At 39.8% G+C, this 57,671-nt stretch carries 54 protein-coding genes (1 of these 54 running past the window's edge); 22 read left to right on the forward strand and 32 right to left on the reverse strand.

Translation table 11 applies throughout. The annotated features are described in order from the left end of the window. Positions 1 to 384 precede the first annotated feature (384 nt). From gltX to ACFFIP_RS06460, 6 genes are all read left to right on the forward strand, one after another. Complete coding sequence (gene gltX / locus ACFFIP_RS06435) at positions 385 to 1,923, forward strand: glutamate--tRNA ligase (RefSeq protein WP_382386759.1); 1,539 nt, start codon at positions 385 to 387, stop codon at positions 1,921 to 1,923. A 19-nt stretch (positions 1,924 to 1,942) separates the two neighbouring features. Then, entirely contained in the window at positions 1,943 to 2,152 is a 210-nt protein-coding gene (locus ACFFIP_RS06440) for a hypothetical protein (RefSeq protein ID WP_382386760.1), read from the forward strand. A 227-nt stretch (positions 2,153 to 2,379) separates the two neighbouring features. Next, positions 2,380 to 5,148 (forward strand): carboxypeptidase-like regulatory domain-containing protein, encoded by a 2,769-nt coding sequence (locus tag ACFFIP_RS06445; protein ID WP_382386761.1) that lies wholly within the window; start codon positions 2,380 to 2,382, stop codon positions 5,146 to 5,148. 27 nt (positions 5,149 to 5,175) lie between these two features. Next, on the forward strand, positions 5,176 to 5,838 hold the full coding sequence (locus tag ACFFIP_RS06450) for an outer membrane beta-barrel protein (protein ID WP_382386762.1): 663 nt from the start codon (positions 5,176 to 5,178) through the stop codon (positions 5,836 to 5,838). A 128-nt stretch (positions 5,839 to 5,966) separates the two neighbouring features. Beyond that, positions 5,967 to 6,548, forward strand: a complete 582-nt coding sequence (locus ACFFIP_RS06455) for a NifU family protein (RefSeq protein ID WP_382386763.1) — start codon at positions 5,967 to 5,969, stop codon at positions 6,546 to 6,548. An 86-nt stretch (positions 6,549 to 6,634) separates the two neighbouring features. After that, positions 6,635 to 7,705, forward strand: a complete 1,071-nt coding sequence (locus ACFFIP_RS06460; protein WP_382386764.1) for a DUF3810 domain-containing protein — start codon at positions 6,635 to 6,637, stop codon at positions 7,703 to 7,705. 58 nt (positions 7,706 to 7,763) lie between these two features. On the opposite strand, the gene mnmC2 is transcribed toward ACFFIP_RS06460, so the two are convergent. The 7 genes from mnmC2 to metK all read right to left on the reverse strand — a co-directional run bounded on the left by mnmC2 (position 7,764) and on the right by metK (position 13,094). Further along, on the reverse strand, positions 7,764 to 8,450 hold the full coding sequence (gene mnmC2 / locus ACFFIP_RS06465; protein ID WP_382386765.1) for a tRNA (5-methylaminomethyl-2-thiouridine)(34)-methyltransferase MnmC2: 687 nt from the start codon (positions 8,448 to 8,450) through the stop codon (positions 7,764 to 7,766). Position 8,451: 1 nt separating this feature from the next. Further along, positions 8,452 to 8,934: a 2-C-methyl-D-erythritol 2,4-cyclodiphosphate synthase gene (ispF, locus tag ACFFIP_RS06470; protein ID WP_382386766.1), complete on the reverse strand. Its 483-nt coding sequence runs from the start codon at positions 8,932 to 8,934 to the stop codon at positions 8,452 to 8,454. Between the two features lie 144 nt (positions 8,935 to 9,078). Then, positions 9,079 to 10,320 carry a M16 family metallopeptidase gene (locus ACFFIP_RS06475; protein WP_382386767.1) on the reverse strand — a complete coding sequence of 414 codons (1,242 nt, stop codon included), beginning with the start codon at positions 10,318 to 10,320 and terminating at the stop codon, positions 9,079 to 9,081. 29 nt (positions 10,321 to 10,349) lie between these two features. Then, positions 10,350 to 10,553, reverse strand: a complete 204-nt coding sequence (locus ACFFIP_RS06480; RefSeq protein WP_382386768.1) for a heavy metal transport/detoxification protein — start codon at positions 10,551 to 10,553, stop codon at positions 10,350 to 10,352. A gap of 137 nt (positions 10,554 to 10,690) precedes the next feature. Beyond that, positions 10,691 to 11,200, reverse strand: coding sequence for a hypothetical protein (locus ACFFIP_RS06485; protein WP_382386769.1), 510 nt, complete (start codon positions 11,198 to 11,200; stop codon positions 10,691 to 10,693). Between the two features lie 6 nt (positions 11,201 to 11,206). Further along, complete coding sequence (locus ACFFIP_RS06490) at positions 11,207 to 11,761, reverse strand: hypothetical protein (RefSeq protein ID WP_382386770.1); 555 nt, start codon at positions 11,759 to 11,761, stop codon at positions 11,207 to 11,209. Between the two features lie 79 nt (positions 11,762 to 11,840). After that, positions 11,841 to 13,094 (reverse strand): methionine adenosyltransferase, encoded by a 1,254-nt coding sequence (metK, locus tag ACFFIP_RS06495; RefSeq protein WP_382386771.1) that lies wholly within the window; start codon positions 13,092 to 13,094, stop codon positions 11,841 to 11,843. Between the two features lie 309 nt (positions 13,095 to 13,403). On the opposite strand from metK, the gene ACFFIP_RS06500 reads away from it, so the two are divergent. Together ACFFIP_RS06500 and ACFFIP_RS06505 are read left to right on the forward strand one after the other, a co-directional pair. After that, positions 13,404 to 14,567, forward strand: a complete 1,164-nt coding sequence (locus ACFFIP_RS06500) for an AIR synthase related protein (protein ID WP_382386832.1) — start codon at positions 13,404 to 13,406, stop codon at positions 14,565 to 14,567. A gap of 172 nt (positions 14,568 to 14,739) precedes the next feature. Continuing rightward, positions 14,740 to 16,044, forward strand: a complete 1,305-nt coding sequence (locus tag ACFFIP_RS06505; protein ID WP_382386772.1) for a neutral/alkaline non-lysosomal ceramidase N-terminal domain-containing protein — start codon at positions 14,740 to 14,742, stop codon at positions 16,042 to 16,044. Positions 16,045 to 16,095: 51 nt separating this feature from the next. Here the strand turns inward: ACFFIP_RS06505 and ACFFIP_RS06510 are convergent, their stop codons facing one another. Further along, entirely contained in the window at positions 16,096 to 16,929 is an 834-nt protein-coding gene (locus ACFFIP_RS06510; protein WP_382386773.1) for a hypothetical protein, read from the reverse strand. Positions 16,930 to 17,168: 239 nt separating this feature from the next. Between ACFFIP_RS06510 and ACFFIP_RS06515 the strand changes: the two genes are divergently transcribed. Next, a complete protein-coding gene (locus ACFFIP_RS06515; protein ID WP_382386774.1) occupies positions 17,169 to 17,801 on the forward strand; it encodes a GDSL-type esterase/lipase family protein in 633 nt (210 codons plus the stop codon). 53 nt (positions 17,802 to 17,854) lie between these two features. On the opposite strand, the gene atpG is transcribed toward ACFFIP_RS06515, so the two are convergent. From atpG to ACFFIP_RS06560, 9 genes are all read right to left on the reverse strand, one after another. After that, positions 17,855 to 18,730 carry an ATP synthase F1 subunit gamma gene (gene atpG / locus ACFFIP_RS06520; protein WP_382386775.1) on the reverse strand — a complete coding sequence of 292 codons (876 nt, stop codon included), beginning with the start codon at positions 18,728 to 18,730 and terminating at the stop codon, positions 17,855 to 17,857. Positions 18,731 to 18,810: 80 nt separating this feature from the next. Next, on the reverse strand, positions 18,811 to 20,391 hold the full coding sequence (gene atpA / locus ACFFIP_RS06525) for a F0F1 ATP synthase subunit alpha (protein WP_382386776.1): 1,581 nt from the start codon (positions 20,389 to 20,391) through the stop codon (positions 18,811 to 18,813). Between the two features lie 32 nt (positions 20,392 to 20,423). Beyond that, entirely contained in the window at positions 20,424 to 20,984 is a 561-nt protein-coding gene (gene atpH, locus ACFFIP_RS06530) for an ATP synthase F1 subunit delta (RefSeq protein ID WP_382386777.1), read from the reverse strand. A 2-nt stretch (positions 20,985 to 20,986) separates the two neighbouring features. Further along, positions 20,987 to 21,481, reverse strand: coding sequence for a F0F1 ATP synthase subunit B (atpF, locus tag ACFFIP_RS06535; RefSeq protein WP_382386778.1), 495 nt, complete (start codon positions 21,479 to 21,481; stop codon positions 20,987 to 20,989). Positions 21,482 to 21,562: 81 nt separating this feature from the next. Then, the gene (gene atpE, locus ACFFIP_RS06540) at positions 21,563 to 21,823 is read right to left on the reverse strand and encodes an ATP synthase F0 subunit C (RefSeq protein ID WP_026955099.1); all 261 of its coding nucleotides are present in this window, start codon (positions 21,821 to 21,823) and stop codon (positions 21,563 to 21,565) included. Positions 21,824 to 21,863: 40 nt separating this feature from the next. Beyond that, the gene (gene atpB / locus ACFFIP_RS06545) at positions 21,864 to 22,883 is read right to left on the reverse strand and encodes a F0F1 ATP synthase subunit A (protein ID WP_382386779.1); all 1,020 of its coding nucleotides are present in this window, start codon (positions 22,881 to 22,883) and stop codon (positions 21,864 to 21,866) included. A 429-nt stretch (positions 22,884 to 23,312) separates the two neighbouring features. Next, complete coding sequence (locus tag ACFFIP_RS06550; protein WP_382386780.1) at positions 23,313 to 23,567, reverse strand: AtpZ/AtpI family protein; 255 nt, start codon at positions 23,565 to 23,567, stop codon at positions 23,313 to 23,315. Then, on the reverse strand, positions 23,533 to 23,958 hold the full coding sequence (locus ACFFIP_RS06555) for a bactofilin family protein (protein WP_382386781.1): 426 nt from the start codon (positions 23,956 to 23,958) through the stop codon (positions 23,533 to 23,535). Before ACFFIP_RS06555 ends, ACFFIP_RS06550 begins: the two co-directional genes overlap by 35 nt. Positions 23,959 to 23,960: 2 nt before the next feature. Continuing rightward, positions 23,961 to 24,827 carry a M23 family metallopeptidase gene (locus tag ACFFIP_RS06560; RefSeq protein WP_382386782.1) on the reverse strand — a complete coding sequence of 289 codons (867 nt, stop codon included), beginning with the start codon at positions 24,825 to 24,827 and terminating at the stop codon, positions 23,961 to 23,963. Positions 24,828 to 24,931: 104 nt separating this feature from the next. Here ACFFIP_RS06560 and porW point away from each other — a divergent pair, with 104 nt between their 5' ends. Genes porW through uvrC form a run of 3 tightly spaced genes read left to right on the forward strand, consistent with a single transcriptional unit; the run spans position 24,932 to position 31,742 of the window. Further along, complete coding sequence (gene porW, locus ACFFIP_RS06565; protein WP_382386783.1) at positions 24,932 to 27,571, forward strand: type IX secretion system periplasmic lipoprotein PorW/SprE; 2,640 nt, start codon at positions 24,932 to 24,934, stop codon at positions 27,569 to 27,571. 29 nt (positions 27,572 to 27,600) lie between these two features. Further along, positions 27,601 to 29,877, forward strand: a complete 2,277-nt coding sequence (locus tag ACFFIP_RS06570; protein ID WP_382386784.1) for a penicillin-binding protein 1A — start codon at positions 27,601 to 27,603, stop codon at positions 29,875 to 29,877. A gap of 59 nt (positions 29,878 to 29,936) precedes the next feature. After that, entirely contained in the window at positions 29,937 to 31,742 is a 1,806-nt protein-coding gene (gene uvrC, locus ACFFIP_RS06575) for an excinuclease ABC subunit UvrC (RefSeq protein ID WP_382386785.1), read from the forward strand. 20 nt (positions 31,743 to 31,762) lie between these two features. On the opposite strand, the gene porN is transcribed toward uvrC, so the two are convergent. The 8 genes from porN to ACFFIP_RS06615 all read right to left on the reverse strand — a co-directional run bounded on the left by porN (position 31,763) and on the right by ACFFIP_RS06615 (position 40,994). Further along, positions 31,763 to 32,575: a type IX secretion system ring subunit PorN/GldN gene (porN, locus tag ACFFIP_RS06580; protein WP_382386786.1), complete on the reverse strand. Its 813-nt coding sequence runs from the start codon at positions 32,573 to 32,575 to the stop codon at positions 31,763 to 31,765. A gap of 39 nt (positions 32,576 to 32,614) precedes the next feature. Next, the gene (porM, locus tag ACFFIP_RS06585) at positions 32,615 to 34,222 is read right to left on the reverse strand and encodes a type IX secretion system motor protein PorM/GldM (protein WP_382386787.1); all 1,608 of its coding nucleotides are present in this window, start codon (positions 34,220 to 34,222) and stop codon (positions 32,615 to 32,617) included. A 39-nt stretch (positions 34,223 to 34,261) separates the two neighbouring features. Further along, complete coding sequence (gene porL, locus ACFFIP_RS06590) at positions 34,262 to 35,062, reverse strand: type IX secretion system motor protein PorL/GldL (RefSeq protein WP_382386788.1); 801 nt, start codon at positions 35,060 to 35,062, stop codon at positions 34,262 to 34,264. Positions 35,063 to 35,127: 65 nt separating this feature from the next. Next, positions 35,128 to 36,222 (reverse strand): T9SS ring complex lipoprotein PorK/GldK, encoded by a 1,095-nt coding sequence (gene porK / locus ACFFIP_RS06595; protein WP_382386789.1) that lies wholly within the window; start codon positions 36,220 to 36,222, stop codon positions 35,128 to 35,130. A gap of 116 nt (positions 36,223 to 36,338) precedes the next feature. Continuing rightward, positions 36,339 to 37,310 carry a PorP/SprF family type IX secretion system membrane protein gene (locus ACFFIP_RS06600; protein WP_382386790.1) on the reverse strand — a complete coding sequence of 324 codons (972 nt, stop codon included), beginning with the start codon at positions 37,308 to 37,310 and terminating at the stop codon, positions 36,339 to 36,341. 74 nt (positions 37,311 to 37,384) lie between these two features. Further along, a complete protein-coding gene (locus ACFFIP_RS06605; protein ID WP_382386791.1) occupies positions 37,385 to 38,158 on the reverse strand; it encodes a uroporphyrinogen-III synthase in 774 nt (257 codons plus the stop codon). Positions 38,159 to 38,193: 35 nt separating this feature from the next. After that, complete coding sequence (locus tag ACFFIP_RS06610; protein WP_382386792.1) at positions 38,194 to 39,303, reverse strand: DUF4271 domain-containing protein; 1,110 nt, start codon at positions 39,301 to 39,303, stop codon at positions 38,194 to 38,196. Between the two features lie 5 nt (positions 39,304 to 39,308). Further along, positions 39,309 to 40,994, reverse strand: coding sequence for a POTRA domain-containing protein (locus tag ACFFIP_RS06615; protein ID WP_382386793.1), 1,686 nt, complete (start codon positions 40,992 to 40,994; stop codon positions 39,309 to 39,311). Positions 40,995 to 41,081: 87 nt separating this feature from the next. Here ACFFIP_RS06615 and hemW point away from each other — a divergent pair, with 87 nt between their 5' ends. After that, the gene (gene hemW, locus ACFFIP_RS06620; protein ID WP_382386794.1) at positions 41,082 to 42,206 is read left to right on the forward strand and encodes a radical SAM family heme chaperone HemW; all 1,125 of its coding nucleotides are present in this window, start codon (positions 41,082 to 41,084) and stop codon (positions 42,204 to 42,206) included. 22 nt (positions 42,207 to 42,228) lie between these two features. Then, complete coding sequence (locus ACFFIP_RS06625; protein WP_382386795.1) at positions 42,229 to 42,543, forward strand: DciA family protein; 315 nt, start codon at positions 42,229 to 42,231, stop codon at positions 42,541 to 42,543. Here ACFFIP_RS06625 and ACFFIP_RS06630 read toward each other — a convergent pair whose 3' ends face one another. Beyond that, positions 42,544 to 43,260 (reverse strand): DUF4197 domain-containing protein, encoded by a 717-nt coding sequence (locus ACFFIP_RS06630; protein WP_382386796.1) that lies wholly within the window; start codon positions 43,258 to 43,260, stop codon positions 42,544 to 42,546. A 100-nt stretch (positions 43,261 to 43,360) separates the two neighbouring features. Here ACFFIP_RS06630 and ACFFIP_RS06635 point away from each other — a divergent pair, with 100 nt between their 5' ends. The 6 genes from ACFFIP_RS06635 (at position 43,361) to ACFFIP_RS06660 (ending at position 50,529) form a co-directional block, all read left to right on the forward strand. Then, complete coding sequence (locus ACFFIP_RS06635) at positions 43,361 to 45,421, forward strand: GAF domain-containing SpoIIE family protein phosphatase (protein WP_382386797.1); 2,061 nt, start codon at positions 43,361 to 43,363, stop codon at positions 45,419 to 45,421. Positions 45,422 to 45,454: 33 nt separating this feature from the next. After that, positions 45,455 to 45,793, forward strand: a complete 339-nt coding sequence (locus ACFFIP_RS06640; RefSeq protein WP_382386798.1) for an STAS domain-containing protein — start codon at positions 45,455 to 45,457, stop codon at positions 45,791 to 45,793. Continuing rightward, positions 45,790 to 46,206, forward strand: coding sequence for an ATP-binding protein (locus ACFFIP_RS06645; protein WP_382386799.1), 417 nt, complete (start codon positions 45,790 to 45,792; stop codon positions 46,204 to 46,206). Before ACFFIP_RS06640 ends, ACFFIP_RS06645 begins: the two co-directional genes overlap by 4 nt. Positions 46,207 to 46,267: 61 nt before the next feature. Continuing rightward, a complete protein-coding gene (locus ACFFIP_RS06650; RefSeq protein WP_382386800.1) occupies positions 46,268 to 48,304 on the forward strand; it encodes a peptidylprolyl isomerase in 2,037 nt (678 codons plus the stop codon). Beyond that, a complete protein-coding gene (locus tag ACFFIP_RS06655) occupies positions 48,264 to 49,160 on the forward strand; it encodes a peptidylprolyl isomerase (RefSeq protein WP_382386801.1) in 897 nt (298 codons plus the stop codon). Before ACFFIP_RS06650 ends, ACFFIP_RS06655 begins: the two co-directional genes overlap by 41 nt. Continuing rightward, positions 49,153 to 50,529, forward strand: a complete 1,377-nt coding sequence (locus tag ACFFIP_RS06660) for a peptidylprolyl isomerase (RefSeq protein WP_382386802.1) — start codon at positions 49,153 to 49,155, stop codon at positions 50,527 to 50,529. Before ACFFIP_RS06655 ends, ACFFIP_RS06660 begins: the two co-directional genes overlap by 8 nt. Before the next feature lie 49 nt (positions 50,530 to 50,578). Here ACFFIP_RS06660 and ACFFIP_RS06665 read toward each other — a convergent pair whose 3' ends face one another. The 6 genes from ACFFIP_RS06665 to panC form a co-directional block, all read right to left on the reverse strand. Then, the gene (locus ACFFIP_RS06665; RefSeq protein WP_382386803.1) at positions 50,579 to 51,511 is read right to left on the reverse strand and encodes a helix-turn-helix domain-containing protein; all 933 of its coding nucleotides are present in this window, start codon (positions 51,509 to 51,511) and stop codon (positions 50,579 to 50,581) included. 139 nt (positions 51,512 to 51,650) lie between these two features. After that, positions 51,651 to 52,790, reverse strand: a complete 1,140-nt coding sequence (locus ACFFIP_RS06670) for an acyl-CoA dehydrogenase (protein WP_382386804.1) — start codon at positions 52,788 to 52,790, stop codon at positions 51,651 to 51,653. A 115-nt stretch (positions 52,791 to 52,905) separates the two neighbouring features. Then, positions 52,906 to 53,592 (reverse strand): zinc metallopeptidase, encoded by a 687-nt coding sequence (locus ACFFIP_RS06675; RefSeq protein WP_382386805.1) that lies wholly within the window; start codon positions 53,590 to 53,592, stop codon positions 52,906 to 52,908. A gap of 33 nt (positions 53,593 to 53,625) precedes the next feature. Further along, the gene (locus ACFFIP_RS06680) at positions 53,626 to 54,627 is read right to left on the reverse strand and encodes a lysylphosphatidylglycerol synthase transmembrane domain-containing protein (RefSeq protein WP_382386806.1); all 1,002 of its coding nucleotides are present in this window, start codon (positions 54,625 to 54,627) and stop codon (positions 53,626 to 53,628) included. Position 54,628: 1 nt separating this feature from the next. Next, entirely contained in the window at positions 54,629 to 54,976 is a 348-nt protein-coding gene (gene panD, locus ACFFIP_RS06685; protein ID WP_382386807.1) for an aspartate 1-decarboxylase, read from the reverse strand. A 21-nt stretch (positions 54,977 to 54,997) separates the two neighbouring features. Then, complete coding sequence (gene panC, locus ACFFIP_RS06690) at positions 54,998 to 55,846, reverse strand: pantoate--beta-alanine ligase (protein ID WP_382386808.1); 849 nt, start codon at positions 55,844 to 55,846, stop codon at positions 54,998 to 55,000. A gap of 125 nt (positions 55,847 to 55,971) precedes the next feature. Between panC and ACFFIP_RS06695 the strand changes: the two genes are divergently transcribed. Together ACFFIP_RS06695 and ACFFIP_RS06700 are read left to right on the forward strand one after the other, a co-directional pair. Further along, positions 55,972 to 56,784 carry a glycogen/starch synthase gene (locus ACFFIP_RS06695; protein ID WP_382386809.1) on the forward strand — a complete coding sequence of 271 codons (813 nt, stop codon included), beginning with the start codon at positions 55,972 to 55,974 and terminating at the stop codon, positions 56,782 to 56,784. After that, a protein-coding gene (locus tag ACFFIP_RS06700; RefSeq protein ID WP_382386810.1) for a hypothetical protein crosses the window boundary here: on the forward strand, positions 56,744 to 57,671 show its 5' portion. 437 nt of this gene lie beyond the right edge of the window; 928 of the gene's 1,365 nt are visible here — the first part of the coding sequence; it begins with the start codon at positions 56,744 to 56,746; its stop codon lies beyond the right edge, outside the window. Before ACFFIP_RS06695 ends, ACFFIP_RS06700 begins: the two co-directional genes overlap by 41 nt.

Raw genomic sequence — 57,671 nt, forward strand, 5'->3', positions numbered from 1 at the left:
GTCTGATTTTTAAAAACTACCTTAGACATTGTTGTATTTTGTTCAACTCTAAAATAATAATTTTAGAGAAGATCAACAATAAAAAAAGGGTGTCTCGACTTTTCGGACACCCCCTTTTTTAGTTTTGGATTAATTGTAAAAAGTACAAATGCTCAAGATCTCCATCACTAAAGACAAGTTATTGAAATTCGAATCTTTACGTGAATCAATCCTTTTAACTTTCACTTTTTGCCTTGGCTCTTAAATTCAAGTCAACTTACCTACGTTACTTTTCGAATATCTTAGAATCAAGGTTAAAATTTATTATCTTTGCAGCCTGATTTTCAGAAACCAAACCAACCATTTCATACCTGAAACGGTTGGATTACAGAAGAAAAAACCAACATGAACAGAGAAGTACGTGTACGTTTTGCGCCGTCACCAACAGGAGCGCTACATATTGGAGGGGTAAGAACAGCCCTTTACAACTACCTATACGCAAGAAAAACAGGGGGTAAATTCCTCTTAAGAATAGAAGATACCGATCAGACCAGGTTTGTACCCGGCGCTGAGGAATATATCAAAGAAGCCTTGGATTGGTTGGGAATTTCCCCTGATGAGAGCCCATGGAATCCCGGAGACTGTGGCCCTTACAGACAATCCGAAAGAAAACCCATGTATATGCAGTATGCGCTTGACCTGATTGAAAAAGGTCATGCTTACTATGCATTTGACACGGCAGAAGAATTGGAAGCCATGAGGGAAAGATTAACTGCCGCCAGAGTGGTTTCCCCTCAGTACAATTCCATCACCAGAACCCAGATGAAAAACTCACTCACCCTTCCTGAAGATGAGGTGAAAGCAAGATTGGCTTCCGGTGAACCTTACGTGATCCGCATCAAAATCCCAAGAAAGGAAGAAGTGAGGTTAAACGACCTCATCCGTGGTTGGGTCATGGTACATTCCTCCACTTTGGATGATAAAGTACTTATGAAGTCTGACGGTATGCCTACTTACCACTTGGCTAACATCGTAGATGACCATTTGATGGGCATTACCCATGTCATCCGTGGAGAAGAGTGGTTGCCTTCCGCTCCATTGCACGTATTGCTTTACAGATACTTGGGCTGGGAAGATACCATGCCTCAATTTGCCCACTTACCGCTCCTTCTCAAGCCTGACGGCAACGGTAAACTATCCAAGAGAGATGCCGACAAACATGGTTTTCCGGTATTCCCTATGGACTGGACAGATCCAAATACTGGAGACAAAGCTATTGGTTTCCGAGAAGCAGGCTATTTACCCGATGCTTTCCTGAACTTCCTGGCTTTCTTAGGTTGGAATCCTGGAGATCATAGAGAGATTTTCAGTGTCGCCGAACTGGTAGAAGCATTTTCGATTGAAAGAATAGGCAAATCAGGAACCAAGTTTGATATCAATAAGGCAAAATGGTACAACGAACAGTACCTAAGAGCAAAATCTGATGAAGAGCTCGGAGCATACCTTATTGCAGACCTTGAAAAAGAAAATATTCATATTTCTATTGAAAAGGCATCCCAGATTGCCCATATCATGAAAGAAAGAGCAACTTTCCCTGCAGATCTTTGGAAAGAGGGCAAGTTTATGTTAGTGGCACCATCTTCATTTGATGAGTCGGTAGCTTCTAAAAAATGGAATCAGGAAGCCGTCACTGTATTGACAAGCTACAAGGACAAATTGGCAATATTCTCAGGTGATTTCAGCCCAGAAGCAGCCAAATCCCTACTGGAAGAAGCTGCTGAAGCAAATGGCATCAAATTGGGTAAGGTAATGCAGGCAGTACGTTTGGCTGCTACAGGTGTGGGCGCAGGTCCAGATTTGATGGCTGTGTTCAGTATCATTGGGAAAGAAGAGCTGATCAATAGATTGAATTTTGCAATCAAAACCCTACCTGTACAAGGATAAGACATTAAATTCCTCTAAGATGGCAAAAAAACCAAAAAAAGAAGAAACCCCTAAAGTCCATAAGGACTTGGAAGGATTCAAGATGAACATCAACTCTTTTGGGGAAATCTCCAGTTCTTTTTCCATCGATAAACTCAATGAATTCCTCAATAAAAATGTGGAAGACAAAAAGCTGAAGGACAGAGAAGATCTGGACGAAATCAAAGAGGGGAAAAAGAAGAAAAAATAAATTTAAAACCGGTCAATGGCCGGTTTTTTTGTACCACTATTTTTCTCATTCAATATCTTGAAAAGTAATTTTTAGCAAAAGATGAAAGTGTCCAACTCATAGGTGGAAGGGAATCAGAAATAATGAATTCAAAATTTTTGACCTTTATCCGATTAAGTCAAGGGTCTGATTATGTGAAAGTAATTTTTATGTATTATATTTCTACTTAATTATTAGTAGAGCTAGATATGAAAATTCAGCACTGTTTATTTATTTTTCTTTTTTGGTCTTTTTCCGGTTTCGCTCAGACAGGAACTATCAGTGGTAAAGTAACCGATAGCCAAACCGGTGAAGCACTCCCTTTCTGCAATGTTTTCATCAATAATTCCACCATAGCCACCACTACAGATCTAGATGGTAATTTTGTCCTGGAAAACATTCCGGAGGGTGATTTTGAAATTGGTTTCTCATTTATCGGTTATCAAGCCCAACAAAAACCCGCTTCCATTAAACCAGGAAGTAAATTGACCTTCAATGTCAGCCTTGTCTCTCTAGAACAGGAATTGTCAGATGTAGAAATCAAGGCCTCAAGGGACAGGGCATGGGAAAGAGAGTTGCGAAAATTCAAAAATTACTTCCTGGGAAATGATGATATGGCCGCTCAATGTGAGATATTAAATCCATGGGTCATCGATTTCCCAGCTGACAACACGAATAATAATTTCCGTGCGGAAGCTTTACAACCCATTGAAATTGAAAACCGGGCTTTGGGATACAGCCTCACCTTTGACCTCAAACAATTTCAATTTACTCCCCAATACTATATCATTTCCGGAGCCACCAGGTTTTCCGATTTGGAATCTCCCGATCCAAAAACCAAAGCTGAATGGGAAAGAAAAAGACTGGAAACCTACCTCAAGTCACCGGCAAATATGTTCCGGTCCATCATTTTGGGCACACATAATCAAGAGGGCTTTTACCTCTATGGGGACAAGGTTGGGGGATCTGAAAGCAGAAATTTACGCTCAGACATTTTCGCCAATGAACTAGGAAAGTCCATTGTTCCATATAAGCCGGAACAATTGGTTCAACCGAGCCGAAAACCTGGAGAATACCGTATTTTCATGAAAGGCAGAATTGAAATCCATTACGAGAAAGGTTATAGCACCGTCAATACCTATAAAGATGCTCCCTACCCTATTTCATGGCTTGAGGTGAACAATAACTACGTCACCGTCAATTCCAATGGTATGGTGATCAACCAAAAAGATGTCACCTTCTCAGGGGATATGGATAAAAGGAAAATTTCTGCTCTTCTTCCTTTTGACTACGAACCACAATTACAGGACAGAACCGAAACCTACATGGCAAAAGATGCAGGAGGTATGCAGGAAAAAGTCCACCTTCACACCGATAGACCCTTTTACTATAAAGGTGATCAGCTCTTGTTCAAAGCCTATTTGAGTTATGCCAATCCTGACTTAAAAAGGGAATTGAGCAAAATTCTATACTTGGAATTGATTTCAGGCGAAAGGGATTTCATCATTCAGAAAAAGTTCAAAATCGAAAATGGCCTGGCAACAGGTGATATTTTCCTGCCGGACACTTTACAACAGAAGGAATATTATCTTCGGGCATATACTTCCTGGAACAGAAACTATGGCCCCGACACCTATTTTATCCAGGCATTGCCCGTCCTGTCTGATCGTGATAGGATTGTAGATACTGAAAAAAGGAATGTAACCACAAGTGTAATTAAAACTGGCTTTTCCACTGACAAAGAAACTTATGGAAAACGGGAAAAAGTTAAAGTTACAATATCCCTAACAGATCAAAACGATAGGCCAACTGCGGCTACTCTTTCCATTTCAGTGAGAGACGCCTATTATTCACCGGATGTTTTGGACAGACCTGATATCCTACAGAGCCTAACACTCAAAGATGTTCCCGCAAACATTACCACAGAAAAATTCACCTATCCTATTGAAAGGGAATGGAAAGTAAATGGAAAATTTTTGAATGAAAAAGGAAAAGGTGAAGCAGTTCCTTTTACGGTGTACCTGAATAATTTTGAAGGCATCTTGGAGTTGGAGTCTGACAAAGAAGGGAATTTCACTTTAGAGGATTTGGATTTCTATGGCCCTTTGGACTTTGCCTTTCTGGCTTTGGATAAAAAAGGCAAGTCATACGGTTCTTTTGAGTTGACACCTAAATTGAACCCCCCATTTTTTGTACCAGCAGACCTGAAATTCCCAAAAATAAGTCAAAACAATGAACCCTTATTTTCAAAAATAGTAGAGGAGGAAGATGTCATCCCGTTACAACAAGTGACTGTTGCTGCCGGCAAAAAGCCAGAAGGCTCAAAGGCTATCTATGGAACTGCCGATTATGTCGTACAGGGAGAAAATCTCAATAGAAACGGTAACATCAATGACCTCTTGCAAAGTTTAAAATCCCAGGTTCCGGGAATGACAGTAACCACTACCTTGGAAATACGGATCCGAGGAGGGGCCACTTCTTCCAACCTTTCTATGGAACCCATGGTCATGATAGATGGGGCTGTAATGCCTTCCGGTCCAGGATTTAGGGCAGCAGATAACCTGAGCACCTTAAACCCCAATGATATTGACAGAATTGAAGTGGTAAGCAGAATGAGTTCTATGATGGGGGATTTGGGCAGAAACGGGGTCATTGCAGTCTACCTCAAAAGGGGCGTGTCTCAAAGTCCTTTGATGAGCTCTACTACACCAGGCCTTCAAAGTATGGTGATTGAAGGATTTGGTTTGCCAGGAAATTTTATCCCCTTCGATTATGACAAAGAAGAGGAAAATCCTGAAATAGACCAAAGGGTAACTTTATACTGGAACCCTTATGTCGTCACTGACAACGAGTCCGGTAAATTCTCATTTGAGTTTTTCACCAATGACAGTAAAGGAAAGAAAATCATCGGCGTTGAAGGGCTGAGTATTGACGGCAAACCAATTAAAGCGACATATTCGATATCGATTGACAATTGATTCCCAAACAATCTGTAATTTTGAAGCATGCAGATCAAAGCCTTTCTCTTATTCGTCTTAACCTTTGCAGCTATTCAATTACAAGCAAACGCACAATTAAGTGTGGGATTTAGAGGTGGAATAAGTAGTTCAAATGTTTCTTACCGTTATCAATTGGGCAGGCCTGTTGTCAATGCAGGCGGCATCAGTGGCACTACTTATGCTTTTGTAGTGGAATACTTTGGACAGAAAAATGCCGGTCTTCAACTCGAATTCCAACACCTCACTTTGGGCTATACCCAAGAAAATGATGCACTTGCTGTCAATCAGACAGAATGGCAATACTTCAAAATGCCTGTACTCTCCAATTTCTATTTTGGCAATAAAGGAAGGTTCCATATTAAATTGGGTCCTCATTTCGGGTATTTGTTACAGGCAAGAGACCTTAGAAGGGAATTTGAAGGAGATGAAACTTTCCTCCCTACCTATGGACAGGCTGGAGATGATCCCAGGAGATTTATGTATGGATTAAACGTAGGCGCTGGCTTATCCAAATTATTTGGAAAAAGTACACTGGCGGGTGATGTCAGACTGGCTTATGAGTTTGGCAACCCGGAATCTCAGAACAGGATTTTTGACATCAATTCTACAACTTTGGAATTTTCTTTGACCTATTTGTTCCAGATAAAGAAAGGTAAATGGCAAAAATAGGCCATCCACTGTAAAAAGATTTTCCAACCTTCAGTTCAACCCGATTTTCTGGCTTATCTTTCGCATAAATGGAACTATTCCATTGAATTGAGGTTATAAAAGATAGATTTGAAAAACCCAATCCTATTATGTTACAAGCACAGAAGAGACCTGTTCATATTTACATGGAAGCCAATCCCAACCCAAATTCATTGAAGTTTGTGGTTAACTTTATGTTGGCAGATGAAGGCGTATCATTCGATTATCCTGATGCAGGCAGCACAGAAAATTCACCTTTGGCAAAAGAACTGTTCAACTTTGCTGCAGTGGACCGAGTTTTCATCGCTTCCAATTTTGTCACCGTGACTAAAAAAGAAGACGTTGAGTGGCCGGAAATCCAGGATTTTATCAGAGATCATATCAAAAAATACCTGGAAGCAGGCAAACCTGCGGTACAGGCGGTATTTGACAAAGACCCTCTTTTTGATGAAAACGACTCCGAAACTGTAAAGAAGATCAAAGGTATTTTGGATGAATACATCCGTCCGGCTGTAGAGCAGGATGGTGGCGCTATCGTCTTCCACAGCTTCCAGGATGGCATTGTGAAAGTATTGCTTCAGGGCAGTTGTTCAGGTTGTCCTTCCAGCACCATCACCCTGAAAGCCGGCATTCAAAACCTCTTGACGAGAATGCTTCCGGAAGTAAAAGAAGTGCAGGCAGAAGGCGTATAACCTTTCCCTCATTTTACGTATATTATTACCAAGGAAAGTGTCTTAATGGACACTTTCCTTTTTGTATCATCTTATCATCATAAGCAGTGCTTAGAGGGAATTGGACATGGGCAATACTAGGTTTGATCAGTTTGGTCATCCGATACTTTGCTGTCCAATATCCTGAAAAAACTGAAGAAATTTACTCCAGAAGCTTTTTCCCCGGTATCAGGAACCTGATCGACAAAACTGTTTCCCAACTGCCTTTTGCCACGGTCTATATTTTTGTTGGAACGGTGATAGTGGTTGGCATTTTCTTTATTTATCAATTTCTGCAAAAAGAAGGCTGGAAACAAAAAACAGGTTACACCATCCGGTCCATTTTCAATGGTGCGGGAGTTTTGGTTTTTTTCTTCCTATTTCTTTGGGGCTACAATTACCAGAGAGTACCTATCTTCCAGCAGATTGGAATGAAACCTGTTCCACTTAACCAAGAAAAGCTTTTAGGGGAAATTGAACTGACCCGAAATATTGTCAATCAGCTGAGGTATAATATTGAAGAGGATACTTTCGCCATAGAGAAGATTATCCCCTATCCTGAATTGGAAAAGCTGGTCAGGGCAAATATGCGTGAAAACCTGTATTTGTTGGGGCTGAATTTTACCGGAGAACCGAGAACCAAACAGTTTTATCCGGCCGGATTTATGAGGAGGATGGGGATTTTGGGTATTTATTTTCCATTTACCGGGGAAAGTTATATTGATCCCACGTTGCACCCATTGGAAAAGCCCTTTACCATCGCCCATGAAATGGCCCATAGTTATGGGGTAACCGATGAGGGAGAGGCCAATTTCATTGCCTGGGTGATCTGTTCCAATTCTGATGATCCGCTTTTACAGTATTCGGGCCAGTTACGCTTGTTGCGCTATCAGCTCAATGACCTCTACCGGATGTCCAAGGAACTTTATGGTGAATTTTACAAAACCATCCCTAAGGGCATTCGAAATGACCTCATCTCCATCCAAAAAATCAACGAGCAGATCAAGCCCATCAATCTGGAAATCAGCCGTAAATCCAATGACCTCTTCCTGCGTACGCAAGGGGTAAAAGCAGGCATTAACAGCTATCAACAGCTGCCTATGCTGGCCTATGCCTGGAGGAATAGTTTGAATGAGTAAAACCTGATTACCAAAGAAATGAACAAAAGGGAGATCAAACGCTTCGAGTCAAAGTAAATTATTCCACTCTCCAGGCCCTTGTCATTTCCTTTTTTCCTGGAGGGCCAGGCAAGGTTTCTACTTCTAATCCCAATTCCTTAAGGTTCCTCTTTAATTGCCCTTGGGCACAATAGGTCACAAAAACCGCTCCGGGATTCATGGTATCCACCACTTTGGCCAACATTTCCTTGGTCCATAACTCAGGCTGTTTACTTGGCGCAAAAGCATCAAAAAACACCACATCGGAGTGGTACAGCACAGCATCTTCCAATGTGGCCACATCCTTTTTCATATTGAAATACTCGGACATGATCACTCCTTCGTTCCAAGGAGCCTCATGCAACATATTGAAATATGGGGCATAATGATAAATGGAGGTATCCACTTCGGTATAATTCAACTGTGAATAAACCTCCTTTTCCAAAGGAAAGGGCTCAATACTATGGTAAAGCACAGGCACTTTGTATTGCTCTGCCCAGACCAAGGTTAGCCAGGCATTCAATCCTGTTCCAAATCCCACCTCAAAAATACGGATCGGAAACCTGTCCGGGTTGCGCATATACCAAGCTTCCAAACCATAAAGCATAAACACATGCACAGATTCTCTATAAGCGCCATGAAAAGAATGATAAGTCTCATTTAGTTCAGGTACGAACAGGGAATGAGAACCATCTTCCGTAGTAATGATTTTTACTTCTCTTGCCATCTTACTTTTTGTAAATCAATGCCACACAATATGCCGACACTCCTTCTTCCCTTCCTACAAAACCCAATTTCTCAGTTGTAGTCGCTTTAACAGAAATAGCGCCTTCCTCAACACCCATCACTTCTGAAAGACATGCTTTTATAGCAGGAATGTGTGGATTGAGTTTGGGAAGCTGAAGACAGACAGTTGTATCGATATTGCCCACTTCATAGCCTGCGTCCCTGATCAATACCATCACCTCACGCAACAAAATCTTGCTGTCAATTCCTTTATACTTGGGGTCTTTATCAGAAAAATGGTAGCCGATATCCCTCATGTTGGCTGCTCCTAAGAGTGCGTCACAGATCACATGGATCAATACATCGGCATCGGAATGGCCCAAGGCCCCTTTTTCGTGTTCCAGCTTGATTCCTCCCAACCAAAAATCCAATCCTTCATGCAACTGATGCACATCATAGCCAAAACCAATTCTGAAGTTATTCATATCTCTTTTATAATGTTCTTTACTTTTTGATAGTAGACGCAAGACACAAGATGCAAGACATAAGACTTGATTTCTCTAGATCCACAAATGTCTAATTCTAACCTATTTCAACCTTATTTCTAACTTATTTCTACCTATTTCAAATTATTTCGAAGCAGATTTATAGTAAACCACTGAGGCATTATCCTCTTTCAATATCCCATTCGCCCAGTCCATAATGCTGTCTGCCGGGATTTGGGTTTTCTTCTCATACTCGGTCTGATAAAGATCGGGATTTCCTAAATGAGCGTAATAAGCCAGGCTCATAGCCCTATTCAATAACTGTACAGACTCGTATGTTTTCATCGCTTCCGCCTGATTTTTGACTTTGGTGAGGGTATTTTCGGCAATTGTAGATTGGAGAAAAGCGCTGACCACTTCATCTAGCGCTTTTTCCGCTAATTCTGCACTTTGTCCTTTTTCCATCTTACCCGAAAAGATCAGTAATCCAGGATCAACAGTACCTAAGATATAAGCTCCAATAGAAGCAAATATATTCCCGTTTTTAACCAACTGCTGCTCCAATATGGAAGAACGTCCAAAACCCAAAATATCCGTAATCAAATCTGCCTGCAAATACCCCTCTTGAAGTTTTCCCGGCATATGATACACTTTGTACAGCGCATCTGTGGGCACGTCAGCTTCCACAGTAAGCGTCTTCTTAGCAGCTTGAGGCATCTCCTGAGGAATAGTTCTCTTGGGAATTTTCCCGGAAGGAATATCACCAAACCACTTTTCTGCCAAACCTTTAACTTGACCCAAAGTAACATCACCCGCCACCACCATCACTGCATTGTCAGGACGGTAATGGGTATAATAAAACTCCTCAACATCCTCTCTCTGATAATTGACAATATCTTCTATCTCCTTGCCAATCGTAGGCCATTGATAAGGATGTGTATCATAGGCCAATTTGCGGATATGATGAAAAACATCACCATAAGGCTGATTGAGATAGCGTTGTTTATATTCCTCTATCACCACCTTCCTTTGGGTTTCTATCGTCTTTTCACTGAGATTGAGCTGTAGCATCCTATCCGATTCCAACCAAAATGCCGTTTCTATGTTGACTGCTGGAAGTGTGATGTAATAGTTGGTGATATCTGTATTGGTAAATGCATTACAAGAACCTCCTACCCTCTCCAGGGCGGTATCAAAGACAGGAACATTCTTAGAACTCCCAAACATGAGGTGTTCAAAATAATGCGCCAATCCTGTTTTACCTGGTATTTCATTACGGGAACCTACCTTATACAAAATATTGAGCACAGCCATTTTACTGCTGTGGTCTTCATGAACCAGCACTTTTAGGCCATTGTCCAATGTAAACTGTTGGTAATTGATCATGGGATGCTAAATGTCGACTGGGGAAAATATTAAATACTTTCTCCCTTATAGCCGGAAGTTTCCAAAGCCTTCACAATGACATCTTCACTTATTTCTCCCTCAACAGTCAATATGCGGTCAGGATGGGTCAGGTCAACTTGCCAGGAACCCGCTGCAACTTTATCCATTTCAGGTGTAATCGCTGCCACACATGCACCACATTTAACGTTTGTTTTTAACTGTATCTTCTTCATATGATCTGCTTGTTTGTAATAAATTTCTACTGCATCGGAATAAGTCCGACTGACAGTAAAACCTAAAAAAGGAAAATTTGATTCCTTCTATCAGTAAGCCGCAATTTACCTAACTCCTATTACAAGTCATGAGTTTATCAAAAATAAAAAGTATAGGCAAAAATTTTGGTTTGGGGGATTTTGCCGTCAAAATACGGCGAAGCTTGGTTTTTAGGAGTCCCAAAATTATACAAATCCACTGCTTGACGGGTCAGATTTCTGGCGGATCTTCTGAAAAACCCGGCCACAATATCAATACCCAAAGCTGAAACTACCAAAGGCAAATAGAGATTGCTAGGCTGAGATGACTGGGGTTGGGGTACTATCAAATAGTAAGTGCTTCCTAAAAAAACAGCCGTTCTTGCAATATCCAATCCCAAATTGATCCTTTGCTTTCTCAAGGCGCTTTGATACACTTCAAATACTTCCGTATCTGAAGACATCAGGTCTAAAATCTGGGCTTTATTAAGTTTTTGAGGACCATCATAGATGTCAATAACCTGCCCTATAATATTATTCCTGTAATCAACAGTGAGATAGGGTTCATACTGTCCAAAACTGTGATGGGCAAAAAAGAGCAAAAACACTATAAAAATTAATTTTCTCATAGAACTTTAGAAATTTAAAGCAATACCGGTTTTAAGAGGACTCAACTTCAACTCCCAAGTTGGCTGGTAAACCAGGTTCCTGGAAACTTTGTAATTATAATTCTCCAGGGCATTGGAAGACCTTCTTTTTCCTTCTCTTCGCATAGGTATGCCCACGATGTCCAACACAATCGCACCTGTCAACATGCCCAATAAAGGGACCAAGTCGCTTTGACTGATTTCAGTGGTTAATAGATACACATTTGCCGCAGCGCCAAGTGCCAATGCTCCCCATCTCAATGTCGCTCCTGTCGCTAATTTTTGATTAGCTATTGAAAACTCTTTGGCATCTTCAGGGGAAATTTGTAGTATTTTTTTGACCTCACTCGCCTTGATCTTTTTGCCCTCCGCAAAATAGGTGTGACCATTGAAGAAATTCTCCTTGTAGGTAATGATCGGGTAAGTATCTGCCTCATTTGTAAAAGGTACACCATCAGGCTGATATCTCGGATGGCTTTGCGCAAAAGCTCCATGAACTGTTGCCGTCAAAAAGAATAAAAACAATACTAAAAATCTTTTCATTACCATTAAAACGATATTCTCAAGACTTGGTTTCCAGTTAAAACTAAAAAAAGCGGCTTCTCAACCGCTTTTTTTAATTTTATAAGCCAAAGACTTTCTTAACCGTATCGACGTAGTCCAGTTTTTCCCAGGTAAACAATTCTACATCAAAAGTAATGGATTTGCCATAAGGAGTTCTAAAAGTTTTGGTAACCACTTCATTTTCTCTACCCATATGACCATAAGCGGCTGTTTCCTCATAAATAGGATTCCTAAGCTTCAATCGCTGTTCGATGGCATAAGGTCTCATATCAAATATTTCCTCAACTTTCTTGGCAATTTCACCATCAGTCATGCCCACATTGGAAGTTCCATAGGTATTGACATAGATTCCCATAGGTTTGGCTACACCGATAGCATAAGATACCTGAACCAACATTTCATCAGCTACACCTGCCGCCACCATGTTCTTGGCAATATGTCGGGTAGCATAGGCTGCTGAGCGGTCAACTTTGGAAGGATCTTTACCTGAGAAGGCTCCTCCTCCATGTGCTCCTTTACCTCCATAAGTATCTACAATGATTTTTCTTCCTGTCAGACCAGTATCACCATGTGGACCACCGATCACAAATTTCCCGGTAGGGTTGATATGATAAGTGATTTTATCTGTAAACAATGCCTGATTTTCAGGTTTCAGCTGAGCTTTAACCCTTGGGATAAGGATATTGATCATATCCTCTTTGATCTTGGCCAACATGGTTGGTTCGTCGGCAAATTCATCATGCTGCGTGGAGATCACGATAGCATCAATCCTTTGAGGCTGATTATCATCAGAATATTCAATCGTTACTTGAGATTTGGAATCAGGCCTCAAATAAGTAATGTCCTTATTTTCTCTCCTCAAGGCTGCCAATTCCTTCAAAATCCTATGGGAAAGGTCCAAAGCCAAAGGCATATAGTTATCGGTTTCCTTTGTCGCATAACCAAACATCATCCCCTGATCTCCTGCTCCCTGTTCTTCAGGGTGATCTCTATCTACACCTTGGTTGATATCCGGAGACTGTTCATGAATCGCAGACAATACACCGCAGGAATTCCCATCAAACATATATTCCCCCTTAGTATAACCGATACGGTTGATCACTTGACGGGCAATTTGCTGAACATCCAGGTATGTTTCTGATTTCACCTCGCCTGCAAGGATAACCTGTCCTGTGGTCACCAATGTTTCACAGGCCACCTTGGAACGCGGATCAAAAGCCAAAAAATTATCGATCAATGCATCTGAGATCTGATCCGCTATTTTGTCCGGATGCCCCTCAGATACCGATTCTGAAGTAAATAAATAAGGCATAGTTTATATTGTAGTTAGCAAGTTTTCAATTAGCCCGTAAAAATACAGTTTAAGGGGGAAATAAAAAACTTAAATAGAAGAACACTAACACCCTACAAGGTTTGATAATTACAACTATTTTAAGGCATGTTCTTTAACAAGCAGGAGTCAGCTCCTGACATCACCATTTGGGGAGAAAATTTGATCACCAAACATTCAGAACCTCTATAGACAAATCCATTTTAAAATTTTAATCTTTCATTTTCAAACCTTCCATTCCCCCATTAAATCCTTAACTTTGTGCCTAATATGAGCAAGTCCAATCCCTCCATGAACGAAAGGTATATGCAAAGAGGTGTTTCCGCCTCTAAAGAAGATGTTCACCAAGCTATTTCCAAACTTGACAAGGGCCTTTTCCCTAAAGCATTCTGCAAAATTGTAGAAGATACTCTTGGGAATGACCCTGATTACTGTAATATCATGCATGCGGATGGTGCAGGAACCAAGTCCTCATTGGCTTACATGTACTGGAAAGAAACAGGAGACCTTAGTGTGTGGAAAGGAATTGCCCAGGATGCCATCATCATGAATATCGATGACCTCCTATGTGTGGGAGCTATCAATAACATTCTGGTTTCTTCCACGATTGGACGAAATAAAAATCTCATTCCAGGAGAAGTCATTTCTGCCATCATCAATGGTACAGAGGAAGTCTTGCAGATGCTAAGGGACCATGGTGTCAATGTAGTTTTGACAGGTGGTGAAACAGCAGATGTGGGTGATTTGGTCAGGACAGTCATTGTGGACAGTACAGTGACCTGTCGCATGAGAAGGGAGGAGGTTATTTCCAATGATAAGATCAGACCCGGAGATGTAGTAGTAGGATTGGCCTCCTACGGTCAAGCTACCTATGAAGATTTTTATAATGGCGGTATGGGTTCTAATGGTCTGACTTCTGCTAGGCATGATGTTTTCAATAAGGTATTGAAATCTACCTACCCTGAAAGCTTTGACCCTGCGGTTCCAACAGATCTGGTCTATACCGGAAAATATAACCTGACTGACCCAGCGCCGGGATTACCTGTAGATATGGGAAAACTGGTACTTTCTCCTACCCGTACCTACGCTCCTATCATGGTGGATGTATTGAAATATTTACGTCCTCAGATTCATGGTATCGTACATTGCAGCGGTGGTGCCCAGACAAAAGTGCTTCATTTTGTAGACAATGTCCATGTGGTAAAAGACAACCTTTTTGATACTCCTCCCTTGTTCAAAATCATCCAAGAAGAAAGCGGCACAGATTGGAAAGAAATGTACAAGGTCTTTAATATGGGTCACCGTATGGAAATTTATCTGGAAGAAAGGTATGCAGAAGAAGTGATCGACATTGCTGAAACGCTTGGTGTTGAAGCCAAAATCATCGGAAGAGTATTGCCACATGAAGGAAAAAAAGTAACCGTACAGGGTGCCCATGGCACTTTTGAGTATTGATTTAATCTTAGAATGTAGTTCTTCAATCATCCTTTTATTTTTTTCAATACGATTTTAATTCATCAGATTGCGCAGGTAAAATAATATAGGGAAAAATATATTTCCCTATATTACTATCTGAATCCTATCACCACACATGTCAAAAACCTATCTTCAACGCATTTTCAGAATCATGGCATGGATCCTGGGAATTCTCTTTTTCTTAGGTATGTTTTTGATCACCAAGGTAGATCGAAAACCTTATCAGGAAATGGATTACTACAAAAAAACCATGAGCCATCTTGATACTCTTTCTCTAATGGAAAGTAGTGGATCTATCTGGAAATCAGGATGGAGCAAGGTAAATGCCACGCCGGATACGCCTGCCAGCTTAGTGGGTTATAAACCCAGAGGCAAATATGAATTTGTGCAGGACAGCAGCTTTATCCGCAGCATTGTAGTCAGCAATGGCCAATCTCAAATTGCTTTTTTGAATTATGAACTGATGATTGTTCATCCCCGGCTTCAACTCAAAATCGAAGAAGCAGTTCAACAGGCCGGAATATCCCTAGACCATATATATTTTACCGCCACTCATACCCATTCAGGCATTGGGGGCTATATGCCTGGCCTGATGGGCAAAATAGCTTTTGGAGGCTATGATCAAAACATCATGACCATGATGGCAGAAAAAAGCATTCTTGCCTTACAAGGTGCTTTGGCAAGTCAAGACACAGTTAGCCTGATTTTTCAAAAATCCTTCACGGACTCCATGGTTATGAATAGACTGATCAAAAATGATCCCGTTGAGCCTTACATCAGGCAATTGGTATTTCAGAAAAATAATGGATCAAAAGCTTCTTTTACCACGTTTTCTGCTCATCCTACTATCATGGGCTCAAAATTCATGGGGCTATCAGGAGATTACCCCCACTATTTCAGTGAAAAACTGGAGGAAGAATTTGAAGTAGTGCTTTTTGCCGCTGGAACTGTAGGAAGTCACAGGGCTATAGCAAACGGTAATTCACCTCAGGATGTAAAAGATTATGGACTTAATCTTTCCAATCAATTACATGAAAATCTGATACAAAGCGACACCATAATAACCCCCATAGTCCGAAATGCTGATTTACCTTTAGCGCTTAGAAAAGCCCATTATAAAATTGGCAAAAACGTGCGTTTACGTCCCTGGGTATTCAATTCCTTGTTTGGAGAAACCAATGCCCATTTTGATATTGTCCGACTCGGAAACACCCTAATGGTCAGTTCCAGCGGGGAGATTTCAGGGGTATTTATGGAAGCATGGGAAAAGTATGCAGAAGAGCAAGGGTTACACCTCATCATTACCTGTTTCAATGGAGGATACATCGGTTATATCACCCCTGACCAATACTATGATGAAAAGCTTTATGAAGTCCGGGAAATGAACTGGTTCGGCCCATATAATGGTGCCTATTTTGATGAAATCATCAGAAAAATCATCCAAAAAGCCATTTGACCCTAGCCTATTACACTATAACCTTGTTCAAAAAGCTGAAGAAAGAGCCCTTTAAAACAACAGCAGGATGAAAGGTAGCAAAAATGAAGCTTCTAATTTTTCTCTTATCCTATCTCTGTCAGCAGCATAAAACTCCTTGATGTGAAACAAGAATAGCAACATTAAAATACTTGCATGAATACTATAATAGGACGGCAAAATTAGCAATGCTGTTAGCATCCCCATCACACCAGTTAAAGCCAATACCCAAATCAGATTTTTCAATCCTGGCCTGTTCAAAACCTGTAAAATTGAACCGAATCCATCCAACCTGTCTATTTGTTCATCCAAATAAGAGAGCATAAATAGGTTAAGGGAAGCCAACACCAAGTATCCCAGCAAAAAGTAATAAAAAGGAGTAGGAATTTCATTTGGATAAACAAAAATGAAAGGTCCTAAAGCTATTCCTGAAACATAAAAAACCGCAGTGGAAAACTCTTTCAACCAAGATGCTTTTTTACCAAACAAATGTAAAAGTCCCATCCAAATCCCCATGACAATTCCTAAAATGAGACCTGGAATTAAAATAAACTTAAGACTCTGGAAATTGAGCAAACAAAACAACCCTAAACTTATCATCAGCAACAACACAATACTTAGAGTTTTGAAGTTTTCTTGATGAAAGCGATGCCTATCCGAACTTGCAGGATGTCCTGTCTTTCTGGCATCTAATAGATGATCTAAGGTATAAACAGACCAAACGGCCATTCCTAGTACCATATAAAGACCCATTGGCAGAGACACATCCAACATATCTGCAAAAAAGAGCGTACCTGCCATAGCACCCATGACCACATCAATGGACAAAAGATTCAAAATTCTCCAAGCCGACAGTAAGAAATTCATATGGAATAAATATATGGGGATTTTAAGAATTCCTTCACATACAGAGGTCTAATATGCAATTGATATTAAATTTCATGTTCAATCGATATAGAGATACTGAATATTCATAGGAATGACTCCTTTAATGCTAAGCATAACTCAAATTATTATTCTTTTCATTAAGCCACTCATTAATCAAGAGAGCCTTGCTCATAATAGCAGTTAATTACTTAAATTGAAACCATTAATACTCATAACCTATGAAGAAACTCCCCTTTATCCTCCTATTTCTATTTGGAGTGTTGACCTCTTTTGCACAATCTACGATCAAAGTGGCCTGTGTAGGCAACAGTATCACCCAAGGTCCTGGAAGAGAGCATCCAGATAGCTTCCCTTTACAGATGCAGGTCTTACTGGGTGATCAATACCTCGTTAAGAATTTTGGGGTCAGTGGTAGGACTTTGCTCAAGAAAGGTGATTTCCCCTATTGGAATGAACCACAATTCGAAGAGGTAAAAAAATTTTCCCCAGACATACTTGTTATCAAATTAGGTACAAATGATACCAAACCACAAAACTGGCAATATCATGCAGAATTCAGGCAGGATTTCATTGACATGATTAAAACATTTCGCTCTGATATGCCAGAAAACGGACAAGTGTATATCTGTCTCCCTGCTCCAATTGCAGAGAATAATTTTGGAATAAGGGAAAAAATTGCGGTAGAAGAAATGCGACCTATACTTTTGGAAGTCGCAAAGGAGACTGGTTCCAAAATCATTGACCTCTACTCTCCGCTTGCTGAAAAAAGAGCATTGCTCCCTGATGGGGTTCACCCCAACAAAGAAGGGCTCGGCATCATGGCCTCGGAAGTAGCCAAAGCAATCAAATAAAAAAAACCGCCAATTGGCGGTTTTTTTTGGGTTCTATTGTCAGTATTTTTTAATTAGGTTCCTTCCAAAGCATTTGCACCGGCAACGATTTCAAGGATTTCGTTGGTGATAGCCGCTTGACGGGATCTGTTATACAACAATTTTAGGTCTTTCAATAGCTCATTGGCATTTTCAGTAGCTTTGTCCATGGAAGTCATCCTTGCACCATGTTCAGAAGCGTTACTTTCCAATACAGCTTTATAGAATTGAGTCTTCAATGCGCTAGGCACCAACTCTTCAATGATATATTCTTTAGAAGGTTCTAATAGATAATCCAAAGTAGTGAAATCATCATTTTGTGAACCAGTAGGAGCTCCCATAGGTAGGAACTGCTCTACAGTAATTTCCTGAGTGGCCACATTTTTGAAATGGTTATATACCAACACTACTTTATCAAACTTCTTTGATGTAAAACCATCCATGGCAAAAAGCGCAATGTTTCTTACGCTATCAAAATTTACATCATTGAAAACTTCGTAATAATCAGCAACAACTTGGGAACCTCTTTTGGTATAAAATTCATAAGATTTCTTACCCAATGGAAGAATGGTTACATTCTTACCTTTGAACTCATTATCCAAGAGTTGATTCGTGGCTTTCATGGTATTTGAATTGAAAGCGCCGCAAAGTCCCTTATCAGAAGTCATCGGAACGATCAGGACATTTTCCACAGGTCTTTGCTCTGCATAAGCAATTTGCAGCTCTCCCCCCATTGCTGCCACCACATCATTCAGGATTGAAGTGAGCTTTTGAGAGTATGGACGCATTTTAAGGATCTTATCCTGTGCTTTTCTCAATTTAGCAGCTGCCACCATTTTCATGGCTTTGGTAATCTGCTGGGTAGAGGTGACCGAAGTGATCCTTTGCTTTACTTCCTTAAGGTTTGCCATAAGATTCTTTTATAAGAAAAGAAATATAGTCTGTTGAATCGGGAAACAGGCTGAACCTCCTTCCCGATAGTAAATTAATATTATTGTTTTGCGTACTTAGCAGACAAATCTTTAGCTGCTTGCTCAAGAATTTTACCAGCGCCGTCGATGTTGTTTTTCAAAATCATCTCCAACGCCTCTGGGTGGTTACTCTTCAACAAGTTGTAGAATTCCGCCTCAAACTGTCTGGCTTTTTCAACAGGAACATTATCCATGAAACCTCTAGTAGAAACATAGATAATCGCTACTTGCAATTCCACTGCCACCGGAGAATATTGAGGTTGTTTCAATATCTCTTGGTTTCTTCTACCTCTTTCAATGGTTCTCTTTGTAGAAGCATCTAGATCTGAACCAAATTTTGCGAAAGCTTCCAATTCACGGAACTGAGCCTGATCCAATTTCAAGGTACCGGCTACTTTCTTCATAGATTTGATCTGAGCGTTACCACCTACCCTAGACACAGAGATACCTACGTTGATAGCTGGTCTGATACCTGAGTTGAACAAGTTAGTTTCCAAGAAGATCTGACCATCAGTAATGGAGATCACGTTAGTTGGGATATATGCAGAAACGTCACCTGCCTGGGTTTCGATGATAGGAAGAGCTGTCAAAGAACCACCACCTTTTACCATGTGTCTGATAGACTCAGGAAGATCGTTCATTTGCTTAGCGATTTCATCAGAACCGTTGATTTTAGCAGCTCTTTCCAACAATCTGGAGTGAAGATAGAACACGTCACCTGGATAGGCTTCACGTCCTGGAGGTCTTCTCAACAATAGGGAAACTTCTCTATAAGCTACCGCTTGTTTGGACAAATCGTCATAGATTACCAAAGCAGGACGTCCTGTATCACGGAAAAATTCACCGATACAAGCTCCTGTAAAAGGTGCAAAGAATTGCATAGGAGCAGGATCAGCAGCTGCTGCAGATACTACAACTGAGTATGGCAAAGCTCCGCCTTTTTCTAATGCAGCAACGATACCCGCAACAGTAGAAGCTTTCTGACCTACAGCAACATAAATACAGAAAACAGGCTCTCCTTTTTCGTAGAATTCTTTTTGGTTCAAGATAGTATCGATAGCCACAGCTGTTTTACCAGTCTGACGGTCACCGATGATCAATTCACGCTGACCTCTACCTACTGGAATCATGGAATCGATCGCTTTAATACCTGTCTGAAGAGGTTCAGTAACTGGCTGACGATAGATTACACCTGGAGCTTTACGCTCCAATGGCATTTCGTAAAGTTCTCCTTCAAGAGGACCTTTGCCGTCAATTGGATTACCTAAGGTATCCACTACCCTACCCAACATACCTTCACCAACCTTGATAGAAGCAATTTTCTTAGTTCTGCGAACATTATCTCCTTCTTTCACCAATTTGGAATCACCAAAAAGAACAGCACCAACGTTGTCCTCTTCAAGGTTAAGTACCATTGCTCTAAGTCCATTGTCAAATTCAAGCAATTCACCTGCCTGAGCTCTGGTAAGTCCATATATACGGGCTACACCGTCACCTACCTGGAGGACGGTTCCCACTTCTTCAAGTTGAGCTTCAGTTTTGACATTTGAGAGTTGTTCTCTCAAAATCGCTGAAACTTCATCAGGTCTAACTTGTGCCATTATATTTTCAATTAAATGTTATGCGTTTATTTTTAATACATTTTGACAAAATATCGTTGCGCAAAATGCAACTTCATTTGTCTTAATTTTCCACTGATAGAATCATCCCAAAGCTTGTCATTTACCTTCAAAACAAATCCACCAATAAGATCTTTATTGATTTTTTCAGTCAGCTCTACTTTATCCAGACCAGAGATTTCCTTTACGATCTCAACAAATTTCTTCTTCAGGTCATCTGTCAAAGGAAAAGTAGTAGTCACTTCAGCAGATTGGATGCCCATGTGCTGATTATACTGCCTCTTAAATTCCTTTGCCGTGGACATCAATACATTGGACCTGTTTTTTCTGGTCACTATATCAAAAAAACTTAACGTGATGGCATTACCTGTTTTTTCAAAAAGCGCCTTGAGCACATTATGTTTTTTATCGGTATTGATGATAGGACTGTTGAGTAACAGCACAAGGTCTCTGTTTTCTGCAGCTATTTCCAACAATTGATTGACATCCCTGGAAACCTCCTCAAGCTGATTTTTTTCAACCGCCAGTTCAATCAGGGCTTTCGCGTAACGGGATGCAACTTTAATATCTGACATAATTAGTTCAGCTTAAGTTCTTTGACCAATTCTTCTACCAAAGCTTTTTGAGCAGCGTCTTCAGAGAAATTCTTCTTCAATAGCTTTTCAGCGATTTCCAATGAAAGAACACTCACCTGCACCTTTACTTCTTCCAAAGCAGCTTTTTTCTCCGTCTCAATCGCAGCCTTTGCATTTTCAATCATTTTGGCACCTTCTTCCACTGCTTTTTCTCTGGCTTCCTCAATCAACTGTTTGGCAGTATCACTGGCTTTCAAGAGCATTGCATCTCTTTCAATTTTAGCTTCATGAAGAATTTTTTCATTTTCAGCCTTCAGATTTGCCATTTCATTTCTGGCAATTTCAGCAGACTTTAGGGCGTCTTCGATGCTTTTTTCACGCTCATCCAAAGCAGCAAGAATAGGCTTCCAAGCAAACTTCATCAATAAAAACAACAGGGCAAGGAAACCAATAAGTTGCCAGATAATCAGCCCGGAGCTAGGTAATATAAGATCCATGTATCGTTAGATTTATAATTTCGGTTTTGTTCAAATTAAGTGAAGGGATCAGCCAAGCGCTGATCCCCTTTTCTTTTGTTCTTAGAAGGTTAGACCACCTGCGTTCAAAGCAATAAGTAGACAAACTACTACTGCGAACAGGGATACCACCTCAATAAGAGCTGCAATGATCAACATGGCAGTCTGAACTTTACCAGCAGCCTCAGGCTGACGGGCAATAGATTCCATAGCTTGACCACCAATTCTACCGATACCAAGGCCTGCGCCAATCGCAACAATACCAGCACCGATACCTGCACCCATAAGTGCTAGTCCAGCAGACAACAAGATTGAAGTTAACATACGTGTTTATTATTTATAAATTGAACAAAGAAATTTCTAATTAATGATGATCGTGTTCTGCAACTGCCGCACCTATATACATTGCTGAAAATAAGGTGAAGACATATGCCTGAATTGTCGCTACCAACAATTCGATCACGTTAAGGAAAGTAACCATCAAGGTACTCACCACTCCAATGGCATAAGATTCAAAAATGAATACCAGCGCAATGAATGCCAAGATTACAATGTGGCCAGCTGTAATCGCCACAAAGAGACGGACCATCAAGGCAAAAGGCTTGGTAAACAAACCAATAATCTCAACAGGAACAATGACAATCAACAATGGCAATGGAACACCCGGCGTCGCAAATACGTGTTTCCAGTACTCCTTATTCCCGTTTACATTGACTACTATGAATGTCAATACCGCCAATGTCATCGTTACTGCAATATTTCCGGTAAGGTTGGCCGCACCTGGCATCAAGCCCAACAAGTTACCGAACCAAATAAAGAAAAACAGCGTCAAAAGATATGGTACAAATTTCATGTATTTAGGACCAATGGCTTTGTGAGCGATTTCGTCTCGTACAAAAACCACAATTGGCTCAAGTATAGCGGCTGCTCCTTTTGGTGCTTTTACGCCATTCTTTTTATAGTGTTTGGCTGCAGAAAGTACAAACCAGCCCATCACGATGATTACCAAAAACATCATGGCTACGTTTTTGGTAATGGAAAGATCCGTGAAGCTTCTTCCATCAACGCTTTGCAAGTGCTCATGCTCATCAATGTAATAACCATTGTGCGCATAAGCTTCCCCAAACTTATGTGTTTCGTGATTTTGGAAATCAGAAGACATGTAGAACTCCAAGCCTCTGTCCCCTGAATAAATGATCACCGGCAGCGGAAGAGTCAAATGGGTATCTCCGAAAGTTGCAAAATGCCACTCATGGGAATCCTTTATGTGATGCATAATGAAGCCAGTTTTGTCTTCATCATCCCCAGCTGCAAACACAGGAGTTGACAGCGTTAGAAAAAACGCTGAAAATAAAACACTTAAGTAAAGAAACTTACGGAACATCAAATCAAATTTTTAGGTCCTATTTTGAAATCGGGCGCAAATTAGTTATTAACCCGTACATATCAAATAATAAGTAAAACAAATAAATGATAAAGAAATTAACTACAAACAAAATTATATTTTCAACCCCCAAAAAGAGAAAAATGGCTATAAATCCTAAGCTAGCCAAAAACCTCACACCAACTGCTCCTAATATGATATTTACAGAATTTTCTTTATTCAAATTCACCAAATAATGGCTAAATGCACTGGTCACCCAGGTTAGTATAATAAAAAAAGAAAGGATCTTCCACACATGCTCATGAATCCAGGTTGGCATTATGAAATTTTGAATTACATAAATCACACCCCCTATAATGATAGATAAAATCAGGAGTTTGACAGTGAGAATCTTGATGCTTTGCATGCGCCTTTAATTAGGCCGCAAATCTAAGGCTTTTTATCTTTTTCTTCAGCCTTTTGGTCGTTTTTGAGTGAGATAAATAACTGATAAAAAGCTACAATAATAGAAAGGAAACAAAAAAGCAAAAGCCAAAGAGGAAATTTCATTTGGCTTTTTTGTTGAATATACCAACCTAGGGCTATCCCCAAGCCTATAACGGCAAACATTTGAAAGGATAAACCTATGTATTTAAAAATTAGGTGTGGTTTATCCTGCGACAACCTGTTTTTGGGGCTTTCCATTTTCAGATTGCTGTTGAGAGGTTGGCATACCGCTGTGATTCATCTGACATTTCCCGTTGAAGGTCGCACCATTTTCTACAACAAGCTTCTTTGTCGTGATATTACCGGTTATAAATGCTGTTTTTTTCAAATACAATATCTCAGAACAGCTTACTTCTCCTTCAACTTTACCTGAAATTTCAGCCTCTACAGTTGAAAGATTTCCTTTGATCAGAGCAGAATCGCCTATGACGATTTTACTTTTGGATTTTACCTGGCCTTCCACAACACCTTCTATACGGATATTGCCCTGAGCTTCTATGTCTCCTTTAATTTTTGTCTCTTTGGAAATCACATTACTGGAATTGACCATTTCCACGGCGGATTTTTTTTCTTCTTGTTTATTAAACATAACTAATCGAACGAAATGAAATCTTGGGGATTAAGCGGAGAACCTTTATACCATATTTCGAAGTGGAGGTGAGGACCAGTGGTAAGTTCTCCAGTATTTCCAATGATGGAAATTATTTCACCTCCTCTTACGGCATCTCCTACTTTTTTCAATATTACCGAATTATGTTTATAAATAGAAATCAATTCATTAGAATGCTGAATTCCTATTACATATCCGGTACTTAAAGTCCAAGCACTGAAAATTACCGTACCATCGGCTATGGTTTTCACAGCTTCGTTCTCCTTCGCCACAATATCCGTTCCAAAATGGTCTTTTAAAGGGTCAAAAGTAGCTGTTACTACTCCTTTCACCGGAGAGAAAAAATAAGTGTCTCCCATATTTGGGGATTCAACTGACTGTCGTGGGGTAAATTCCAAAGGAACACCCTTCATTTCCTCTAAAATACTTATAGTAGCTTCACTGGGTTCGAAAAGTTTTTCCTGTGGCTTAGTGCTTCCCGAAGAAGAATCAAGGTCAGTTACTGTTGACGAATCATCATATTCGCCGGCAATTACCCTTTGAATATTCAGCATATAGGCATCTTTTTTCATTACTTCCAAAGTAAGGGAGTCCACAGTTTCCGAAAGCTTAAGTAGCATAGCTGTATTTTCAGAATCCTTATAGGCAGGGTCAAACCAAGCTTTCAATAAGGTTTTTGACAAAAATAAAGACATGCCAAAGACCAAAATGAGAATTAAAATGCCAATCAGAAGAATCCGCATGGCAGTGATGTTGAATGATGTGATGACAGAAAAATCCTGCTCCTTTCTGATGACAAAAAGAAACTTGGATTTAATGAAGGCACCGATATTTTGGGGTAGTTTCAAGTATTTGTGAATTGGTTATGAATCTCAAAAATATAATAATAAACGATAGCGTTTAATATTTTGGTTCAAATCAACTATTTTGTGCCTTTGTCCGATAAGTCAAAATGCAAAGATCTATTTTAAGATTATTTGTCCTGATCGCTCTATTGTTTTCTGGCTGTTCTTCCGAAAAGAACACCTTCCTCAATAGGCAATTTCATAATACCACTTCAAGGTATAATGCCCTTTTTTATGCCCAAAACAACCTCTTGGAGCTTGAAAAAGCAATTGAGAAAAGTCATCAGGAAGATTACTCCCAAGTACTGCCTATTTTTTTTCCTATAGACAGTGCCATTATAGACCAGAATGAAGAACTACTGACAGGTATCAGGGAATTTTCTTCCAAAGCCATAGAATGGCACAAAATATCGAAATGGGTCGATGACTCCTTTTTTCTTTTGGGAATGGCTGACTATTATGATGCCAGATTCGATGATGCTTCGAATACCTTCAGATACCTGAATGTGAACAGTAAGAAAAAAAGAATCAGACACCGAAGCCTGATCCAATTGATGCGGCAGTTTACCGATCAGAAAAACTTCGATGATGCAGCCTATGTCATTGATTACCTTTCAAAAGAATCAGGCATCAACAAAGACAATAGGTTCATCTTATATAAAAACCTGGCCTATTATTACGATAAAAGAGGTGAGGTAAATGGCAAAATCGGAGCTTTGGACAGGGCCTTGGGGCTGACTAAAGACAAAAAAGAAAAGTCAAGGATCAACTTTATCCTCGCCCAACTTTATCAACGAGAGGGACTTGACGCATTGGCCTACAGTTATTATCAGGAAGCACTGAAAGGAAACCCACCTTACGAACGGAGTTTCTTTGCCCAACTATTTGCCCAACAGGTAGCAGAACTCAATAAAAGCAAAGATGTCAGGAAAGTCAGGGGTTATTACGACGACCTTTATAAAGACAGTAAAAACCTTGACCTGAGGGATGTAATCCTGTATGAAAAAGCAATTTTTGAATTGAAGCAGGATAATATCGAAGAAGCAGAAGATCTTTTGATCAAGGCTGCAAAAGAAGATGGCAAAAACCCCGTTCAGAAAGGCTACATCTACCGCAAACTTGCTGAGATAAGTTACGACATCAAAAAGGATTTCAGGTCAACAAAATTCTATCTTGACTCTGCTTTAACGCACATCAAGCAAAGTGATCTCATTTACAATGAACTCACAGAGCAGAAGGGTATTTTTGACAACTATGTCAGACAGTTTGATGTCATTTCCAAAAACGACAGCTTGATCAGCCTCTCACAGTTGAGTCCTGAAGAACAGGAACTCGTAGCTGAAAGGTTTATCAAACAAGAAGAAGAGCGTCTGATCAGAGAAGCGGAAGAAAATGCCAAACCCAAATCGACCGGTATTTTCGAAAATTTATTGGCTTTTGGGGGCAGAGGATCGGGAGAGTCCTTTTACTTCGATAATTCTGTAGCCATGCAACAAGGCTCTATTGATTTTTACAGAATATGGGGCAACAGGACTTTAGAAGACAACTGGAGAAGAAATGTGCAGGGATTTCAGACTACAGATCGATCAGGAAATCAAACTTCCAATGAGGTCCGTGCTGATGAAAATGGGGATTCCTCGGAAGAAGAAAATCCAATTTTAGCTCAAATTCCAGATAAAGAAAGTCTTTTGGCCCAAATCCCTAAAACACCTGCCGCCATCAATGCATTGAAGGAGGAGTTGGAAATTGCTTATTTCGAAATGGGCAAACTTTTATTTTTTGACTTTAAAGAACCCAAGATGAGTATTGAATACTTGGAAGGGCTTATCACAAGTTATCCAAACTCCAACAAAAAAGCCGAAGCCTACTACATCCTCTTTCTTGCCAATCAGGAATCCGGAGGGAACGAAAAACTATACGCAGAGCGTTTAAACAGAGAATTCCCTGAGTCACCTTTTACCTTCTCAGTCAATAATCCTGATGGGATCAAAGGTAATCAGGCATTTCTGGAATCCTCGAAATTGTACAAGGATGCTTATGACCTTTATTACCAAAGAGAATATGTTGGCGCAAGAAGCGTTATCAGAAACACCCTTGAAAATTTCCCCTTGACCAAAAACACTGAGAAATTACTGCTTTTAGACATCATGATTTCAGGTAAAATTGATGATAAGGAGAGGTATAAAGGCAGGCTTGAAAATTACATACAGGTAACAGAAAATCAGGATTTGGTAAAAATGGCAAGAAATATGCTATTAGCTCTCACAGGAGATGATGTCAAGGAAGAGCAAAAAACAGATCAGTTGATAGCAAAAGATGAAGATACCGAAGAAACACCGGTACTTGGAGAAATAGAAGAAGAAGATGAAGAGGATTCACCCTACCGTGAAAATCCTAATCAAACACATATATTTGTCATCGCTTTGGAGCCGGAGAAAGCCAAGGATGCAAAAAATCTTCTTGCTGACCTGGAAGCTTTCCACATGCAAAACTTTGCCAGTGCGCGATTGAGGACGGGCAACATGAACCTTAGCAGGGAAGAAGCAATATTTATCGTGAGCCCTTTTAGCAATGCAGAAAAGGCCCTCGATTATAGAAACAAATTTATGAATAGCTTCAATTCGGCTTCAATTGAGGATTCAGACAAAGAAAATTGCTTCTTGATTTCAATTGAAAACTTCCAGGAGCTGAATAGACGTAAAAACCTTAATGAATACCGACAATTCTACAATAAGGTTTATAAATAAAAAGAATAGCTAATTACTGATAGATTATAATGACCAATAAAATCATAAAAATAATTTGGTTGGTTTTCGCTGCTGGAATCATAGGGTTTACCCTATTTGTTTGGGCTGTGAGCGTCAATTTCCTCGGTCTTTTTGGGGAATTACCAGATTTCAAAGAATTGGAAAACCCAAAGAGTGAAGTAGCTTCTGAGTTATATTCAGCCGATGGAGTACTCCTTGGAAATTATTTCCGGGAAAACAGAAGTCCAGTCACTTACAATGAACTTGCACCAAATTTGGTCAATGCACTTATCGCCACTGAAGATGTCAGATTTGATGACCATTCCGGCATTGACCTTCAAAGTATGGGCAGGGTGCTTTTCAAGTCTCTTATACTAAGACAATCTGCTGGAGGGGGAAGTACGCTTAGTCAACAAACAGCCAAAAACCTTTTCAAAACCAGAAACCTGGAATCACAGGGAGTACTAAGCAGAGTGCCGGGGTTAAAAATGCTGATTATCAAAACAAAGGAGTGGATCGTTGCTACCAAGCTGGAAAAAGCCTATACGAAAAATGAAATTTTAACGCTTTACCTGAACACATCTGAATTTGGCAGTAATGCTTACGGCATCAAAACAGCTGCAAAGACATTCTTCAACAAGGCCCCGAATGAACTTGCTGTTCAGGAATCCGCCGTATTGGTAGGATTGTTCAAAGCCCCCACTTATTATAGCCCAGTATTCAACCCTGAAAATTCCCTTAGAAGAAGAAATACCGTACTCGCCCAAATGGAAAAGTATGGATACATGACCAAGGCGGAAAAAGACTCTATTACCGCACTTCCTATTGAACTGGATTACAAAGTAGAAAATCAAAACCAGGGATTGGCTACTTACTTCAGAGAGCTGATCAAAGCTGAATTGATCAAATGGACAAAAGAAAACCTAAAGGCAGATGGAACTCCTTATGATCTTTTTGGAGATGGATTGAAAATTTATACCACCATTGACAGCAGAATGCAACGCTATGCAGAGGAAGCCGTCGATGAGCACATGAGGGAACTACAGAAGAAGTTCGAAAATGAAATGGGAAATAGAGATCCTTGGATAGATGAAAATGGAAGAGTCATTCCTAATTTCTTGGAAACCCAAATCAAAAGAACTGAGGCCTACAGAAACCTTGTCAGAAGATATGGGGCAGAATCCGACTCTGTCAACATCAAGTTGAATGAGAAAAAAAGAATGCGGATATTCTCCTGGACTAAAGGGGAGATAGATACGGTAATGAGTACCATGGATTCCTTGAGGCATTATAAAAAACACCTTCAAACAGGTTTCATGTCCATGGATCCTCATACAGGCCATATCAAAGCTTGGGTGGGAGGTATCAACCACAAGCACTTCAAATACGACCATGTGAAGCAAGGAAAAAGACAACCGGGATCAACCTTTAAGCCTTTTGTCTATGCGGCAGCAATTGAGAACGGTTACAGTCCTTGTTATTCAGTGATCGACCAACCTATTGAAGTCAATATCCCTGGACAGCCTGCCTGGACCCCAAAAAACGCTGATGGGAAATTTTCCTACGAAAAAATGACCATCAGACGTGCTATGGCCCAATCAGTCAACTCTATTACCGCCTACATGATGAAAAAATTGGGGCCAAGGGTAGTAGTAGAAACAGCCCATAGAATTGGTATTACCAGCGATTTGGAAGAAGTTCCTGCCCTGGCTTTAGGAACCACGGATGTATCCATCTATGAAATGGTAGGTGCAATGGGCACATTTGTCAATAAGGGAGAACATATTGTACCCTTCTATATCGACAGGATTGAAGACAAAAACGGAAATGTCCTTCAGCAATTCACCCCAAAGAAAAGGCCAGCCATGAGCGAAGAGCACGCATACTTGATGGTCTATATGATGAGAGGAGGATTCGAAGAAAGCAGAGGTACCAGCCAAGGGGTGCCATGGACCTTAAGGGACGAAGGAAACGAACTGGGGGGTAAAACCGGTACAACCCAAAATGCCTCTGACGGTTGGTATATGGGCATGAGTAAAGACCTGGTTTCCGGCGTTTGGGTAGGTGGTGATGACAGAGCCATCCACTTCAGAAGCTGGATTAGTGGACAAGGTGGACAGACAGCTAGACCAATATGGGTGAAATATATGGCTAAAGTATATGGCGATCCAACCCTTGGCTACACCAAAGGGCCTTTCCCGAGGCCAGAAAGACCATTGAGCATTGAAATTGACTGTAACCAGTATGAACTGAACAGCAGCAGGTTCAATGATTTCGACTTTGACCCAAGAAAAAATGATTTCTAATTTTGAATAGAAACAGTTTAAAAAGCCTCCATTGGAGGCTTTTTTTATAATTTTGCCTTATGCAGGTTCCTTTTTACACGATAGAAGAGTACAATTTACTTCCCGATCAACCTGGGATTTATAAATATTTCAATGAAGACCATGAACTGATTTATGTCGGCAAGGCTAAAAGCTTAAAAAAAAGGGTTGCTTCTTACTTTGTAAAAGGTTCTGGATTGAATCATAAGACCCGAAAGATGGTCCGGGAAATCAGGAGGATTGAAATCACATTGGTCAATTCAGAATTTGATGCCCTGTTATTGGAAAACAACATCATCAAAAAAAACCAGCCCAAGTACAATATCCTGCTGAAAGATGATAAGACATATCCTTATCTAGTCCTGACTAAAGAAAACTTCCCGAGAATATTTCCGACTAGAAGATTAATCCCTCATAAAGGGACATATTTTGGCCCATTCGCTTCAGTAAAGGCCATGAATAACGTTTTGGAGCTCATTAGAGGCATTTTCACCATCAGAACGTGCAAGCTTGATCTTAGCCCTTATAAAATCCAGGAAAACAAATACAAGGTTTGTTTGGAATACCATATCGGTAACTGTCTTGGACCCTGTGAGGGAAAACAAAAGGAAGCCGATTACTTGAAGGATATTGAGCATGCCAAGCATATTTTAAAAGGAAACCTTGGCATAGCCAAGTCATATTTCAGGGAACGCATGCAGTTAGCAGCAGGTGAACTGGCCTTTGAAAAAGCACACTATTATAAAGAAAAGCTCGATTTACTGGAAAAATACCAATCAAAATCCATGGTGGTCAATCCTGCCATCAAAGATCTGGATGTCTTTGCCCTGGTGAGTGATGAAAAGAATGCCTATGTCAATTACCTGAAAGTAAAAAACGGCGCCATTATCATCACCAAAACAGTGGAATTGAAAAAACGATTGGATGAGGCCGAGACAGAACTGCTTCTCACTGCCATCGTCAGGTTAAGGGACCAATTCAACAGCGATGCAGATGAAATCATCGTGAATATTCCAATCGAGGAGGAATATGAAGGTCTAAATATCCATTTCCCTAAAATAGGTGATAAAAAAAGTTTAATCGAGTTATCACTCAAAAATGCCAAGTATTACAAACAAGAAAAATTACTGGCATCAGGAGAGGTAAAGGATAAAAAGTTCAGGGTATTGAAACAACTTCAATCTGACCTGTCTTTACAGGAAATGCCTGACCACATTGAATGCTTTGACAACTCGAATATTCAGGGAACCAATCCAGTGGCCAGTATGGTGTGTTTCCTCAACGGCAAACCTGCGGTCAAAGAATACCGACACTATCACATCAAAACAGTGGAAGGTCCGAATGATTTTGCCAGTATGACTGAAGTGGTGGGGAGGAGATATAAACGTCTTCTGGAAGAAGATAAACCTTTGCCAAAGCTCATTGTCATAGACGGTGGCAAAGGCCAACTTTCTTCTGCAGTCGAAGCTTTAAAAGCCTTGAATATATACGGAAAAGTTCCAATTATCGGCATAGCCAAAAGACTGGAAGAGATTTATTTCCCAGGCGATCAATATCCTATTCATATTGATAAAAAATCAGAATCGTTAAGATTGCTTCAAAGGGTAAGAGATGAGGCGCACAGGTTTGCCATAACTTTTCACCGAAATGTTCGCAGCAAAAAAGCCTTTGGAACTCAATTGGAAGAAGTTGAAAGTATCGGAAAACAAACAGCAGAAAAACTACTGAAGCATTTCAAGTCTATAAAAAAAATAAAAGAAGCCTCGGAAGAAGAATTGACGGCTTTAATTGGAGCAGCAAAAACCAAAAATATAATCAATTGGCTTTCAAACAAAAATGGCGGGTGATTGACCCGCCATTTTTTTATTTACCATTCCCAAAGGGCATTTTCAAAATCAAGCAATTTGTATTCAAATTCAAGTGAATTCAAGAAAGCTTGAAGTTCTGCATTTGGACTATTCGGATCTACCAAATCTGCAATCAAAGCATTGTCCGCATTGGTGTATTTCCTTACCACGGACCTGAACAACCTCAAGTCAAAAGCCTGATCATAAGTTAAACTTTTAGAATCATTCTGGAAATTCAACCATTTCGCTTCAGGGTGATCTTTGAAGTGGTTGTAGAAATCCTTGAATCTAATAAAACCTATAGTCTTCTGACCGGCATTTGCATTTGTTGGAGAAGGCATCACCAGTTCCAGGTATTTCACATCAAATTTGATCTGAGAATGATGTTTATCAAAAACAAAGTCCTCTTTGAAATCCAAGTAGTACAACTGCTTCACGAAGATACTATCACCATTTGCAGCAATCCAGAAATTATTCTGAAATTCTGAAATAGACAAAGGTTGAGTAAATTCCTCATCCGCAAAGACCTCCAAGGCGTTCTCTTCTACAATGGCCTTGTAGATATTGCTCATGATGCCGTTGTTTTTGGTATCACCGGAACCGTATAAAGGATTGTTGTATTTCTCCCTCAAATCGATCCTTCTCCACACACCAATCTGGAACATCATATCATCTTCCCTAATTGGCAGAACTGAGTAAACGGTATCTACTTTAAAACGCCTATCCCCAATGTTGGAAGGACTGACACTTGTCGCTCCTTGACCAAAAACATCTCCTCCAATCATCGCAAAGAGGAGAGAAAGGGTTAAAATAAAATTTTGTTTTAATTTCATAACTTTGTCATTTATAATTGAGGACAAGTCACTATCGGATTACTTTAACTGCAACCTGATGATTTCTGGCTGAGCCAAAGTTGTTTTGATCTTATTTCCACGGAAGTTAGTTCTGGTAACTTCAGTCACCCTTATCACTAAACCGTCACCTGCTCTAGCTGCAGCTGTTAGATTTCTAATCGCTACGCTTTTGCCTCCAATATTCACTCTTTCACGAGGAACTTCATTTCTAAGCAATACCACTTCACCACCGGTAACCTCAAAATTTGCATCTCTTGCCATTGTTCTACCGAAAGTAGGCTCTGGAATAGCTTCGACATTCAAAGCAGCAGGTCCTGGAGCAGGATATGCCTGACTCAGATCAATCTGACCTCTACCATCAAACAATCTGATGGTTGGTGCAGGTACTGGTTTAATATCATACGACACATCACCAATTTTATTGCCTCCACTGCTTACTCCGATAACAACTTTACCAGAAGCTCCCGGAATGACAGTGACTTGGCCAGGTCTGTTTCCTTTAATCAAGTTACCATTGGAAATGCTGAAATCAGGAGCATAGGAATTACCTAATGCTGGTACATCGATAGATAGGTCGTTGGCACAATCAGCGAAAAGCTGATTCACCACTTCAGAGGTTACCCTGATTACCGGCTGTGCTACGAAATATTCATAATCAACAGTCAGCGTAGAATCTTTACCGGCAATGTTTACCGTAATTTCACCTTTCAGTACTCTTTTCGCCAATCCTCTGTCATCATATTGTCCTGCCGGTGGCACGGTGAAACTGATTTCACCAAAACCATCAACTACTGGAACATCTCTGCCATCTACTGTCATTTTCGGTGCTGCGGATGAAGAAGAAGATGCAATAAATAGATTACCTTCAAATTTAGTACCTGCAGCTACAACATTGGAATTTGCCGCTACACTGGCTTTAAAAACATCAGATTTGAAATAGAATGTACCAATCGAACCCGTAATTGCTGATAATGCTTCTCCTTCAATATTCAACACTTCGTTTTGATATTGGGAAATGATTGCCATTACCGCTCCAACTGGAGACTTTACAAAGTTCAGATTTACGAAATTTTTATTTCTAGCTTCTGAGTCATTTTTGAAGATTTCAATATCCTTCGCATCTTTAGCGATATTGTCGAAACTTAATTCTATACCTACAGACTTCAAGATTTCGCTGATCTGCTTAGGATAAGCGTTCAGCCTTTCCTGCATTTCAAAACCCTTCTGGTTATTATTGAAAATGTTTCCGGGTATGTCCACATTTTTCAAAGCAGAAGTTTTGAACTGACCTTGATCATCAATTGCATTGGACTCTGTAATCAACTGCTGCTTCAAGCCTTCCAAGTAAGTGTATACCTCTGCAGCTGTCTTTCTGACTTCCTGCGCAGCAGCCACTTTTGGAACATCTCTTTCGTTATTGCCTTGCTGTTCTACAGTTCCTGCAATTGAAGAAACTGTAAATTCATTCTTGCTGATAAAGTTCTTGGATGTCCGTTCCAAACCATCATTCAGCAATACAAACTTTTGGAGAATCTGGTTACTTACCTGCAAAGCCAGCAAAGCTGTCAATACCAGGTACATCATCCCGATCATCCGCTGTCTAGGTGTCTCTTTTCCTCCAGCCATATTATCTACTTAAAAGATTAAACATATACATGATAAGGCTTAACCTTTCATAGCTGTGAGCATTCCACCATAAATTTTATTCAATGAGCTAACGTTTTGATTCAGCTTGGCCAACTCATTTTTGAACGCTTCTGTCTCTTTACCTGCTTCTGCAATACCTTCCATGGCAGTAGAAACATTGGTGTAGAATTTGTTCAAAGTCTTCATGTGGTTCTGCGCATCGATCAACTCCATTTCGTAGACATTATTAAGAGCTGACAAGTTTTTCGTAACCTCAACCACCTGAGCATGGTATTGCTTGGCGTCATTGGATGCTGAAGAGAGCTCAACTAAAGCAGATGCTGTCTTTCCATAAGAGGAATTGATATCCACCAATGTTTTAGAAGCTGTTTTTACATTTTCTGCATATTCATTGGTAGCAACAGCAGCATCAGAAAGTTTGCCCATTTTTTCAGCTGAGCTTGCAAGGTTTTGCATGCCTTTGCTCAAGCTTTCAAATAATTCAGGGCCGATTTTTGCATTTTCCATCATGTCATCAAACTTCTGGGTCAAACCAGTAGAAGTTGATGCTTTTCCTCTTGAAGAAACGGGTGCTGCTTCTTCACTTGCTAACTCAGGATAAACTTTAGTCCAGTCTACCTCTTCATGTTTTGGCTCAAAGGCCGATAGGAAAAATATGACAGCTTCAGTGGTAAGCCCTACCCCGATCATCAGACTGGCGCCTTGCCAATCAAGAATTTTGAACATTGCGCCCAAAATTACAACTGCCGCACCTATACCATACACTTTCGGCATTATATCGCCGTAGAATTTGTGCTTAAAAGAATTATTCTTTGCCATTTTAAATAGTTTAAGTTGTTATTGATTTGAGACTAGGGCTATCTATCTATTTGAGTGATTGATTATTATTTTTTTCTTCTTCTATTGTTGTTCACATCCATTGATCCGGACCTACCCATGAAAGTTACCACGGTTCTGAATCCGATATGGGCTGTTTTGATGTCCTGAAATTCATAAGATCTTGTACTTGTTTCAAGGAAATGAGCGATATCTTTCCAAGAACCGCCTCTTACTACTTTTCTCTTCTCATTTGGATCTTCATATTTTGGATCCAAATCCCATGTCAAGCTGCTTGAAACCGGGCTGTAGGCATCCAAAACCCATTCTGACACGTTACCTGCCATGTTATACAAGCCAAAGCCATTTGGCGCAAATACATCCACAGGAGCCGTATAAGCAAATCCATCATCAATGTAATTGCCTCTACCTGGTTTGAAGTTAGCCATCAAACAACCTCTACGGTTTTTAAGGTAAGGACCTCCCCAAGGGTATTTGGCAACATCTTTACCTCCCTTAGCGGCGTATTCCCATTCAGCCTCAGTTGGTAATCTGAACCGAGGGTAGTCGTAATCAGACTTGTCATTGGCATTCATGTGGTAAGTTCTCCACTCGGTGTACATTTGTGCCTGCTCCCAGCTAACGCCAACTACAGGGTAGTTATCAAAAGCAGGATGGTCAAAATAAAACTCCATCAAGGGATCTCCATAATGATAGGTGAAGCTGGTAGACCATACAGTAGTGTCCGGTAACACTTCATCCAAATTGAATACAGGTGGCTCCTTCAGCGTAGTTGGAGTACTGTAAGTAAACTCACCGGATCTTACGGCTTCCACAAACTGTCTGTATTTGTTGTTAGACACTTCGTACTTATCCATATAAAATTCGGACACTGTGATCTGCTTGTTGAAAGCAGACTGGGTGTAAGCAATATCCTCATCAGATTGACCCATCCAAAAAGTACCTGCTTTGATCGCGACCATGTCAACTGGCAGGGTCTGCTGCCAGATCTGTCTCTTAGGGACTCCCGTCACTTCCCCTCTACGATTTTCTTTTTCGCTTGCTGTTCCTTTCTTACCAAGAAGGCCGCAACCCTGACTCACGATGGCCAGAAAAAAGACCATTACGACGGACAAAATTCTGAAATTCATTTCTCTATACATGTTTTACATGAATTAAGTGATGTAAAATTTTACCACAAATCACCTACTTATAATCTCGAAATTTAAGGGAAAATCTCAGAAATTTGCAAATCTGACAAGAAATTTCACAGATTATTTTAGAACCTAAATCTTGGGGTTCTTTGAATCACTTTCTGAAACTCCCTCGATACTGGCTGCAAGTTGTAAGTCATCATGAACTCATGACTCGTCGGTGACTTGGCTTCAAGTCCTCCAAAAACCAAATCAAAAGCATAACCTATTCTCAAAGAATTGTCTCTAAGAATACTATATCCCAACAACATCGAGATCGACTCTTCTCCTCGAAAAGCAAGACCTCCACTTATTTTATTATTATGTGTTGCCATAACGCTCACATCATAAGAAAAATTATTGAAGGAAACAGATTTTATTAATAAACTAGGCTCGAATGTCCACAAAGCAAAAGTTTTGATCCTATAACCTGCCAACAAATAAGAGTGGTTGTTCAACTGATTTTCCAGAGCACCATTTCCAAAGTCAAATACAGGCTCATTGAGGTGTTTAGTACTAAGTCCTACATAATAATTACCCCGATCATAAATCACACCAGCACCAAAATTGATATTCATCTGCGTTTCCCTTCCTGTGACCGGAACATTTGGATCTGGATTGATCACTACCAATTCATCATATTTTAAGGTACTGGAAAAAATACCACCCGATGCACCAAAACTCAGCACTCCTCTTCTCAGATTTTTGTGGTAAGCAAGTGACAGGTTTATTTCCTGATTATTGGAAGGACCAATATTGTCGTTGACGAAAGAAAGACCATATCCTACATTATAATTATCCAACCTTCCACTTGCTGTCAATAACTGGGTAATGGGCGCAGGCCCATTGGTCCCTGAATAATTTAACCATTGTGTCCTGTGTAATGCAGAAAAATGATACCCTCCATCTTTTCCAGCGAAAGCAGGATTATAAAAAATCCCATTATACATGTACTGTGTAAACTGCGCATCCTGTTGGCTGAAAGTAACAAAAGGAAGCTTAGCAAGTAAGACAAAAATCAAAATGAACCTAATGTTGAGAAAATTCAGCTTTTCCATTCAAAGTTATAGATGAAGTTTAAAACTCTATTCTACACATTTAAACTGAATTTTTCCACAAAAGATTAAAAAGATCACAAATTATTTGCCTTTTTAATGTACAGTTCAAGAGCTCCAGTCATACTTGGGGCATTTGGCATCGGTGCTTCAATATCCAAAATAAGACCTTGGTCCAGCACTTCCTTGGCCGTAGTCGGACCAAAGGCAGCTATCCTGGTATTGTTCTGCTCAAAATCAGGGAAATTATGTTTAAGAGATTTGATACCTGAAGGGCTGAAAAAGGCCAAAACATCATACTTGATATCCCGAAGATCAGATAAATCTGCAGCTACCGTATGATAAATGATCGCCTCAGTAAAGGCTATCCCCATTTTATTCAAATACTCTGGAATATCCTCTTTTCTAATATCAGAACAAGGGAACAGGTATTTCTCAGATTTATGCTTCTTGAAATAATCAAAAAGATCGGAGGCAGTTCTCTGGCCAACAAAGAGTTTTCTCTTCCTAATGACGATATATTTCTGCAGATAATGCGCAGTCTGTTCGGAAATACAAAAGTATTTCATATCAGCAGGCATCTCTATCTTGAGTTCTTTACAAATAGTAAAAAAGTGATCAATAGCATTTCTGCTGGTAAAGATGATGGCAGTATGCTTGAGGATATCAATTTTTTGTTTCCTGAAATCTTTTACAGAAACCGGCTCAACTTGTATGAAAGGCCTGAAATCTATCTTCAAATGGTACTTCTCTGCAAGTTGAAAATAGGGCGACTTCTCATCTGAAGGTCTAGGCTGGGACACTAAAATACTTTTAACTGGATTAAGCCGGTCTTTTGTAATTTTACTCATGGTCTTGTCTTATCCTTATTTAAATAAATTGAACTTTACCCTATGACCAGTTTTGAAAGTATCAAAAAGGGAATCAATTCTGCGGTGCAAATGTAAGCAAATAAATGATAATTTTTAAATGGGACTCTGTTTAGCATAATCAGAAACATCATCCCTACGCCTAGTAGATATGCCCAGAAAAAGCCAATTAAAGAATATTCTATTACATTTTGTAAAGATGACTGGTCGTTCAAAAAGAAATATATACCAATGCCTAAAATAACAAACAAACTTATTGAAACGATCCTGAGCAAATAAAAAAAATGGGCGAAATCAAATTTTTGCAATCCAAATATAAAAACCATGATTTTTAGAAATAAAAACTTGATCACTGCCACCAAAGTCAAGAGAATAGCCCCCGAAAACCAGTTAAAAAACAACGCATTAATATCCCCTTTCACAAAAACAGAAAATGAATCACTACCCCCCTCTTTCATAAAAAGCATGGCAACCAGCGCTATCACATGATTCACCAATAAGATATAAAATATGACATCCAGCGAAAAGAATTTCTGTAAACTTCCTGTGTCAGAAAAATCCTCAGCACTGAATACTGTTTGGGGCCTTATAATAAAACCTAAAACCTGGGGAAACATGATCTTAAAAATCGCAAACAAGAAGAGGATGATAACACTTCCCAAAATAAAAAAATCATCAAAAGCAGATTGGCCCCTTTTTGAAAAGTCCAGTCCAGTGACCTTTTCTTCTTTCACAAGCTCCTCCTGCTTTGGGAAAAATCCTTTCACTACTGATACCTGACCGACATCCAATCCATCCTTCAGCACAGCCAACTCATGGCTTTCTTTATAGCCCAAGGAAAAAACCTCTTGTAAATGGCTAACTTTTACTTCTATAACTGTGTCCTTTGGCGCATACAACCATACCTTTTCATCCAATAACACAGTGGATTCTCCCGGAACTTTTAACTTGATACTGCTTTTCGGGAAACTGAAAACATCAATCTTGACACTTGCCTTATCAATTTTATTTAGCCACTTGCTTCCCTCATTTAACTGAATATGCCCATCGTAATTTTCAAGAACCTGGGCGACCCCTCCCATGCTCACAAAAAGAAAAATCACTAAAATGCTATATAACCTATACATGAACATCAAAACCTACCGGTATAACCAAAATGGATCTTTGAAAGATTTAGTGCAAAATCCTGGGTATTGGATCCTCCCAACCCATAAATGAAATTAAATATCCCTCCTTCTGTCTCAAGACTAAAGCCAAGGCCTAAAGCATATGGATAATCATCGACCAAAGCCTGAACAGAATTACCCAACCTTCCCACATCGGCAAAAATCATAAAATATGAATAGGTATCAAAGTAATATCTTGGCTCAAAATTCAAATAAGTATAATTCTTTGCAAAAAAGAAGTTTTCATTAAAGCCACGAATGGTCTTCAGGCCACCTAACCTGAAGAGGTCATTGACAAATAAATTGGAATTTTCCATCAGGCCTCCTGCCAGTCTGGTTAAAACTCCCCATCTGGAGTTCAAGTAAAAATACTTCTCTACATGCCCTTTTAAGTAATATTGGAGAGACCTCAATGAAACCCCATCATATACAGAAGATGGAATTGCTGTATTCCTGATAATGTTTTTATTACCTATAGCAAACTCCATCTGTGCCAATGCCCCTCTCCTCGGAAAAAACCTATCATCTAACCAGGATTGCTCTATGCCAATACCATAATTATTAAATCTAAAGTCACCTACTTCGGGAAGCACCGTCAGTTCTGACAAACCTGACACTGCCAATAAATCTGCTGCTTGTCTTCTGGAAAAAAAACGCAAATAAGCACCTTCTCCAAACCTGTACCCAAAATCTATCCGAAAATCCCTATTCAAAAATGTGGTATCCTCTTTAAGTAGAGAAAAAGAAGCTTTCATGTCCACACCTGAACCATACAACAATGGCTCAAGCGCAGAAACATTCAAATTCTGCGAAAATTGATTAAAACGTTGCCAATGCAGTTCATAGCTTCTACCCCTGCCTGCTACATTATACAGCGCCAAATCAAACTGTCCTGTGACCAGCATGCGGTTTCCTTCCAGTTCATTTGGCAAGAAACCAATAATCCCATCAATTGCATTGACCCTCCTGTCCTCCAAGGGTAAATATAAAGTGGCCTCTTCATTCTGAAAACTCAACTCCGGCTCTCCTGACCACCTTAAATACGGAAGATTCCTGATCTGTCTTATTCCCTGATCCACCTTTTTTTGGGAAAAGGGCGTTGAGGGTCTAATCTGCAAAAACCTTGACAGGAATTCTTTCTTGGTCTTAGAATTTCCCGTGACTTTTAAGGTATCAAAGGTGATGAATGGCCCTAGTTCAACATTTAAAGCTGCACTGATACGGGTTTCATTTCTTTGAACTGAATCAAGCGCTACCGAGGCAAAAGGATAGCCGAGGTTTTCAGATGCATCCAAAATTTTTCCAAAAATATTGGCAACCTCAGCATAATTGAATGACTTTCCCCCAAATTGCCGGAGATCAACACCCGCCTTCAGTAAAAAAAGAGGATCAGCATTTCCCTTAGACAGCTTGACCCACTCAAATCTAACCCCTGTATCAATTTGCAAATACAAAGAATCCGTGCCTGTCCATATCCCGTTACTTTTTGGACTGAGATATCCCAGCTGATTTAATTCAAGGATCAACTCCCTTGAAAACTGGCTCATCTGCAGGGAATCTACAAAACTCAAATTACCCTCTCTCATCACACCTCCCCGGATTTCATAATGCAGCCATTTCCCCTGCTGGGCAAATAGCTGAGAAATAATCAATGATGAAAAGTAAAAAAAGAGTAGAAACCGTCTTTTCAATGGAAGCTAATTGGTTAACTTGTATATTTGGCGCTTAAATTAATCAATTTGTCTGGCATCTACATCCATATCCCCTTCTGTAAGCAGGCTTGTCATTATTGCGACTTTCATTTCAGTACCAATACCAGCTTAATTGAAGTGATGGTGGACATGATTTTGAGGGAGTTGGAACTCAGAAAAGATTTCTTACCCCTTAGTAACCCTATACAGACCATTTATTTTGGCGGAGGAACCCCTTCACTCTTGACTGTCCATCAATTTGAAAAAATACTAAACCAGATCAACAAGCAGTATTCATTGGAAGTGAAAGAGTTGACACTGGAAGCCAATCCTGATGATTTAAAGAAAGACAAACTTAAGGATTTGAAGAGCCTGGGTTTTGACAGGCTCAGTATTGGTATCCAAAGTTTCAATCAGCGGGTTCTACAGTTTTACAATAGGGCACACAATGCCCAAGAATCCATGGTCGCCGTCGATTTGGCAAAATCAGCCGGATTTGAGAAGTTGTCCATTGATTTGATCTATGGATTTCCCCATGAAGATCATTCCTTGTGGAAAAAAGACCTTTCCTTGGCTTTGCAAATTGACCCTGGACATATAAGTTCATATGCCTTGACTGTGGAACCCAAGACGGCCCTCGGAAATTGGGCAAAAAAAGGAAAGTTCCAGGAAGCCTCTGAGGATTTTCAAGCTGAGCAGTTTGAAATACTGATGGATGAAATGGAAAAATCAGGGTATATCCAATATGAAATCTCCAACTTTTGCAGGGAGGGGCAGTTTGCACTGCACAATACCAATTATTGGAAGAGCGTTCCTTATTTGGGCATTGGACCTAGTGCTCATTCTTTCGATGGCAAACACAGGGGAAATAATCTTGCCAATAATGCCCTTTACATCAAAAAGCTGGAAAAAGAGGAATTGGCCTATCAGCAGGAGGATCTTCAAGAGGAGGATTTAGCAAATGAGTATATCCTTACCTCCTTGAGAACAATATGGGGCCTGGATCAACAAAAGCTCCTTGATGAGTTTGGAATAGACCTTCAACTGGAAAAAGGTAAATTATTAAAAGAACTCGAAAGTCAGGAACTGATCAAACAAGACGCTGGACATATATATTTAAGTAGAGCTGGGAAACTACTTGCTGACAGCATAGCTGCCTCTTTATTTATCTGAAAAATAGACTACCTTTGAATCAATGGACAAGTACAGGGATCACTCGGGAAGAAAGAAAGAAGTAGCACCATTGCAGGAAGCTTTTGAGGAATTATTGAAAGCTTACCGGTTAAAAGACAAGTTTGACGAAAGACAGGTCATTCAAGCTTGGCCTGAAATCATGGGACAAACCGTTGCTAAAAGGACAAGTGGCCTTCATGTAAAGGAAAAAAAACTTTTTGTTACCATCAACTCTGGACCTGTCAAAAAAGAATTATCGATGAACAGGTCCAAAGTTTTAAGCCTCATTGAAAGCAAATTTGGTAAAGGGGTAATTGAAGAAGTCGTGTTTCTCTAATTAATCCTGAGCTGCAAACACCCGCTTCATCAACGCCGTAGTTCTTTCCATAGGATTCTCACGGATATTTTTTTCTTCCTGAGCCACTAATAGAAACAAACCATCAATAGCACGTTGCGTTACATAGGCATTCAAATCCGGATCGATTTTTCTATTGGTAAGCGGAATTGCATTATAGGCATTGGCGATATCTCCATAATACCTTGTCGCCCCAACCTCGTCCAATGACTCCTGAATTCTTGGCTGGAATAAGGAAATCAGCTGAGATTCTGTCGTTCTTCTCAAAAACTGTGTGGCGGCATCCGGTTCACCTTTGAGGATATTGAACGCATCCTGAATGGTCAATTGCCTGATGGCACTGATAAAGATAGGTTTGGCTTCCATGGCTGCTTTTTCTGCTCCTCTGTTGATGGTCAATAAAGCCCTGTCTACTTCAGCACCTAATCCCATTTGCCTCAAAGTATTTTCCACTCTTCTGGCATCTTCAGGCAGTAATATTTTGATCAGTTCATTTTTGAAGAAACCGTCAGTCGCAGATGCCTGATCTGCCCCTTTACTGATACCTTGTATCAGTGCTTCTTTAAGTCCTTGTGAAACTTCTGTTTGGGTCAAAGGCCCTTGACCTCCTGCAGCTTGTAATATTTTATTGATATCCGCAGAAGAACATGCGGTCAGTACACTCAAAACAAAAACGAAGAATAAAACAGGATAACGCATTTCAGATTTTTTTAAAATTTAACATTATTTATAAAGTAGCTTACAAATGTAAACAGGATAATTAAGTTAGTTTTGGTAATATTGTGATTGAGAAAAACCGATGATCAAATTATCTAGTCCAAATATCGGAAAAGTAAGCCTTTTGGTTGCCATCTTAACTTGGCTGGCATTACTTTTTGTGGATATTACCAGAATTTTCGGACTTCTAAACCAACTTGAATCAGGGGTTGCTCCTGAATTTTCCTATGTTTTGGAGATCATGTTCTTCATCATGGTTTATATTTTTTACAATTACTCCATTGCCCAAAACGAGAGAAATGAATTCTTAAACCTCATTTGGAGAGGCGCTTCCACAGGATTGCTCGCTCTTGGGGTTTCGCTCTTAATCAGGGCATTTTATTTCCTACTTGGAGATTCCAGACTAGCTACTGACCTTCTGCTGAGAAATTTCTTTTATCATGTCAACTTTGCCCTTATCACCTTATTTCTGATCTCCTGTACTTTACTTTGGAAGCGTCTAATATTGTACCAAAAAACCAAAAAAGTAGTACAACAATGGCAGGCCTTTGAGATTTTGCTGTTGATCAGTATGTTTTTTATCTTTTTCAACAAGAATTCTCTGGATTACAGCTTTCTGTTTGGATTGGTTTTCATCACCATCTTTTCCATCTCTCTTTCGATCAACCTCAAATGGATACCCTATCTGACATTCAAGGAGAAATGGAAATCAATCCTGTTTCTCTTTATCATTCTAGTATGTGCTTCGTACCTGTTTTTACAATTAATTTCTTATAGTGATGCCAAACAGATTCTTGTCAACCTGACTGATAATTTATTTCTGATAGGCCTCTTTGCTTTTGTATTTGTTTATTCTCTGTTCAGCTTTTTGGTCACATTATTCAATCTCCCTACCTCATCTGTATTTGAACAGAAGCTGGTTGAGGCGATTAATTTTCAGCGACTCAGTCAATCAATCAAACCCGGTCAAAATGAAACTCAGGTATTGGATATCCTGATTGATTCCAGCATGAGTGCCTCTTATGCAGATGCAGGCTGGCTTGAATTAAAAAATGAGGCTGATACCCCAACTATCATCCACAAAAGGTTTATTGAAAAAGAGGAATTGGCAAAAGTTTATAAGCTGATCAACGATAGTAAACCATTTAGCCAATTTGATTGGAAAAAAACAGACAATGACAACAAGGTTTTCCAGGGGAAATTAAACCATCCTCTTTATCATTCAGCATTAATGATTCCCTTAGTTGTCAATCAGGATACCATTGGCCGCCTCTTTTTGACAAAAGAAGTGAAAGACGGTTTCAACAAGGAAATGGTCAACATCATTTCGACTTTTGTGGGACAGGCCTGCATTTCAGTTGAAAACTACCGCTTGCTGAATGAGGCCATTAAAAATGAACGGTATAAGGAAGAACTGAAAATCGCCCAGCGCGTTCAAAGGAGCCTTTTACCGGACACCCTCCACCATGACGGAAGTTTTGACATCTGTGGTTTTTCGGTAGCAGCTGATGAGGTAGGTGGGGATTATTATGAAACACAGCCAATAGGAGAGCATACATTCGCGCTCATAATTGGAGATGTATCCGGGAAAGGAACCTCAGCCGCCTTCAACATGTCCCAAATGAAGGGGATATTCCACAGCCTTGTGCAGTTGCACCCAAGTCCAAAAGAATTTTTGACCAAAGCAAATAAAGCTTTAAGTCAGTGTCTGGAAAAGAACCACTTTATCACCACTTCTTACTTCAACCTGAATACTGAAAAAAAAGAAATCACTTATAGTAGGGCCGGTCATTGCCCCACACTTTATTACAATAAAGAAAAACAAACGTGTGATTATTTGAGTATTGATGGTTTGGGACTTGGTATCATCCGAACCCAACTCTTTGAAAATTATGTATTCGAAAAGACATTTCACTATCAAAGTGGAGATGTATTGGTGCTGTTTACAGATGGCATAGTGGAAGCCAAGGACGATAAGGGAGTAGAATTCGGATACGAAAGACTGAAAAATGTATTAAAAAACTGTGCAGATTTGGACACTGAAAAAATCCAAAACAAGATTATTGAAGAGGTATATCGGTTTATTGGCAAAAATAGTATTGCTGATGATGATTATACCTTAATGGTTATCAAGTTCAAATAAAAACCCAAGGAGTTAAACAGCGTATATTAAGACATGTTGAATATTGAACATAAAACGACAGGAGACTATTCTGTACTCATGCTTTCCGGAGAAGTGGATGCAAGTAACTCCGTGGATTTGGATGCCGCCATTCAGCGCATGTTGGGCGAAGGAGTCCAAAAATTATTAGTTGATGGCAGTAAGTTAGAATACATTTCATCCGCAGGACTGGGCGTTTTTATGTCCTATCTGGAAGAATTCCAGGAAAAAAATATCCGCTTGGCCATATTTGGTCTGCTGGAAAAAGTTCATCAGGTATTCATTATTCTGGGACTTGATAAACTCATTCTTATTAAATCCACTCAAGAAGAAGCGCTTGCCGCCATCTCATGAAGGATAAGTTGAAGCTATATTGCAATACAGGCCAGCTTGTAATTCTCAGGAATTTTTTGGAAAAAATCTTGGATGACACCCCATTATCCGAGATTGAGAGACATCAGGTAATTTTAGCTGTGGAAGAGGTTTGTGCCAATCTGATCATCCATTCGCATGCATGCAACCCCACTACCTATATTGAACTGAAAACCCGGATTTTAGACGGTCAGGCAATTTTTGAAATAATGGATTTCGGGGAAGGCTTTAATATTTTGGAATATCAGGAACCGGAAATATCACAGGTGATCAAGACTAAAAGAAAAGGAGGCCTGGGGATCATGCTGGTCAAAAAAATAATGGACAAAATAGAGTTTGAGTCAAATGGCAGCAAAAATACCTGCCGTTTATTTAAGGAATTGAAATCCAAATAATTGTTAATAATTAAAGGATAATACCTTAAGTCCCCGAATTTCTTCATTTAAATTTGTAACATTGCAGTATCGTTTTGGCATGTTATTCAGTATGAACAAAAAGTATTTATGGTATTCTCTCTTAGCTTTGGCTATTTCCTGTAGTCCAAAAGCTAACTTGGTAAAAGATGATGGTCAAAATGAAGCTCCTGAACCATTGATGACCATTGGCAATGAGGATGTCTACTCTGATGAATTTTTATATTTATTGTCCAAAAACCGTCAATTCCAGGAAAAAGAAGAAAAGTTAAGCCCAGAAGAATTTCAGGAAAACCTGGACCTGTTCATCAACTTCAAATTGAAGGTGAAGGAAGCGGAAAATATGGGACTGGACACTTTGGAAGAGTTCAGACGGGAATTTGAGATTTTTAAAGAAGACCTGATCAAACCTTTCTTAATCAAAAACTCACTTCAGGAAGGTGAGCTCATGAAGGCTTACAACCGCATGCAGGAAGTGGTCAAAGCTTCCCATATCCTGATTCAATTTCCCAACAATGCTGGGAGAGAAGATACAATTGCTGTCTTTAGGATGGCTCAAAAGCTTAAAGAGGAAGCTGAGGCCGGAGCAGATTTCAATGAACTGGCCTATGAACATTCTGATGACCCTTCTGCAAAAGACAATAGGGGAAGTTTAGGGTATTTTACCGCCCTACAAATGGTACATCAGTTTGAAGATGCGGCTTATGGTTTGCAGATAGGACAAATTTCCGATCCGGTTTTGACCAACTTTGGTTACCACATCATCAAATTAGAAGACCGTAAACCAAACCCAGGGGAAATCAGGGTTTCCCACATTTTGGTGAGAACACAACCAGGAGATCCTGTGTCAGAAGAAAAAGCGCTTCGTAAGGTAGGCGATATCTATACCGAGCTTCAGAAACCGGAAAGCGACTGGGATGAGGTATGCAAATTATATTCAGAGGATCTTGGAAGCAAAAACTCTGGAGGAAGCCTGCCATGGATAGGCTTGGGAGCAGTAGTTCCAGAATTTGAAAGGGTAGCTTTTGCATTAACTGAAGAAGGGGAAATCTCTCCTCCTGTAAAAACCCCTTATGGTTTTCATATCATTAGATTGGAAGAAAGAAGACCAATCGCAAGCTATGAAGATATGGAAGCCTCTATCAAATCCAGAATTCTCCGTGACAGCAGGTCAAGCATGATTGAATCACAGGTAATGGCCATTCAAAAATCCAGGTATAGTTTTGTTGAAAATGATACCACCATCATCCAAATCCAGGATATTTTCAACCAAAACTCAAGAGATGAAGCTAAGAAGTTGATCATCTCTGAAGGATTAGAAGAAAATATACTCTTTTCTGTACAGCTGCAAGATAAGACCGTTGGTGATTTGTTGGCATTCATACAGGCAGACAAGCAAAATGTGAGGCTTGGAACAAAAAGTTATTTTGAGGCTTGGCTTGATAAATTCATCGAAGTCACCTTGAATGAGACAGAAGAGAAGGACCTGATGACTAATAATGAGGAGTATAGGCTTTTACTTAAAGAGTATAGGGATGGTATTTTATTGTTTTCTTTAATGAATGAAAACGTATGGCAAAAAGCCATTTTGGACATTGAAGGACAGCAAAAATTCTATGAAGAAAACAAAGCCAACTATCAATGGAAAGAAAGAGCTAGGGCTTTGATCGTCACCATGGGTAAAGAAGAAAGTGTGCCAGCAGTAAGGAGATTCCTGTCTGACAAGGTATATAAACCTGATCTTGCCGATAGGCTTGAAAACACCTTCTTGTTGAACAATCCTTTGGCCTTTACGATGGAAGAAGGCTTATATGAATGGGAATCGCATCCTATCTTGATGAAATCAGGAATCAAGCAGGGATTACAGGAAATAAAGGTGGATGGAAAAATGCTATTTGTCTTAACAGGAGAAAAAGTAGCACCGCAAACTAAAGATTTCAATGAAACAAGAGGAAAGGTAATACAGGATTATCAGACTTACCTTGACAATCAATTGGTCAATTCATTAAAAGAAAATTATATCCTCCGAATAAATGAGGATGAAAAAAAGAGAATTTACGATATCGTTGTTGACAAATAAAATCTCGCTGGTTTTACTACTTGTTTTTGTTACTTCCTGTGACCTGTTTAAATTTAAAACAGGCGATGATCAGGAAGATGATCCTATCGTTGCTTCCATTGACCAACAATATTTAAGGATGTCGGATATTGCTTTGGTCAATACCCAAGATCTTTCTCAGACGGATAGCACCAACATTATCAACAGGTATATCCAATCCTGGATCAAAAAGCATTTGATGATCAAGGAAGCTTCCAAATCCATGGCTTTTGATGAAGCGGAGATCAACAGAAAGCTCTTAGATTATAAATATGCCCTAATGGTGTATGAGTTTGAAAAGGCTTACACAGAAGAAAAGCTGAACAAGGAAATATCCATTGAGGAAATTGCGGCTTATTACGAGGCCAATAAAGAAAATTTCACCTTGAAAGAAATTATTGTCCGGGTCAACTTCCTCAAAATAGAAAGAAATAACAACCAAAATAAAAATTTGGAAAGGTTATTGAGATTACCAGAAGGCCAACAGGAAGGAGCAATTCGGAACATTGCCTTGCAACAGGCCAGTAATTACTTTCTGGAAGACTCAACTTGGGTAAGAATTGATGACATCATCATCGATACACCATTGGCCAACAACGGCAATATAGTTGGTTTACTCAGAAACAATAAGCTGATCGTAGTAGAAGACGATCAGTACAATTATTACTTCAGAATCTTGGAATACAAGCTCCAGGATCAGATTCCTCCAATGGAATTTGTAAAAGAAGAAATTGCAAAGATCCTGATTAACAAAAAAAGGATTCAGCTTGTAGAAGACTTACAAAAAGAAATTTATAACCGTGCACTTGAAAATAATGAGTTCAAAATATATGAGTAAAATTAAGTTCATTCTGAGCATTTTTCTTGGATTATCCCTTTCTTTAGCGAATGCACAAAATACGCAACAAGAAAGCCAAACTCCTTCAGGTCAGGTAATTGATAAAATTGTAGCCAAGGTTAACAATTACATCTTACTTGAATCTGATGTACAAAGAGCTTATTTGGAAGCCATTGCACAAACCCAGCAAGGCTTTGAAACCCCGACCCGCTGTGCTGTTTTTGAATCGCTGTTGATCAATAAACTGATGGTGGCCAAGGCAGAACTTGATTCCGTGATGGTTTCAGATGCTGAAGTAATGATACAAGCTGATCAAAGGTTTTCTATGGTCATGTCACAGTTTGGAGGAGATGAATCTATGCTGGCGGAAATCTATGGCAAAACAGCTGACCAACTGAAGGCTGAGATTGAAGAGTCTTTGAAAGAGCAGTTGGTGATTACAAAGATGCAGCAAAAAATCACTGAAGGATTGACGGTTTCCCCTGCAGATGTACGGAAATTCTACAATTCCATCCACAGAGATTCCCTTCCATTTTTCTCTGCAGAGGTAACGGTAGGACAAATTGTAAGAAAACCAGTAGTGAATCGAGAAGTCAAGGAAGAAATAGCCAACAGACTCCGAGGATTCAAACAAATGATCAATGATGGCACTGCTGATTTCCAAACACTTGCACGTGAACATTCCCAAGACCCGGGATCTGCTATGATGGGTGGGGAACTTGGATTCTTCCGAAGAGGTGAATTGGCACCAGAATATGAAGCTACCGCTTTAGGGCTTAAGCCAGGAGAGATCAGTGATCCAGTTGAAACCATGTTTGGCTTCCACATGATACAGCTCTTGGAAAGAAGAGGAAATACTTTTAATACACGCCATATACTGATCAGACCATTGCCATCTGAGGAGGATATCAAATCAGCTGAAAGGTATTTGGACAGCATGAGGACTCAGATTATGGAAAAAAAGATTGAGTTTGCCAAAGCAGCAAAAGAATACTCTGAAGACCGTGCCACTTCTGATAATGGGGGCTTTTTTACTGATCCACAGAATGGCTCAAGCAGATTAACTTTAAGAACTTTGGAAGATCCCGTATTATATTTCACTTTGGACAGTATGAAGGTCGGTTCTATCACCAAACCAATGAGATTTGAGGATGAAAGAGAAGGAACCAAGGTGAGGATTCTTTTCTATAAAGAAAGATTCCCTGCCCATAGAGCCAACATGGACGACGACTACGAGAAGCTTAAAGCTGCCACCAAAAGAAAGAAAGAAGAAGAAATATTAAGTCGATGGTTCCTTACTGCCAAAGAGGATGTCTTTATTGACATAGACCCTGCCTATGACAGGTGTGAAGCCCTGAAGGACAGATAGGGCTAAATAGCTAAAAAAAAGCCGCTTTGAAATTTCAAAGCGGCTTTTTTTATCCCTGTACGTTAATGAGTGATTCTCTCCTTCTCATTTTACCTGCCGGTAGACCATACATCATTTTAAATCTTCTACAGAAGTAGGCGGTATCTTTATAACCAACTTCTTTTCCAATATCCCGGATACTTTTCTTAGAGGTCCTAAGGAGCTCTACAGCAGCTTCCATTCTTTGGTATTCGATGTAATCCTGTGGATTGATTCCTGTCAACATTTTGAAATACTGACCTACATAATCTTCAGAAACGTTCGCCACCTTGGCCAAGACTTTATTGGACAGATCCCCTCCAATATTTTTCTTGATATAATTGAACAAATCTATCAATCTTGGATCCTTGAAATAAGTGCTGTTGGTCGAAAGTTCTTCCATGAAAAGTCGATTCTTCAGAATATGTCTGACCACTTCGATCACTAACAATTCTGTATGGATTTTCATTACCCTTTCTTTCCCAGGAGTATTCTGTTCGGATTCTTTGACCATGTCTTCGATAATTGTGGCTACACGATCATTAAATCTTATGGTAAAGGGAGGAATCCCAAGTGAATTGAAAAAATTAACCACATCGAAAACCTTTGCTTCAAAGTTGACGATGGTGATACAGTCTTCTTCTAAATTTTTGATTTCCTTAAAACTGATGGTTTGAAGGTATTTTTTCTTGTTGTCTTGAAAAGCTTCATTTGATATTTCACTTTTCTTACCCACGGATCCAAAAGATATGGAAGTTTTCCTACCCGCCGGTATAAAAAGGATTTCTCCTTCATTGACAAGTTCTTGTTCTTCCCCAAATTTCAGAACACCTTGATGCAATAAAACCACCGAATTTTCGGTATCCTGATAGTCTAAAACCGAGATGGGTTTTTCTACTTTGTAATTATTGCCTTTTAAAAAGCGAACGCCAACCGATTCTATGACTTTGTTGTAATATTCCATGATGGCAACAGATTTAAGTTTTTCTGTAAAAGTATAATAATTTTCTACATAGCAGTAGAATTATTAAATAAAAAATTAAAATAACATGAAAAAGGGCACAAAATTTAAATTTTGTGCCCTTTTTAAAAATATTAATTGATTATCTTAAAATACTTCTTGATATGACTATTTTTTGAATCTCACTAGTCCCTTCATAAATCTGTGTAATTTTTGCATCACGCATCAGCCTTTCCACATGATATTCTTTCACATAGCCATAGCCTCCATGAACCTGAACAGCCTCTGTTGTGACATTCATCGCTACTTCAGAAGCATATAACTTGGCCATGGCGCTTGCAGTAGCATAATCCTGCCCATTATCCTTCAGCCAGGCAGACTTCATCACAAGCAGCCTGGCAGTTTCAATTTGAGTGGCCATATCTGCCAATTTAAACTGGATAGCCTGATGCTGACTGATGGTTTTCCCAAAAGCCTTACGCTCTTTTGAATATGCCAATGCCAGTTCATAAGCGCCGGAAGCTATTCCCAAAGCCTGGGCTGCAATTCCGATCCTTCCACCGTTCAGTGTTTCCATGGCAAAAGTAAATCCAAAACCTTCTTCACCTATCCTGTTTTCAACTGGAACTTTGACATCTGTGAACATCAATGAATGCGTATCAGAACCTCTGATACCCATTTTGTCTTCTTTTTTACCAATGACAAATCCATCCCAACCTTTTTCAACAATAAAGGCAGAAATACCTTTATGGCCCTTGGAAACATCTGTTTGGGCAATGACAAGATATACTGAAGCTGAACTTCCGTTGGTGATCCAGTTTTTGGTCCCATTCAACAAGTAATGGTCTCCATTTAAGTCAGCGGTTGTTTTTTGAGAAGTAGCGTCTGACCCTGCTTCAGGCTCTGATAAGCAAAAAGCTCCAATGATTTCTCCTGTGGCCAATCTCTTCAAGTACTTTTCTTTTTGGGCCTCAGTTCCATATTTTTCAAGCCCCCAACACACAAGGGAATTGTTTACAGACATAGAAACAGATGCAGAGGCATCAATTTTGGAAATTTCTTCCATGGCCAATACATAAGAAATGGTATCCATTCCCCCTCCATTGTACTTGGGATCCACCATCATACCCATAAAACCAAGTTCTCCCATTTTCTTTACTTGTTCCAAAGGAAACTTGGCTTCTGTATCTCTATCAATTACTCCTGGTAAAAGTTCTGATTGGGCAAAATCTCTGGCCGCATCCCGCACTGCTAAGTGCTCTTCTGTATAGTCGAAACGCATATATATTTGGGTTTAATTTATTTCCGATTGGAAGTTAATTACAAAATAAATAAGGGGCAATTTCTTGCCCCTTAAATGTAAACTCAAATCGTATGATAAAGTTTCTTTTACCCGATTACTCCCTGTTTCCGAAGAAAATCATGATGTAATAGGCCAAAGTAGCCAAGGCCGCCAAGGCCGCTACCACATAAGTCATCGCTGCCCATTTCAAGGCATCTTTGGACATACCATATTCTTCTGTCGTTACAACATTCCTGTTTTTTACCCATGCCAAGGCCCTGGCGCTTGCATCAAATTCAACCGGTAAAGTCACCAAAGTGAAAAGCGTCATCACACCATAGGAACCGACCACTATATAGCCAACCAGCTCATAAGGCAATCCAAGTGCAAAACCACCAAATAGGGAAGCCAACAAGACAATATTCAAAATTTTACCGCTTGCATTCTGCATAGGCACCATTGCAGACCTCAATTTCAACCAGGAGTACGCCGTGGCATGCTGAATGGCGTGACCGCATTCATGAGCTGAAACAGCAGCTGCAGCGGCATTTCTACCATAATAGACATCCGGACTAAGATTTACCGTCTTATTCATTGGGTTATAATGGTCCGTTAACTGTCCTTCGACAGAAACCACTTTTACGTCCGTGATATTGTGGTCTGCCAACATCAACTCGGCTATTTCTTTTCCCGAAAGGTTAGCCCTCAGGGATGTTTGTGAATACTTGTGAAACTTACTCTTCAGCTTCCTGCTGACAACAAAGCCCAACAGGGCAAACACAACGACAATCAATATAATCATAGCTTCTTTCTTTTACTTTTTGTAGTTACGAAATTAAGAACTTTTGGATGCTTTTTGGGAAGTAATTTTAAAGAAAATCCCCAATGCTACAATCCCAACAATCAGGATGGTCAATACCTGGCTTCCATGTATGATCACGGCAAAGATTTTTCCTTCTTCAGCCGTCAATCCATAAGCCATCAAAATAAAGGCCACTAATGCATGGAAGGTTCCAATTCCTCCCTGTACAGGCGCAACCATGCCAATACTGCCCATAACCATCACCATGAGTACTGAGCTTAATGACAAACTGGCAGTAGATGGAATGGCCCATGCCACTAACAACATCATCAGATAATAGGAAAACCATATCATCGCAGAACTGCCCCAAAATCCAAATTGGTTTTTGACTCTTTTTACACTGATCAAGCCGTTGATCATATCTCTAAGGAAATGCCTGAGCTTTTTGATGAGCCCACTATCCCTGTACTTATTGAACAGAAAGTAAACAAAAATACCTGCTACTATTAAACCTCCCAAAATCAAAGGTAAAGCAGAACTGATCTTTTGTAGAAGAACTTCATAGGATACCAAATCATTGAAAAGGTTTAAAAATACCTCCCGCTCTAAAACGAATGCCAACAGTACGGTCAATGCCAAAAACAGCAGGTCTACTGTTCTTTCTAAAATAACTGTTCCCAGTAGTTTGCCCACCTGTATGTTTTCAGTCTTGGATAAAACCCCACACCTCGCTACCTCTCCTGCCCTAGGCACAAGGAGGTTGACCAAATAACCGATCATAAGACCAATGAGTGTCTTTCCAGTTGTTACTTTGAAATTCTCACCTGCCTCTATCAGCAGCTTCCATCTCCAAGCCCTTATCCAAAAACCAAAAAGTGAAATAAAAATGGACAGTCCTAACCATCCCCATGAAACCTCAGCAATGGATGTCATTAGACTTTCTATGCTCAGATCCTTATATAAAAACCAAAAGATCCAGATAGCTACTGCCAAAGACAATACTACCTGGACCCATTGTTTCAAATTTAATTTCACCTTAAATCAATTTATTGTGATCATCCGGGAATATCACTGCCGGCTTGTGTTGCTTTGCTGATTCGAAATCCATGGAACAATAAGAGATAATGATCACTACATCCCCTACTTGCGCTTTTCTGGCTGCTGGACCATTGAGACAAACGGTCCCTGTACCACGCTCACCTTTGATCACATAAGTTTCAAGACGCTCTCCATTATTCACATTGACCACCTGAACCTTTTCATTCTCAATGATATTGGCCGCATCCATCAAATCTTCGTCTACGGTGATACTGCCTACATAATGCAATTCCGCTTGGGTAACCTTTACCCTGTGAATTTTGGATTTTAATACTTGAATATGCATGAATTTAATTTTTGCGCAATTTTAATCAATAACTGCAATATTGTCGATCAGCCTGACCTCTCCCACATAGGCTGCAGTGCAGATCGAAACAGGAATGTTCTTTTCCAGCTTATCGAGAATCTTCATATTGTCTGAGCGGACAAGCTCGAAATACTCCAATGACACTCCTATCTGGGTCATGATCAATTCATCAATTTTTTCCCGGACATCTAACCAAGGTTCCCCAGCTAAAAGTTCATCCTTGGCAAAACTTAATGCTTTAAAAAGGATTAGCGCCGATTGCCTTTCGGTTGGGCTAAGTCTCAAATTTCTCGATGACAAAGCCAATCCATCTTCTTCCCTGACAGTTGGGACTACCACTATTTCCACATCAAAGGAAAGGTCAGCCACCAGCCTTTTGATCACTGCAACCTGCTGCAAATCTTTCTGTCCAAAGAAGGCTTTATGAGGTTTAACAATATTTAACAACTTAGAAACTACTATTCCGACCCCGTTGAAATGACCAGGACGGAACGCCCCTTCCAATACCCTTTCCAAATCCCCAAAATCAATAGAAAGCATGGGCTTTTCTGGATAAATCTCCTGAATATCAGGTATAAACAGATAATCTACCCCGGTATTTTTCAATAAATCCAAGTCTTTATCCAATGTGTTGGGGTATTTGGCGAAGTCATCCGGATTGTTGAATTGTGTGGGATTTACAAAAATGGAGACAAAAACCACATCCGAAGATTCTTTTGCTTTTTCAACTAATGCCAAATGGCCCTCATGCAAAGCCCCCATAGTAGGGACAAAACCAACTGTTCTTTGGGGTCCAGATATATTCTGCAGTGCGGATTTCACAGCCTCTTTGGTACGGAGGATATTCACAGGATTTGGATTTAAGGAATGTAAAATAGAGGCAAAACTATATTATAATCCAGAAAAACAATGGCTTTACCACTTTTTTTTTGTAACTTTGTGCGATTATTATCCCTCAATTAAAACAACAAGATATGTCAAAACTTCGTATCCTCTACGTTGCAAGTGAAATCAATCCTTTTCTTCAAACCTCCGAGGTAGCCAATTTCGTAAGGGCCCTACCGCAGGCTATGCAGGAAAAAGGAATGGAAATCCGTATTCTTGTGCCAAGATTTGGATTGATCAACGAAAGAAAGAACAGGTTGCACGAAGTAGTGAGGCTTTCTGGGATCAACATTGCCGTAGGAGAGGAAGAGAAACCCTTGATCATCAAGGTGGCATCTATCCCCAACGCAAAGCTTCAGGTTTACTTCATTGACAATGAAGACTATTTCCAGAGAAAAAGCGTTTTCCATGATAAGCAGGAAAAGTTTTATGAAGACAATGACGAAAGAGCCATTTTCTTCTGTAAAGGTGTCATAGAGACCGTCAAAAAATTAGGTTGGGCACCCGACGTAGTGCATTGTAACGACTGGATGACCAGCTTGATACCAATGTATCTCAAAACAACTTACAAAAATGAGCCATTATTTAAGGACACAAAATCCGTATTCGCTATTTACAATACCGGATTTAACCATAAATTTGGCGATGATTTGTTTGAGAAAGTTAAAATGGTAGATATTGATGATTCCATTTTAGCACCACTCAAATCAAAAGATTACGAAGGCTTCCTGAAAATCGGGATGGAATATGCCGACGTGGTCATCAAGAGCGAAGAAATATCCGAAAACCTAAGCCAACTCATAGAAGAGTGCTCTAAAGACAAGAAGTGTGAGATTAACAGCGAAGAAGACGAACAACTTTTTGAAAGTTACTACAACATCTATACTGACCTCGCCGGCTAAGCTGGCCCTAGGTCTCATTATCTCATTCATCATCAGTTCCTGCGAGGATCCTTCCAACTTAGGTCTAGACCTGGATCCCAACAACAATCAGATAGGGGTATTCTACCAAGAAATACCCCTATCTGCTACTGTTATCAAGCAGGATTCCTTATTGACCATCAACCCGAATTTTCTGGTTTTTGGCCATGAGGAAAGTGATTTCTTCGGTAAAACCGAAGGTATTGGTTATTCAAGACTGTTTTTCAACAGGGACGTAGCCAAACCAGAGGCAAACGCTGTACTGGATTCGGTCAGATTCAATTTTAATGTCAGGTTTGTACTGGCAGATGAACTGGAATCAGAAAAGACCTTTCAAGTCCACAGACTAAATGAGCAAATCCAAGATGTCAATTATTATAATTTCAGCAGTCTGGAATATAATGAAGAACCTATCTTTACAACTTCCTTTGATTTTTCAGCTCGTCAAGACACTTTGGTTTTCACCAAACTTGAAAACAATCCCTTTACAAATCAGCTATTTGAAGATCTGAAGGAAGGATCTGCTTTTACAGACATCTTCACTTTCAGGGAATACCTACCAGGCCTTGTTTTTAAAGGTGCGGAAGATGAAAAAGTATCTTTTACAGTAAGACCTGGAAACAATACAGGATTTGTGTTTTTTTACAGAAATGAAGGAGATACTGTATCAAAGGCATACCCAATTGCCACTGGTGTCAACTCCAATATCGCCCGACATTTCAACCAAATGATCATAGATCCAACAGGCACACCAACTGAAGCCATTGTAGAACCCTATGTTTCATATGACCTTGGCGGAAAAGTTGGATCTAAAAACAATACCGGATTATTGGTGAAATTAGACATGAGCCCATTGGATGCCTTTCTGG

The organism is Fontibacter flavus (assembly GCF_042432905.1).
Lineage (GTDB): Bacteria > Bacteroidota > Bacteroidia > Cytophagales > Cyclobacteriaceae > Fontibacter > Fontibacter flavus.

What these genes read in the sequence shown, in the direction of transcription:
- gltX (WP_382386759.1), top strand. Translation starts at nt 385, where the DNA reads ATGAACAGAGAAGTACGTGTACGTTTTGCGCCGTCACCAACAGGAGCG.
- ACFFIP_RS06440 (WP_382386760.1), top strand. Translation starts at nt 1,943, where the DNA reads ATGGCAAAAAAACCAAAAAAAGAAGAAACCCCTAAAGTCCATAAGGAC.
- ACFFIP_RS06445 (WP_382386761.1), top strand. Translation starts at nt 2,380, where the DNA reads ATGAAAATTCAGCACTGTTTATTTATTTTTCTTTTTTGGTCTTTTTCC.
- ACFFIP_RS06450 (WP_382386762.1), top strand. Translation starts at nt 5,176, where the DNA reads ATGCAGATCAAAGCCTTTCTCTTATTCGTCTTAACCTTTGCAGCTATT.
- ACFFIP_RS06455 (WP_382386763.1), top strand. Translation starts at nt 5,967, where the DNA reads ATGTTACAAGCACAGAAGAGACCTGTTCATATTTACATGGAAGCCAAT.
- mnmC2 (WP_382386765.1), bottom strand. Translation starts at nt 8,450, where the DNA reads ATGGCAAGAGAAGTAAAAATCATTACTACGGAAGATGGTTCTCATTCC.
- ispF (WP_382386766.1), bottom strand. Translation starts at nt 8,934, where the DNA reads ATGAATAACTTCAGAATTGGTTTTGGCTATGATGTGCATCAGTTGCAT.
- ACFFIP_RS06475 (WP_382386767.1), bottom strand. Translation starts at nt 10,320, where the DNA reads ATGATCAATTACCAACAGTTTACATTGGACAATGGCCTAAAAGTGCTG.
- ACFFIP_RS06480 (WP_382386768.1), bottom strand. Translation starts at nt 10,553, where the DNA reads ATGAAGAAGATACAGTTAAAAACAAACGTTAAATGTGGTGCATGTGTG.
- ACFFIP_RS06485 (WP_382386769.1), bottom strand. Translation starts at nt 11,200, where the DNA reads ATGAGAAAATTAATTTTTATAGTGTTTTTGCTCTTTTTTGCCCATCAC.
- ACFFIP_RS06490 (WP_382386770.1), bottom strand. Translation starts at nt 11,761, where the DNA reads ATGAAAAGATTTTTAGTATTGTTTTTATTCTTTTTGACGGCAACAGTT.
- metK (WP_382386771.1), bottom strand. Translation starts at nt 13,094, where the DNA reads ATGCCTTATTTATTTACTTCAGAATCGGTATCTGAGGGGCATCCGGAC.
- ACFFIP_RS06500 (WP_382386832.1), top strand. Translation starts at nt 13,404, where the DNA reads ATGAACGAAAGGTATATGCAAAGAGGTGTTTCCGCCTCTAAAGAAGAT.
- ACFFIP_RS06505 (WP_382386772.1), top strand. Translation starts at nt 14,740, where the DNA reads ATGGCATGGATCCTGGGAATTCTCTTTTTCTTAGGTATGTTTTTGATC.
- ACFFIP_RS06510 (WP_382386773.1), bottom strand. Translation starts at nt 16,929, where the DNA reads ATGAATTTCTTACTGTCGGCTTGGAGAATTTTGAATCTTTTGTCCATT.
- ACFFIP_RS06515 (WP_382386774.1), top strand. Translation starts at nt 17,169, where the DNA reads ATGAAGAAACTCCCCTTTATCCTCCTATTTCTATTTGGAGTGTTGACC.
- atpG (WP_382386775.1), bottom strand. Translation starts at nt 18,730, where the DNA reads ATGGCAAACCTTAAGGAAGTAAAGCAAAGGATCACTTCGGTCACCTCT.
- atpA (WP_382386776.1), bottom strand. Translation starts at nt 20,391, where the DNA reads ATGGCACAAGTTAGACCTGATGAAGTTTCAGCGATTTTGAGAGAACAA.
- atpH (WP_382386777.1), bottom strand. Translation starts at nt 20,984, where the DNA reads ATGTCAGATATTAAAGTTGCATCCCGTTACGCGAAAGCCCTGATTGAA.
- atpF (WP_382386778.1), bottom strand. Translation starts at nt 21,481, where the DNA reads ATGGATCTTATATTACCTAGCTCCGGGCTGATTATCTGGCAACTTATT.
- atpE (WP_026955099.1), bottom strand. Translation starts at nt 21,823, where the DNA reads ATGTTAACTTCAATCTTGTTGTCTGCTGGACTAGCACTTATGGGTGCA.
- atpB (WP_382386779.1), bottom strand. Translation starts at nt 22,883, where the DNA reads ATGTTCCGTAAGTTTCTTTACTTAAGTGTTTTATTTTCAGCGTTTTTT.
- ACFFIP_RS06550 (WP_382386780.1), bottom strand. Translation starts at nt 23,567, where the DNA reads ATGGAAAGCCCCAAAAACAGGTTGTCGCAGGATAAACCACACCTAATT.
- ACFFIP_RS06555 (WP_382386781.1), bottom strand. Translation starts at nt 23,958, where the DNA reads ATGTTTAATAAACAAGAAGAAAAAAAATCCGCCGTGGAAATGGTCAAT.
- porW (WP_382386783.1), top strand. Translation starts at nt 24,932, where the DNA reads ATGCAAAGATCTATTTTAAGATTATTTGTCCTGATCGCTCTATTGTTT.
- ACFFIP_RS06570 (WP_382386784.1), top strand. Translation starts at nt 27,601, where the DNA reads ATGACCAATAAAATCATAAAAATAATTTGGTTGGTTTTCGCTGCTGGA.
- uvrC (WP_382386785.1), top strand. Translation starts at nt 29,937, where the DNA reads ATGCAGGTTCCTTTTTACACGATAGAAGAGTACAATTTACTTCCCGAT.
- porN (WP_382386786.1), bottom strand. Translation starts at nt 32,575, where the DNA reads ATGAAATTAAAACAAAATTTTATTTTAACCCTTTCTCTCCTCTTTGCG.
- porM (WP_382386787.1), bottom strand. Translation starts at nt 34,222, where the DNA reads ATGGCTGGAGGAAAAGAGACACCTAGACAGCGGATGATCGGGATGATG.
- porL (WP_382386788.1), bottom strand. Translation starts at nt 35,062, where the DNA reads ATGGCAAAGAATAATTCTTTTAAGCACAAATTCTACGGCGATATAATG.
- porK (WP_382386789.1), bottom strand. Translation starts at nt 36,222, where the DNA reads ATGTATAGAGAAATGAATTTCAGAATTTTGTCCGTCGTAATGGTCTTT.
- ACFFIP_RS06600 (WP_382386790.1), bottom strand. Translation starts at nt 37,310, where the DNA reads ATGGAAAAGCTGAATTTTCTCAACATTAGGTTCATTTTGATTTTTGTC.
- ACFFIP_RS06605 (WP_382386791.1), bottom strand. Translation starts at nt 38,158, where the DNA reads ATGAGTAAAATTACAAAAGACCGGCTTAATCCAGTTAAAAGTATTTTA.
- ACFFIP_RS06610 (WP_382386792.1), bottom strand. Translation starts at nt 39,303, where the DNA reads ATGTATAGGTTATATAGCATTTTAGTGATTTTTCTTTTTGTGAGCATG.
- ACFFIP_RS06625 (WP_382386795.1), top strand. Translation starts at nt 42,229, where the DNA reads ATGGACAAGTACAGGGATCACTCGGGAAGAAAGAAAGAAGTAGCACCA.
- ACFFIP_RS06630 (WP_382386796.1), bottom strand. Translation starts at nt 43,260, where the DNA reads ATGCGTTATCCTGTTTTATTCTTCGTTTTTGTTTTGAGTGTACTGACC.
- ACFFIP_RS06635 (WP_382386797.1), top strand. Translation starts at nt 43,361, where the DNA reads ATGATCAAATTATCTAGTCCAAATATCGGAAAAGTAAGCCTTTTGGTT.
- ACFFIP_RS06640 (WP_382386798.1), top strand. Translation starts at nt 45,455, where the DNA reads ATGTTGAATATTGAACATAAAACGACAGGAGACTATTCTGTACTCATG.
- ACFFIP_RS06645 (WP_382386799.1), top strand. Translation starts at nt 45,790, where the DNA reads ATGAAGGATAAGTTGAAGCTATATTGCAATACAGGCCAGCTTGTAATT.
- ACFFIP_RS06655 (WP_382386801.1), top strand. Translation starts at nt 48,264, where the DNA reads ATGAAAAAAAGAGAATTTACGATATCGTTGTTGACAAATAAAATCTCG.
- ACFFIP_RS06660 (WP_382386802.1), top strand. Translation starts at nt 49,153, where the DNA reads ATGAGTAAAATTAAGTTCATTCTGAGCATTTTTCTTGGATTATCCCTT.
- ACFFIP_RS06665 (WP_382386803.1), bottom strand. Translation starts at nt 51,511, where the DNA reads ATGGAATATTACAACAAAGTCATAGAATCGGTTGGCGTTCGCTTTTTA.
- ACFFIP_RS06670 (WP_382386804.1), bottom strand. Translation starts at nt 52,790, where the DNA reads ATGCGTTTCGACTATACAGAAGAGCACTTAGCAGTGCGGGATGCGGCC.
- ACFFIP_RS06675 (WP_382386805.1), bottom strand. Translation starts at nt 53,592, where the DNA reads ATGATTATATTGATTGTCGTTGTGTTTGCCCTGTTGGGCTTTGTTGTC.
- panD (WP_382386807.1), bottom strand. Translation starts at nt 54,976, where the DNA reads ATGCATATTCAAGTATTAAAATCCAAAATTCACAGGGTAAAGGTTACC.
- ACFFIP_RS06695 (WP_382386809.1), top strand. Translation starts at nt 55,972, where the DNA reads ATGTCAAAACTTCGTATCCTCTACGTTGCAAGTGAAATCAATCCTTTT.